The sequence below is a fragment of the Myxococcota bacterium genome (assembly GCA_040387835.1).
Lineage (GTDB): Bacteria > Myxococcota > UBA727 > UBA727 > JABDBI01 > JAZKCZ01.
Genome location: JAZKCZ010000001.1, coordinates 173,015 through 229,903 on the forward strand (window position 1 = coordinate 173,015; position 56,889 = coordinate 229,903).

The 56,889-nt window shown below is 47.9% G+C and carries 54 protein-coding genes and 3 tRNA genes (1 of these 57 running past the window's edge); 34 read left to right on the forward strand and 23 right to left on the reverse strand.

What is annotated here, in order from left to right; all coding sequences use genetic code 11:
- The first annotated feature begins 538 nt into the window (after positions 1–538).
- Entirely contained in the window at positions 539–2,176 is a 1,638-nt protein-coding gene (locus V4534_00840) for a hypothetical protein (GenBank protein ID MES2503403.1), read from the forward strand.
- A gap of 51 nt (positions 2,177–2,227) precedes the next feature.
- Positions 2,228–3,013 carry a hypothetical protein gene (locus tag V4534_00845; protein ID MES2503404.1) on the forward strand — a complete coding sequence of 262 codons (786 nt, stop codon included), beginning with the start codon at positions 2,228–2,230 and terminating at the stop codon, positions 3,011–3,013.
- Between the two features lie 4 nt (positions 3,014–3,017).
- Here V4534_00845 and V4534_00850 read toward each other — a convergent pair whose 3' ends face one another.
- From V4534_00850 to V4534_00860, 3 genes are read right to left on the reverse strand one after another with little or no spacing between them, the layout of a single operon-like run.
- Positions 3,018–3,620, reverse strand: coding sequence for a hypothetical protein (locus V4534_00850; GenBank protein ID MES2503405.1), 603 nt, complete (start codon positions 3,618–3,620; stop codon positions 3,018–3,020).
- 1 nt (position 3,621) lies between these two features.
- Positions 3,622–4,137: a FliH/SctL family protein gene (locus V4534_00855; protein ID MES2503406.1), complete on the reverse strand. Its 516-nt coding sequence runs from the start codon at positions 4,135–4,137 to the stop codon at positions 3,622–3,624.
- Complete coding sequence (locus tag V4534_00860) at positions 4,122–4,661, reverse strand: cob(I)yrinic acid a,c-diamide adenosyltransferase (GenBank protein MES2503407.1); 540 nt, start codon at positions 4,659–4,661, stop codon at positions 4,122–4,124. The genes V4534_00855 and V4534_00860 overlap by 16 nt, the downstream gene beginning before the upstream one ends.
- Before the next feature lie 2,391 nt (positions 4,662–7,052).
- Here V4534_00860 and V4534_00865 point away from each other — a divergent pair.
- Entirely contained in the window at positions 7,053–8,630 is a 1,578-nt protein-coding gene (locus V4534_00865; protein MES2503408.1) for a hypothetical protein, read from the forward strand.
- Positions 8,631–9,031: 401 nt separating this feature from the next.
- Entirely contained in the window at positions 9,032–9,805 is a 774-nt protein-coding gene (locus V4534_00870) for a hypothetical protein (protein ID MES2503409.1), read from the forward strand.
- A 398-nt stretch (positions 9,806–10,203) separates the two neighbouring features.
- Here V4534_00870 and V4534_00875 read toward each other — a convergent pair whose 3' ends face one another.
- From V4534_00875 to gatB, 3 genes are read right to left on the reverse strand one after another with little or no spacing between them, the layout of a single operon-like run.
- A complete protein-coding gene (locus tag V4534_00875) occupies positions 10,204–13,134 on the reverse strand; it encodes an efflux RND transporter permease subunit (protein ID MES2503410.1) in 2,931 nt (976 codons plus the stop codon).
- Positions 13,115–14,035 (reverse strand): efflux RND transporter periplasmic adaptor subunit, encoded by a 921-nt coding sequence (locus V4534_00880; GenBank protein MES2503411.1) that lies wholly within the window; start codon positions 14,033–14,035, stop codon positions 13,115–13,117. The genes V4534_00875 and V4534_00880 overlap by 20 nt, the downstream gene beginning before the upstream one ends.
- A complete protein-coding gene (gene gatB, locus V4534_00885) occupies positions 14,036–15,439 on the reverse strand; it encodes an Asp-tRNA(Asn)/Glu-tRNA(Gln) amidotransferase subunit GatB (protein ID MES2503412.1) in 1,404 nt (467 codons plus the stop codon).
- A 19-nt stretch (positions 15,440–15,458) separates the two neighbouring features.
- On the opposite strand from gatB, the gene V4534_00890 reads away from it, so the two are divergent.
- Positions 15,459–15,734, forward strand: coding sequence for a hypothetical protein (locus tag V4534_00890; protein ID MES2503413.1), 276 nt, complete (start codon positions 15,459–15,461; stop codon positions 15,732–15,734).
- A gap of 10 nt (positions 15,735–15,744) precedes the next feature.
- Here V4534_00890 and rpmH read toward each other — a convergent pair whose 3' ends face one another.
- From rpmH to V4534_00920, 6 genes are read right to left on the reverse strand one after another with little or no spacing between them, the layout of a single operon-like run.
- Positions 15,745–15,894: a 50S ribosomal protein L34 gene (rpmH, locus tag V4534_00895; GenBank protein MES2503414.1), complete on the reverse strand. Its 150-nt coding sequence runs from the start codon at positions 15,892–15,894 to the stop codon at positions 15,745–15,747.
- A gap of 34 nt (positions 15,895–15,928) precedes the next feature.
- Positions 15,929–16,588 carry a hypothetical protein gene (locus V4534_00900; GenBank protein ID MES2503415.1) on the reverse strand — a complete coding sequence of 220 codons (660 nt, stop codon included), beginning with the start codon at positions 16,586–16,588 and terminating at the stop codon, positions 15,929–15,931.
- Positions 16,589–16,602: 14 nt separating this feature from the next.
- Positions 16,603–17,703, reverse strand: a complete 1,101-nt coding sequence (locus tag V4534_00905) for an ATP-binding protein (protein MES2503416.1) — start codon at positions 17,701–17,703, stop codon at positions 16,603–16,605.
- Positions 17,700–18,128: a response regulator gene (locus tag V4534_00910; GenBank protein ID MES2503417.1), complete on the reverse strand. Its 429-nt coding sequence runs from the start codon at positions 18,126–18,128 to the stop codon at positions 17,700–17,702. Before V4534_00910 ends, V4534_00905 begins: the two co-directional genes overlap by 4 nt.
- Positions 18,125–19,468, reverse strand: a complete 1,344-nt coding sequence (locus V4534_00915) for an ATP-binding protein (GenBank protein MES2503418.1) — start codon at positions 19,466–19,468, stop codon at positions 18,125–18,127. The genes V4534_00910 and V4534_00915 overlap by 4 nt, the downstream gene beginning before the upstream one ends.
- Complete coding sequence (locus V4534_00920; protein MES2503419.1) at positions 19,465–20,067, reverse strand: hypothetical protein; 603 nt, start codon at positions 20,065–20,067, stop codon at positions 19,465–19,467. The genes V4534_00915 and V4534_00920 overlap by 4 nt, the downstream gene beginning before the upstream one ends.
- A gap of 96 nt (positions 20,068–20,163) precedes the next feature.
- Here V4534_00920 and V4534_00925 point away from each other — a divergent pair.
- From V4534_00925 to recQ, 3 genes are all read left to right on the forward strand, one after another.
- Positions 20,164–20,239: transfer RNA gene (locus tag V4534_00925), tRNA-His, on the forward strand.
- A 5-nt stretch (positions 20,240–20,244) separates the two neighbouring features.
- Positions 20,245–20,321: transfer RNA gene (locus V4534_00930), tRNA-Arg, on the forward strand.
- A 9-nt stretch (positions 20,322–20,330) separates the two neighbouring features.
- A complete protein-coding gene (gene recQ, locus V4534_00935) occupies positions 20,331–22,148 on the forward strand; it encodes a DNA helicase RecQ (GenBank protein ID MES2503420.1) in 1,818 nt (605 codons plus the stop codon).
- Between the two features lie 364 nt (positions 22,149–22,512).
- Here the strand turns inward: recQ and V4534_00940 are convergent, their stop codons facing one another.
- Positions 22,513–22,863: a hypothetical protein gene (locus V4534_00940; protein MES2503421.1), complete on the reverse strand. Its 351-nt coding sequence runs from the start codon at positions 22,861–22,863 to the stop codon at positions 22,513–22,515.
- An 86-nt stretch (positions 22,864–22,949) separates the two neighbouring features.
- Here V4534_00940 and V4534_00945 point away from each other — a divergent pair, with 86 nt between their 5' ends.
- The 3 genes from V4534_00945 to V4534_00955 are packed head-to-tail and all read left to right on the forward strand — an operon-like array spanning position 22,950 to position 24,868.
- Positions 22,950–23,243, forward strand: a complete 294-nt coding sequence (locus V4534_00945; GenBank protein ID MES2503422.1) for a hypothetical protein — start codon at positions 22,950–22,952, stop codon at positions 23,241–23,243.
- Between the two features lie 29 nt (positions 23,244–23,272).
- Positions 23,273–24,382, forward strand: coding sequence for a Ca2+-dependent phosphoinositide-specific phospholipase C (locus V4534_00950; protein ID MES2503423.1), 1,110 nt, complete (start codon positions 23,273–23,275; stop codon positions 24,380–24,382).
- Positions 24,383–24,397: 15 nt separating this feature from the next.
- Positions 24,398–24,868 carry a hypothetical protein gene (locus V4534_00955; protein ID MES2503424.1) on the forward strand — a complete coding sequence of 157 codons (471 nt, stop codon included), beginning with the start codon at positions 24,398–24,400 and terminating at the stop codon, positions 24,866–24,868.
- A gap of 4 nt (positions 24,869–24,872) precedes the next feature.
- On the opposite strand, the gene V4534_00960 is transcribed toward V4534_00955, so the two are convergent.
- A complete protein-coding gene (locus V4534_00960; protein MES2503425.1) occupies positions 24,873–25,754 on the reverse strand; it encodes an LOG family protein in 882 nt (293 codons plus the stop codon).
- A 2-nt stretch (positions 25,755–25,756) separates the two neighbouring features.
- Entirely contained in the window at positions 25,757–26,620 is an 864-nt protein-coding gene (locus V4534_00965) for an EamA family transporter (protein ID MES2503426.1), read from the reverse strand.
- A 55-nt stretch (positions 26,621–26,675) separates the two neighbouring features.
- Here V4534_00965 and V4534_00970 point away from each other — a divergent pair, with 55 nt between their 5' ends.
- The gene (locus tag V4534_00970) at positions 26,676–27,578 is read left to right on the forward strand and encodes a pyridoxal-phosphate dependent enzyme (GenBank protein ID MES2503427.1); all 903 of its coding nucleotides are present in this window, start codon (positions 26,676–26,678) and stop codon (positions 27,576–27,578) included.
- Here the strand turns inward: V4534_00970 and V4534_00975 are convergent.
- From V4534_00975 to V4534_00995, 5 genes are read right to left on the reverse strand one after another with little or no spacing between them, the layout of a single operon-like run.
- Positions 27,561–27,923 carry a response regulator gene (locus V4534_00975; GenBank protein ID MES2503428.1) on the reverse strand — a complete coding sequence of 121 codons (363 nt, stop codon included), beginning with the start codon at positions 27,921–27,923 and terminating at the stop codon, positions 27,561–27,563. The two genes, V4534_00970 and V4534_00975, sit on opposite strands and share 18 nt — an antisense overlap.
- Positions 27,916–33,306 carry an AAA family ATPase gene (locus tag V4534_00980; GenBank protein MES2503429.1) on the reverse strand — a complete coding sequence of 1,797 codons (5,391 nt, stop codon included), beginning with the start codon at positions 33,304–33,306 and terminating at the stop codon, positions 27,916–27,918. Before V4534_00980 ends, V4534_00975 begins: the two co-directional genes overlap by 8 nt.
- A 27-nt stretch (positions 33,307–33,333) precedes the next feature.
- On the reverse strand, positions 33,334–33,591 hold the full coding sequence (locus tag V4534_00985) for a (2Fe-2S) ferredoxin domain-containing protein (protein MES2503430.1): 258 nt from the start codon (positions 33,589–33,591) through the stop codon (positions 33,334–33,336).
- Positions 33,545–34,417: a lipoyl synthase gene (lipA, locus tag V4534_00990; GenBank protein ID MES2503431.1), complete on the reverse strand. Its 873-nt coding sequence runs from the start codon at positions 34,415–34,417 to the stop codon at positions 33,545–33,547. Before lipA ends, V4534_00985 begins: the two co-directional genes overlap by 47 nt.
- The gene (locus tag V4534_00995) at positions 34,414–34,926 is read right to left on the reverse strand and encodes a DUF2505 family protein (GenBank protein MES2503432.1); all 513 of its coding nucleotides are present in this window, start codon (positions 34,924–34,926) and stop codon (positions 34,414–34,416) included. The genes lipA and V4534_00995 overlap by 4 nt, the downstream gene beginning before the upstream one ends.
- A gap of 101 nt (positions 34,927–35,027) precedes the next feature.
- Between V4534_00995 and V4534_01000 the strand changes: the two genes are divergently transcribed.
- The 3 genes from V4534_01000 to glyA all read left to right on the forward strand — a co-directional run bounded on the left by V4534_01000 (position 35,028) and on the right by glyA (position 37,070).
- Positions 35,028–35,102, forward strand: a tRNA-Ile gene (locus V4534_01000).
- Positions 35,103–35,117: 15 nt separating this feature from the next.
- Positions 35,118–35,837, forward strand: coding sequence for a hypothetical protein (locus V4534_01005; GenBank protein MES2503433.1), 720 nt, complete (start codon positions 35,118–35,120; stop codon positions 35,835–35,837).
- Entirely contained in the window at positions 35,838–37,070 is a 1,233-nt protein-coding gene (gene glyA / locus V4534_01010) for a serine hydroxymethyltransferase (GenBank protein MES2503434.1), read from the forward strand.
- Here glyA and V4534_01015 read toward each other — a convergent pair.
- Positions 37,048–38,373 (reverse strand): hypothetical protein, encoded by a 1,326-nt coding sequence (locus V4534_01015; protein MES2503435.1) that lies wholly within the window; start codon positions 38,371–38,373, stop codon positions 37,048–37,050. The two genes, glyA and V4534_01015, sit on opposite strands and share 23 nt — an antisense overlap.
- A gap of 41 nt (positions 38,374–38,414) precedes the next feature.
- Entirely contained in the window at positions 38,415–39,122 is a 708-nt protein-coding gene (gene rph, locus V4534_01020) for a ribonuclease PH (protein MES2503436.1), read from the reverse strand.
- 28 nt (positions 39,123–39,150) lie between these two features.
- Between rph and V4534_01025 the strand changes: the two genes are divergently transcribed.
- The 6 genes from V4534_01025 (at position 39,151) to ttcA (ending at position 43,696) form a co-directional block, all read left to right on the forward strand.
- Positions 39,151–39,744 carry a hypothetical protein gene (locus V4534_01025; protein MES2503437.1) on the forward strand — a complete coding sequence of 198 codons (594 nt, stop codon included), beginning with the start codon at positions 39,151–39,153 and terminating at the stop codon, positions 39,742–39,744.
- On the forward strand, positions 39,741–40,148 hold the full coding sequence (locus V4534_01030) for a hypothetical protein (protein MES2503438.1): 408 nt from the start codon (positions 39,741–39,743) through the stop codon (positions 40,146–40,148). The genes V4534_01025 and V4534_01030 overlap by 4 nt, the downstream gene beginning before the upstream one ends.
- The gene (locus V4534_01035) at positions 40,126–40,860 is read left to right on the forward strand and encodes a hypothetical protein (protein ID MES2503439.1); all 735 of its coding nucleotides are present in this window, start codon (positions 40,126–40,128) and stop codon (positions 40,858–40,860) included. Before V4534_01030 ends, V4534_01035 begins: the two co-directional genes overlap by 23 nt.
- Positions 40,850–42,064 carry a patatin-like phospholipase family protein gene (locus tag V4534_01040; GenBank protein ID MES2503440.1) on the forward strand — a complete coding sequence of 405 codons (1,215 nt, stop codon included), beginning with the start codon at positions 40,850–40,852 and terminating at the stop codon, positions 42,062–42,064. The genes V4534_01035 and V4534_01040 overlap by 11 nt, the downstream gene beginning before the upstream one ends.
- A gap of 88 nt (positions 42,065–42,152) precedes the next feature.
- The gene (locus tag V4534_01045) at positions 42,153–42,827 is read left to right on the forward strand and encodes a sigma-70 family RNA polymerase sigma factor (GenBank protein ID MES2503441.1); all 675 of its coding nucleotides are present in this window, start codon (positions 42,153–42,155) and stop codon (positions 42,825–42,827) included.
- Between the two features lie 38 nt (positions 42,828–42,865).
- Positions 42,866–43,696 carry a tRNA 2-thiocytidine(32) synthetase TtcA gene (ttcA, locus tag V4534_01050; GenBank protein ID MES2503442.1) on the forward strand — a complete coding sequence of 277 codons (831 nt, stop codon included), beginning with the start codon at positions 42,866–42,868 and terminating at the stop codon, positions 43,694–43,696.
- Here the strand turns inward: ttcA and V4534_01055 are convergent.
- Entirely contained in the window at positions 43,650–45,395 is a 1,746-nt protein-coding gene (locus V4534_01055) for a hypothetical protein (GenBank protein MES2503443.1), read from the reverse strand. The two genes, ttcA and V4534_01055, sit on opposite strands and share 47 nt — an antisense overlap.
- A gap of 97 nt (positions 45,396–45,492) precedes the next feature.
- Here V4534_01055 and V4534_01060 point away from each other — a divergent pair, with 97 nt between their 5' ends.
- The 13 genes in view from V4534_01060 to V4534_01120 are tightly spaced (at most 60 nt apart) and all read left to right on the forward strand, a layout consistent with a single transcriptional unit that may run on beyond the window.
- Complete coding sequence (locus tag V4534_01060) at positions 45,493–45,891, forward strand: PilZ domain-containing protein (protein ID MES2503444.1); 399 nt, start codon at positions 45,493–45,495, stop codon at positions 45,889–45,891.
- Positions 45,892–45,902: 11 nt separating this feature from the next.
- Positions 45,903–47,102 (forward strand): HD domain-containing protein, encoded by a 1,200-nt coding sequence (locus V4534_01065; GenBank protein MES2503445.1) that lies wholly within the window; start codon positions 45,903–45,905, stop codon positions 47,100–47,102.
- Complete coding sequence (locus V4534_01070) at positions 47,059–48,030, forward strand: sigma-70 family RNA polymerase sigma factor (protein MES2503446.1); 972 nt, start codon at positions 47,059–47,061, stop codon at positions 48,028–48,030. Before V4534_01065 ends, V4534_01070 begins: the two co-directional genes overlap by 44 nt.
- 7 nt (positions 48,031–48,037) lie before the next feature.
- Positions 48,038–48,691 carry an MXAN_5187 C-terminal domain-containing protein gene (locus V4534_01075; GenBank protein MES2503447.1) on the forward strand — a complete coding sequence of 218 codons (654 nt, stop codon included), beginning with the start codon at positions 48,038–48,040 and terminating at the stop codon, positions 48,689–48,691.
- 22 nt (positions 48,692–48,713) lie between these two features.
- Positions 48,714–48,977, forward strand: a complete 264-nt coding sequence (rpoZ, locus tag V4534_01080; GenBank protein ID MES2503448.1) for a DNA-directed RNA polymerase subunit omega — start codon at positions 48,714–48,716, stop codon at positions 48,975–48,977.
- On the forward strand, positions 48,964–49,305 hold the full coding sequence (locus V4534_01085; GenBank protein ID MES2503449.1) for a hypothetical protein: 342 nt from the start codon (positions 48,964–48,966) through the stop codon (positions 49,303–49,305). The genes rpoZ and V4534_01085 overlap by 14 nt, the downstream gene beginning before the upstream one ends.
- Positions 49,302–50,054, forward strand: coding sequence for an ABC transporter ATP-binding protein (locus tag V4534_01090; protein MES2503450.1), 753 nt, complete (start codon positions 49,302–49,304; stop codon positions 50,052–50,054). The genes V4534_01085 and V4534_01090 overlap by 4 nt, the downstream gene beginning before the upstream one ends.
- 14 nt (positions 50,055–50,068) lie before the next feature.
- Positions 50,069–51,022, forward strand: a complete 954-nt coding sequence (locus tag V4534_01095; GenBank protein ID MES2503451.1) for an MlaD family protein — start codon at positions 50,069–50,071, stop codon at positions 51,020–51,022.
- Positions 51,019–53,622 (forward strand): MXAN_5808 family serine peptidase, encoded by a 2,604-nt coding sequence (locus V4534_01100; protein MES2503452.1) that lies wholly within the window; start codon positions 51,019–51,021, stop codon positions 53,620–53,622. The genes V4534_01095 and V4534_01100 overlap by 4 nt, the downstream gene beginning before the upstream one ends.
- Positions 53,623–53,639: 17 nt before the next feature.
- Complete coding sequence (locus V4534_01105; protein ID MES2503453.1) at positions 53,640–54,758, forward strand: replication-associated recombination protein A; 1,119 nt, start codon at positions 53,640–53,642, stop codon at positions 54,756–54,758.
- Positions 54,748–55,377: a DedA family protein gene (locus V4534_01110; protein ID MES2503454.1), complete on the forward strand. Its 630-nt coding sequence runs from the start codon at positions 54,748–54,750 to the stop codon at positions 55,375–55,377. Before V4534_01105 ends, V4534_01110 begins: the two co-directional genes overlap by 11 nt.
- 2 nt (positions 55,378–55,379) lie before the next feature.
- Positions 55,380–55,811 (forward strand): hypothetical protein, encoded by a 432-nt coding sequence (locus V4534_01115; protein ID MES2503455.1) that lies wholly within the window; start codon positions 55,380–55,382, stop codon positions 55,809–55,811.
- Positions 55,812–55,871: 60 nt separating this feature from the next.
- Positions 55,872–56,889: the 5' portion of a hypothetical protein gene (locus tag V4534_01120; protein MES2503456.1), read on the forward strand. The gene runs 95 nt beyond the window's last position; 1,018 of the gene's 1,113 nt are visible here — the first part of the coding sequence; the start codon lies at positions 55,872–55,874; its stop codon lies beyond the right edge, outside the window.

Sequence of the window (56,889 nt, forward strand, 5' to 3'; positions counted from 1 at the left end):
CTCTAACGCCAAGACAGATCACTGTGGTAATGGGGTTGTTGAGACCACTCTTCAGGAAGCCTGCGATGAAGGGAAGTTGAACACGTCATGCTGCGTCGATGCAGATTGCGGAAATGGTCTAATCTGTAACGCTGGAGAGGCAGCTTGCATCGGTGCGGAGTCTCCGACTTATGGACAATGTGTATACCCCAGCGGGAAACCGCAAGGAAATGGTTTGAATGGTCATTGCAGTTCGGATTGCTCGACGGTTTGCGCGGTAACGGTATTTCCTTCAGATACTACGAATCCCTTCACCACAGCCGCAGCAACGAGTCCTAAGAGTTTACACAATCTATTGTCGACTGCTTTGGGTGTAGATATCGCTCCTATATCTTGTGATGGTAACGCTGCTTGTCCAGCGGGCCTAACGACTCTCTCTGAGGGGAGCAGTTGTGTTTGTGTGACACCCTCAGGCATTTGCCCCGACCCACAGGGCACAGGAAGCTATTGGTCTACGGCTCCTGATGTCGCCATTTGCCCATGCGGATATGGCGTATGGATGGCTAATGGCCAATATTTGGATTCTCAAATAACTGTGAATGGTTCCCTTAATATTTATGGTGGATTTAGTGGAAGTGAGTATTCTATTTACGATCGCCAGGATTTAGTATCCGGCGCTAAGCCCTTAGGAAGCAGCTCGTTTAGTGGAACAATCATCAATAACGCCAGTGCCGAACCCTTATTGCAATTAGGGGTAGGAGGCTCGGGCTCTTCGAAAGTTACTTTAGATGGATTTCAACTTTTGAATGGTAAGTCTAGCATTGGAGGTGCTGCTGCATGTGCGTCTGATACCTCTGCTCCTTCACCCTCGGGCGGAATTACTATCTGTAAAGACGCTAAGGCCACGCTTCAAAATCTCCGGATGGTAAAAAATCATTCGGATTTGGATGGCGGCGCTATTAAGAATACAGGCGTTATGGTTTTAAAAGAGTCGGCAGTCATATTGAATGATGCGGGTAGTCAAGGAGGAGGAGTAAGCCATATGGCTGCATCTTCTCTGCCGGAAAGTACCATTGATGGCGTTGTTTTCTATGAAAATTCTGTCGAGAATTTGAGGCTTCTTCAGCCGGTATGCTCGGCGGGTGGTCAGGGTACATGTCCTTTTGGCTTATCTTGTCCTCTGGCGGGAGGGCCATGTATCGGTAGCCCAACCCTGCCGATTCCCTTTCCTTGTAATTCAGACGTTCAATGTTTACCGGGGCAAAGTTGTCTTTTATCCAAATGCTCAGGTCCATTTGGGGGTTGGCCTCTTGCTGCGGGCGGAGCAATCACTTCTAATGCCCCTGGAGGCGGTTCCACATTGACGATTCGTCGATCCAAATTCAATTCTAACCACACTTATATGAATGGAGGCGCCATTTATTCTACATCGCCTCTAAATGTGACGAGCTCTATATTTGTCGCGAACTCCGCCAGTAATGCCGGGGGCGCGGTTTATTTGGGTAACGTGCGCACCAGCTTTTTGTCGAATTTAACTTTTAAGGATAATAAATCTTACACGGTAGGTGGTGGTGGAGTTTATGACGGCTCTAGTGGCAACGTAACAATTGAAAATAGCTTATTTAGAGACAACCAAGGGTTGTATCCTGTTAATGCTAGTAATTTATTGGAGTGGATGGGTAATAGGACGGCAACCGTGCCAATTAACTCGATTAACCCAAATATCGTTGTGACCTCAACGACGAATCCAGTACAACCATCCTTTCAACCTTCCGTGTATTCGTACCTGGATATCTGCCCGGCCAACGCCTACGTTTACAATAGTACATCTGTGGGAGATAGTCCGATGGGTGTGTGTACTGGGACTGATACGCAGCTTTGCGGCATTCCAACTACAACTGGTTTCGGAAACAATATTACTTTTAATTCGAACGCAGTCAGCAACAAGTGTAACGCTCCACAGGAATTTGCAGACTGTGCAGCACCGACTTATCGTCGATGTCAGCCATTTTCTGGCAAGGAGATTCCGGGTGTTGTCGTTACGTCTGTGAGCTCAGACATAAATGGAAATATATTTAAAGTACCTATTTTGGGAGCTTATGTTCCAGCAACTTGCACCAGCGGCTGTGTGCCTTGTAATGATGATTCCGACTGCAGCCTATTAGGTAAAACCTGCTCTAACGGTGTTTGCAGTTAAAATAAGGCGCATGAACTGGAATAAATGCCCATGTTTGCGGTACACTTAATTATGCGCCTATTTGCATTTGTCACGATACCAATTTTGTTTATTGCTTGTGCGGGAAATCTGGCGGATGGCATCGATGTGTCAGTTTGTACCACTCAGGGGCAGAGTGATGGTCAAGGTCATGTTTGCTTAGGTGGTACATGGAAAGCACTGTTAGATGGCATGTGCGGTACCAATACTAATGGCAACATAGATGGGTGTGCCAAGGGCAAGGTATGTACAAACAATGTTTGCACCTTTCAACCTAGCGCTTCCCCTGTATGGTTTATGACAGACGGGATCGAGAGTGGTGCTACGCTGAATTCTAGTTCCAATACACAGGACTATATATATAACATCCTGGCGAAAGGCTATGACTCTTTAGATGACTTTTGTGCTACTCAGGCGCAGCAGTCAATATATCCCGCAATGAGAATGCAACGAAAATGGTACGCCCTAATTAATGCGCAAGGCACTGCTCAAAACTCCAGAATGGCATTGCTGTCAACTTACCCTACCTTCCTTGCGCCCAATGGTCAGTCAACTGCTGGAGTGACGCCCTCTGTATACGATAAAAATGGAATTAATAATTTATTGCCAGCCTTCACAGGGTATTTTTGGAGTGGTATGTTGGCTACTCAAAACGCCAATTATTATTTAGATCCCTCTTGCCAAGTCAATGGCGTATCTTGGGCGGCGACATCAGGGCAAGCTAATACTTGCTATAGCACCGGGGGCCTGCTCGACTGTGGTAACCCAAGTCAATGTGGGCAGACGATAGGTTTAGCTTGTGTAGACAGGGCCCCTTGAGCTATCACGGTTCATTCGCTGAATTAGAACCCAACATGGATATAATCTTCGTTCGTGCATGTCCTTCATCCCAAAGCGCACTCCCAACCTCTGTGACCACCCTCAAAAACCCAGGCGGCAAATCCGTAGCCGCTTCAATCTCAAAATCAGGCTGCTTTTGGATGGCAGCCAGCGTTTCTGGGTTGCTGACTTGGATTTTCAACTTACGTCTGGAACGCAACTTTTGAATCCCGTCGTTGATAACGCTTTCCTGGTTTGCTTTGTCCAGGCTTAACGGCCCGCCTAAAATTTTCTTGGAAATCTCTGCCGACAAGCGGGTTAAGGGAGCTTTCAGGTCGGCGCATTCCTTCGCGCGGTCCATGAAGATCTGCACGGCCATTTCTGCGGCTTCGGCGAAGGCTTCGTTGGCGCCCTCGACTTGGGCTTGTTCTTTGGCTAGGACGGCTTGTTGCTTAGCCTCGTCAATGATGCTGCGGCGGTCGGCGAAGGCTTTGACGTAGAGTTCTTTGATATCTTGCTGCTCTTTGTAGGCTTTGCCTTTGACGACGACTGAACGAGTCACTGGGATCTGTGCTGGCTTTTCGGTGCTTTTAATAATGGTTGCCATTTTATATCCCCAGGACCCTTGAAATTTCTTCTACTTGGGTTTTGAGCTGGGCGTCTATGACGCCGGATTCGGTTTGCAGCAAGATGCCTTCGGAGACTTGTTTGTCTTCGCGGATATCGATGTCCTTCGCTCTTTGAAGTAGGTTGATTAACTGCTCTTTATTGTTTTTGAGAATCTGGGTGTGAGCGGGATTGGCTCTGATGCGGATGATTTCAGCTTCGGATACCGTTTTTAAGGCCTCTTGAACAAAGCGCAAAAGGGCGTCGGGGGATGATTTGAGCTCGCTGGATACCAAGGTTTGGGCCACGCTTAGGGCGTTGCGCACCAAGTCTGGCTCCATCTCAGAGGCGTAGATGGTCTTGAGCTTGGTAAGCTTCTCTTTTAATTGCGCGGCTTGCAATGCGCCTTTTTGTTTGCCCTCGCTTTTGGCTTCGTCAATTAAAGCCTGAGCTTCTTTTCTTGCATCAGCTTCTTCGGCGCTGATTTTGCTCATGGCCGCGTCTAAGGTTTCGCCCACAGAATCTCCTCGGTTTGGGTATTAATATTAGCCAGTCTGCTCCAAGCAAACAACAGATCGCTTAATCTATTCAAGTATTTTATGATTTGGGGTCTAATTTGAGTGCCGCTTTCTTTTGCAAGAATCACTTCTTGTTCTGCACGCCTTACAGCCGTACGGGCCAGGTGCAGGCGGGCAGCTAGTTCACTGCCTGTGGGTAGCACAAAGTTTTTTAGCTGTGGCAGCTGGGCATCTACGGTGTCGATAATTTGTTCGAGCTGTTCAATGCGTTGGTCGGTGAGCAAGCTGTTTTCTTGAACGCGTGTTGCAACGGACGCAAGCTCTGCACCTGCATCGAACAAATCGGACATGATTTGTCTAAGTTCAGGCTGCAGGTCCATGGAGATTACTGCGGCAAAGCCGATGGCCGCGTTGGCTGCGTCAATGCTTCCGTAGGCTAAAACCTGCGGGTGTGCTTTGGACACTCTTTCGCCGCCGAAGAGATCGGTTTCGCCGGCGTCACCTCGTTTGGTGTAAAGTTTCATCGACTACGTGTCTATCCTGAATCCTAGTTCAAAACAATGAGACGGCTTAAATTTCGATTTACCAAAGTATTTAGGCTTCTGACTTGAAAACGCTTGAGTCGATTTACTAAACTTAAGGCGTATGTTGCCTTGCTCAAAGTTTGTATGCTTCTTTAGCTTATGCGTATTTGTGATTTCATGCAGCAAGGAGGCAACCCCTAACGGCCCAGGAAATGGCGGCAATGGCAATGATCCTTCTCCTGTAACCGAATGCAATTCTCAGGCGCAATGTCCAGGGCAGGTATGCGATTTTAACTTTCCGACGGGCTCTAGCGCTGGGCAATGTAGGGCGATTTGTCCCGCCAGTGGCAATTGCCCGGACAGCCAAGTGTGTAGTCCCATTTCTGGAGCTTGTGAGCCAAATTGTTCAACTTCAGAAGCTATATGCAACCCAATAAAGGGTTTTTGCACGATTGCAGGGTTTTGTGCGATTGCTTCTGCTAGTGGGTCCGATTGTCCTAGTAACTTCACTCTTACTAATGGGTTTTGCAAGTTCTCATCGTCAACTGGCTGTGCAGGGAGCAATATGACCAAAGATGCTGTTACGAATACTTGTGAACAAAGGTGCACGCCAGGCGCCGCTTCCTGCCCACAAACTGTTCAAAAGCTTAGCCCTCAACCAACAATTACCTATGTTTGCAGCCCCATAACGGCTACTTGTGTTGCGGGTTGCGCGACTGGACAGACTTCGTGTGCGGATCCGATTCGCAGTGCGCCGCTGACTTTAAAAGGAACCTGTTCCTGTGAATTGGGTTGTGACGTTTCGCGCTTCAAGGATTATTGTTTAAATTCCAATAAAAAACTTGTTTGTGAGAGGCCGGAGGTCGGCCCGCCAGAGGTTTACGCATGTACCCAGGCGTGTACCACACAAGCAGATTGCTCGCCTGAATTGCAATGTTTAACGGCAAACAGCCCGCCGTATTGTGGAACTTTATGAAAAATTTGCTTCTGAGTTGGGGAATAATGGCGGTTTTTTTTACAGCTTGCTCAAATGAGCAGCAGCGTAAAATACAGAATTTTTCTGTAGGTAGCTGTTCTCCAATGTGTAGCTCGAATCAAGTATGCGACCCTCAAAGCAACTTCTGCCAAAGTGGGTGCAATCCAGCGCTACCGAACATTTGTTCCGTAGGGCAAATTTGCAACCCTGTTGTTTCCGCTTGTGAAGACAGCTGCAATTCAGCAGATGATTGCAGCTATTTACCAGGTTTAGGCCTGCCCACCTGCGTGAAGCAAGTTGGCAGTTCTGGCTATTGCGCTACCACCTGCAGTAGCAATTCGGATTGCGGCAATGGGCTCGTTTGTGGTCACGGCCTGTGTAAGGCACCTTGCAGTTCGGCAACTTGCGGTTGCGGCCAAGGTCAGGTGTGGGATCAGACCACCAACACCTGTGAAGTTTCGTGCACAATTTCGGGTAATCAATGCGCCGCCATGCCTGGCTATGCGTGTAGCGCTTTGAGTTCGACTTGTGTGCCCGGTTGTTCCGGTGCTACTTGCACGACCGGTAACGTTTGTTTTACTCCATCTGCCGGCTCCACCAGTACATGTGAAACCCTATGCACTGGCACGGGATCGTGCCCCTTGCCAAGTGATTCGCCTGGCGATCCGACGGGAACCTGTGTTTCGGCGGGGGGGGCGTGGGTGTGCCAGCTGAGTTGTAATACAACGAAATCGGATTGCCCTTCTGGGCTGGCTTGTTTGCCGACCAGCAACCCGCCGAACGGAACTTGCCAAGCGGTTGGTTGTACCCATGTCTGCTCGCTCTCTGGAAATTACGTGTGTCAAAATGGGCAGTGCGAAATGAAATGCGACCCCGCAGCCTGCGGCCCGGGTAACACTTGCATTAACAATCAATGCGGGCCCGCTGCTTCGTGTTCAACTTCGGAATCCTGTGACTCACTATCTACATGTATCGCAGGTCACTGTGCTACGTCTGTTTGTGGCGATGGATATGTGGGCAATGGTGAGACCTGCGACGAAGGCTCAGTAGGTCTTCGCTGTGGTAATTGTGCCAACGGCTGGACCTGCTCCTCGGCCGGTACGTCGTGCGTGCCATTGTTGGCCAATGGGCAGCCTGACAACGATTGCGCTACCAATAAAACCTGCCGAGGGAATGGTCAGCCCGGTCATTGCAGTAATTCGTGTAAAAATACTTGCTCAGTTTATGTCGATTATAGCAGCTCAGGCACCTCGGGATCGAACTTTGAAACTGCTGTGCCCAGCGTAACTTCTGCTTTGGCTTTATTAGATAATACGGGGCCAACAACGGTAAGCTGTACGCAGGGTAATGCATTTTCGAGCAGTGGTTGGATCGCAGCGCCTTCGACGGGATGTCCCTGTGGCTACGGAATTTGGGTGAAAAACGGCAGTTCTGTTTCTTCTTCAGAAAAATTTCCAATCCTTTTGGAAAAAAATATTGCTGTCTTTGGCGGCTTTAATGGGAAGGAGTCCAGTATCTATGATCGAACGGATAATGTTCTTGCGACCCCTGCGCCTTTGGGTTTGAACGGTTACAGCGGGACGATATTATCAGCAGGCAGTGATCCAGCGCTCGTCATTGGGGACGGTCAAACCAGCGTGTCGGTAATCTTTGATGGTTTCCAGATGATTAATGGGGATTCTTCAGTCACAGACTCCTATTGTGGCGCGCAGCAAGCATCTGGGGGTATTACCATTTGTAAGGCAGCCACCGCAGTTTTGAGAAACTTAAGACTTGATAAAAACTCAACTTCGGGCAGTGGAGGGGGAATTCGCAATATGGGCACGATGTTGCTCAACAATTCCGTCCTCTCACTTAATCATGCGCAATTGCAGGGTGGAGGAATTAGTTCGGAATCCTCGGGCTCCGCGAATCGGATAGAAAATGTCGTTTTTTTTGGCAATTCAATCATTAGCGACATCAGTAGCGGCATCCCTTCAATTTTACAGCCACTGTGTACTGCTGGGGGCGCGGGCACGTGTCCTTCAGGTCTTACGTGCCCGCCAGGAGGCGGGCCGTGTACAGGCGCTCCCCAGCCCGCGTGCACTTCCGCTGCCGCTTGCCCTGAGGGAATGGTGTGTAGTACCTCGGGGGCATGCGGTTGGCCTCCCGCAAATGGAGGCGCAGTCGCTATAACCGCCGGAAGTTTGAATATCTTTGCTTCTAAATTTAGTGCCAACCATGCGTACAATAGCGGGGGAGGTATTTATGCTGAAGGTACGGTCAATGTGGCAAGTTCAATATTTGTGAATAATTGGGCTAGTAGTTCTGGCGGAGCGATTCATATTTCTCAACAAGCGCCGGCCGCTACTTTGCAAAACCTAACATTGATAGATAACCGAGCCTATAACCAACCGAATGGAGCCATATTTGATGGCGCTGGTTCTACCGTGGTGAACAGCCTATTTAGAAATAATAAGGCATTGTATGCGATCAACAGTTCGCGGATGTCAGAGTGGGCCGGAAACCGCTTTCAAGGGGGGGCTGCCCCCAGTTTCCCGATAGGGGCACTGGCGCCGGTTCTAAATTTTACTGCTCCAGCTAACCCCGCACCAACTGGAAAACCTGGTTCCTATAGCTATTTGGATGTGTGTCCATCTATAGGATACATACCAAATCCTAATTCAACCGGGAATAGCATTGGAAACCGATGTTCGGGTTTGGACACAGAAATTTGCGGCATACCGCCGAGCGCTGCTGCCCAGATATCGGGCACGGGCTTTTCCACCCAGTCGACCTTTAATTATAATGCGGTTGCTGACAGGTACGGGGCTATCAATAAGTGCTCCCAATCGGAGTTTGTTAACTGTGTATCTCCGCTTTATACTAACTGTGCTCCAGCCGAAGGCTGGGGGATAGGATCTAGTTCCACTCTTCCAGCACTCTATCCGAATGATTTTACTGGGGCTCCTTTGGCTAATTTTGAAGGCGCTTATAACCCAGTTAGCGATTAAGGATATTCTCTTTTTTAGGGAGTTACATGCTAAACATTTGCCTAAGTTTTTTCCTTGTCTTACTTGTATCTTGTCAGTCGACAAATTCCATCGATGCGGATGTTCAAGGCTCAACCTGTGCGGCAGCTGACCCAAAGCCTGGTTACTATTGCGATTCGAGTGGCTCTTGGCAGTTGTTAAAAGATGGGAATTGCACTCGGGACCTCGATTGTCCGGCCCCGATTAATACTTGTTCGGGAAATGTATGTGTGAAACCTGCTATCCCCGCCAGCCGGTATTGGTTTGCTACAGATCCAATACGACCAGGGGTTACAGTCAATTGCGGTGTAAGCGGATGTTCCAATTATGACTATATCTACAATATTATGGCTAAGGGGTATGATTCGTTGGATGACTGGTGCATGTCTCAGGCTCAGCAGTCAAAGATATCCAAGGTGAGAGATGTCGCAGACTGGACAGCGTTGATTGTAGCTATGCCGGATTCGCCAACATCGCTTATCCCAAGTTTCTCCGGGTTAAACCGCATAGATCTTTTTACCAATACCTCTCAGGCAGGTTACATAGCCCCAGATGGTACAGGCTATACGCATAATATTACTGACAAGCATGGTACTGCAAGCGATGAGTTTATTGTGTGGAGCGGAATGAGTGGAACTTACGGTCAAGATTATTCTTCTAACTATTGGAGGACCGATTGTGGAACAATACCTTACAACTGGTTTAAGAAAATAAATTTCGACCCCGCCACTCCTGCGATGGGAGATTTGTCAACGCAGTATGTTAACAACTCGTGGTCCGGAACCCAAACTGGTAGTTATCCCGGCTCGGTTGCTTATTTCAATTCGTTTACCTTGTCCCCCCTTTGTGTGAAAAATGTGAGCAACACACCAGTCGCTTTTTTCGGAGCCGGTGACTCTACTGCTAACTTTAAAACAAAGACCGTTTACGACGACTATACTGGCAACGGATACTGTGAGAATGAGCCGCAACCAAATTTGCCCTATTACTATCCCAGTTGTCATACTGATTTTCTATTCGGCCCGTTTTATGCTGGGCTTTATTCGGTTGGTCCTATAGGCACGAGAGCGGCATTTAAGCCGAACAGACAACTGTCCATTGATGCGGCCCAGAGTTTTGGTGTTGTATGCTTACAAAGAAAGGCATTCGACTTCTAACTCGAATACGTCCATCTTTTTAGTTGTTATTCACTAGATGAGGCAGCTCAGTTTAATTCTCTTTATCTACTCTCTATCACTAGGCGCCGGCGGCTCAAAGCCTTCGAGTCCAACGGGTTGGGTTGAAATTGAGCCGTTGGATATCGAGATGGCGGAAATAAGCAGCAAAAGATTTGTATCGGACACCGAAAGAAACTTGCTGGAGCAAGTAAGGATCGCCCAAATTCATCTGGGTAGGAAGAGCTTTCCACTGGCAGCAATATTTTTCAGACAAGCCATGCAAAATGCTGAACTTAGTGGATATCGGCGTCTAGCACTGATCTTAAGGACTAAGGTTTTGCAGCTCGAACAGCCTGTGGGTTGTGGCGTCGTGGTTGGCTTCGAGATCTGGATGCAGGCTAATCCTGCCTTTTTAATAGCCCATAAACCGCAGGAATTACCGCAAGGGTCAGAGCTGTTCCGAACATCAAGCCCGACACAAGGACTATGCCAATGGCCCGTCTAGCTTCCGAGCCTGCACCGGTGGCTAGCATGAGTGGTACAGCGCCTAAAACCATGGCGGCTGTGGTCATTAAGATAGGCCGGGTGCGCAGGGCGACGGCCTCGGTTATTGAGCCGGTTTGATTGGCGAAATCTACTAGCAAGATGCCATGTTTGGAGATTAAGCCTATTAACGTGACCAGGCCGATTTGACCGAAGATGTTGAGCTCTAGGCCGAAAATCCATAGCGTGAACAAGGCACCAAAAGCGGCTAATGGCACCGTGACCAAGATGATTAACGGATCGACAAAGCTTTCGAATTGAATCGCTAGAATCCCGTAAATAAATAGAACAGCTAAGAGCAGTAGCCATAGAAAAGTATGAGATGAATCCAGCCAGCTTTTGGCGGAGCCGATGAACGAGTAAGTGTAGCCTGGCGTAAGGTCTTTCTCTAGCAGGGCGTTCATGGCGTTGATGCCATCGCTCAAGGTTTTGCCCGGCTGTAGGCTGGCTCTGAGGTTGCTGGCGCGGAGGCGGTTGTAATGGTTCAGACTTTGAGGCTCGCTGGTGCGTTCGAGTTCCATGAAGGTGCTGAGCGGGATACGTTTGTTATCGCCATTTAAGATATCAACTTCATGGAGGTTGTCGGCAAATTGGGCGCCTTGGATGCGGATTCTGTATTTGAGACCGTCTTTGAAGAATTCGAGAGATTCGTTTTGATCGAACAGCACTTTCATGGCAGACGCCGCTTCTTCGATGCTGACTTCTAATAGAGCCATTTTTTGATGATCGATGCGGGCTTTATAGCCAGGGAAATCGAATTGGAGATCGTAGGCGATGTCTTTTAGGACGGGGTGATCTTTGAGGGATAATTTAAGTTTTTCCAGCTGATTGCTGAGATCTTTATAGGAGTGCGTGGTTTGAACGGCGATAGAGAGCTCTGCGCCGTTTTCATCGCTCTCAAAGCCAGGAAGGCCGGTGTCCCAATTCCAGACGTAGGCGGTGATGGTTGGGATGGCTTTGAGCTTTTCTCTGAGCTCTTCGACGATTTTAAACGCGTTTTGCCTGTCAGCGTGGTCTTTGAGGGCGAAGGTGAAGCCGGTGCCCCAGGACGGGTTTGAGTAGAGGAATCGGTTTTCGATATTGGGATTGTTAACGACCAAGGCATCGATCTGATGAATATAGGGCATCATCGTTTGCAGCGTGCTGCCAGGGAAGGGTTCCAGGTGGACGCCGATGAAGCCGCGATCCTCAAGAGGAACGACGCGTTTGGGGAGTTGTTGGTAGAGCAGCGCGGTGGCCAAGATCAACACACCGAGCGCGGGGACTATGAAGCGTGTCCTCGCTCCCGTTTTTAGCGAGCTAAACATGCCCTCTCCCTTTGGAGAGGGGGGGGCGTGCTTGAGAATTACGGAGCACATGTAGGGGGTTAGGGTTAGGGCGACGAATCCTGAGACTAGGACGGCGGCGGCCAGGGTGACGCCGAATTCTACTAAAACCTGACCGATTAGACCGCCAGTTAAGGCGATGGGCATGAAAACAGCCCCTAAAGTTAAGGTCATGCCGACGACCGCGAAAGCGATTTCTTTGCTGCCGATGATGGCGGCCTCAAGGCGCGGTAGACCTTTTTCAATGTGGCGATGGATGTTCTCGACCACCACAATGGCATCATCGACCACCAAACCGACGGCTAATACGAGCGCCAACAATGAGAAAGTGTTCAAACTAAATCCACACGCTTTGGCGATGGCCAGCGCGCCGATTAAAGAAATTGGAATGGCGATTAAGGGTATCAGCGTGGCTCTGATATCCCTTAAAAAGAAAAACACCACAAGCAATACCAGCAAGCAGGCTTCCAAAATGGTCCAGCCCAGACTCGATAGAGAGCTTTTCACAAACGCGGACCCGTCGTAGCCGATTTCTAGGCTGACATCTTTGGGGAGGTTGGCCCGAAGCGTTGGAAGCAGTGCTTTCACTTGTTTGGATATCTGAATGGGATTGCCGTTGCTGGCGCGGTTCAACGCCAAGAAGACGGCGTCATGGCCATTGACTTGGTTCAGCATGCGGTCGTTTTTTGACAACACGATTTCTGCGATGTCTTTCAAAAGGGTGATGTCGGAGCCGGATTTTTTAACGACGATGTTTTGGAAATCTTCAGGCTTTTCGAGCTCTAGTCTAATTGTAATGGGAACTTCACCTTGGAATTTGCCTGCTGCTAGCGAAACTTGATTGGCACGTAATGCTGAAATCACTTTCGAGGTGGTTATTTTATGACCGGCCATTTTGATGCGGTCCAGTTTGATTTCCATGACATAGGGCACGCCTTGGACTGCGATGGAAGAGACGCCTTTAATGCTTTGCAGTTGGTTTTTGAGATGCAAGTTGGCTAAGTGGGTCAACTCGTCTGCGGTGAGTTTGGAGCTGCTTAAATCAAGGTACATGGTGATGCTTTGATCTTTGCCTTCTTGATCGATGTACGGCTCCATGACGTCTTTGGGCCAGCTGGATTTCACTCGGGAAACACGATCGCGCACGTCTATGAGCGCTTGCTCTATTTTAACGCCGGAGCGAAAAGTGAGCCAGGTTTCGCTAAAGCCGTTGCCAATGTTGGAGCGAACGGTGGCGACCCCCGAAATACCGCTGAGTTCGTCTTCTAAATAGAAGGTGATGTTGTTTTCGATCACGTGCATGCTGGCGCCCGGATATTGCACGCCGACTTTAATCTTGGGCACTGAGATTTCTGGGTATTCGGAGAGATTTAGAGATTGGTAAGCGATAATCCCCAGCAGCACCACAAACGCATTTAGCGTGAGGGTGAGCACGGGACGCTTAATAAACAGGGTCGTCATTTTGTATTCTGCTCTGGCCTCTTAAAATTACCACGTCACCAGCTTTAAGGCCTTTTTGAATCGATGTCTGTTTGCCGGCTCGATCGCCGACGGTCACTGGGGTCAAAACGGCCTTTTTGCCAACCACGCGGTAGACATTGGAAGCGCCGTTTTTAAGAAAAATGCTTTCGGAAGGGACGCTAAGGGCGGTACTTTCAAAAATGAGTTCGACGGGAACTTTGGCGCCTATGATGCAGTCGCTGCATTTGGCAATGGACGCTTTGGCGTAGGCCAGCTGCGTTTTGGGATTTAGGCGGTTTTCAAATGAGGTCAGCGTCGCGGATTGATTTTTAACGTTAAGCTTTTGGCCGATTTTGAGTTTGGTCAACAAGTTTTCGGGAACGGAAAAATAAGCCAAAAGCGAGCTGATGTCGTAAATCGCGACCACGGGGTCGCCAGATTTGAGGTGGCTGCCCACTTCGGCTCGGTAGAGACCGCATTCGCCCGCAAAGGGGGCTTTGAACTTCGAGCCTTCGAGCTCGTGCTCGGCGGTTGCTAAGTCGGCTTTGGCGTCTTCTAGGTCTTTGAGGCTGATGTCGCCTAAGTCGTGCAGTTTTTTAAGTCGGCTTAGGCGTTCGCGTTTGGCTTTAACCACACTTTTGGTGTCGGTTAAAGATTTGCGAAGGCCATCGCTTTCCATCTCAGCTAATAGCTGATCTTTTTTAACGTGTGTTCCTTCCGGGGCGAAGATATGCGTTAAGATGCCAGCAGCTGGGGCGGTTAATATCGCCTCTCGGTGTGCTTTGATGGTGCCTATGAGCGATATTTTTTGCTCGAAGCCTTTGTTTGAAACTGTAAAAGTCTCAACTTTTTGTGGCGCGCCAAACGCTGTGGCAGCGCCTAGTAGTACTAACCATTTCATTTAACCGTCCAAATATTTTTTGAGCAAACTGGTGGCTTCGACCGGATCCGCTTTGCCTTGGGTTTGCTTCATTACCTGACCCATTAAAAATCCGAAAATATTCGTTTTGCCTGACTTATATTTAGCTACTTCGCTTTCATATTGTTTGCAAGTTTGCTCGATAATCTGCTGCAAGGCGCCAGAGTCGCGTTGCATTTTTAGGCCTTTGGACTCGACGATGTCGCTGGGGCGGCTTGCCGGATTGCTCAGTAGGTCTTCAAAAACTGTCTTAGCAATGGTGCCGGAAATCACTCGGTCGTCTATTAACTTGACCAGCTCGCCCAATTGAGAGGGCGTGATTTGCGGCGACATCTGCATTTCGTTGATAATCCAGTTGGCGGTGGTCTTGGCGTTAGCATTTAATGCCAGCGCTGCTTCAAAATAATCTGCCATCTCTTTTTCGGCAATGAGCACGCTGGCATCATAAGCGCCCAGGCCTAGCTGTTCTTGGTAGCGGTTGAGCTTTTGAACAGGGAGCTCTGGCAGGCTGGCTTTGATATCAGCGATTTCATCGGCGCTGACATTAAGCGGCAGTAAGTCCGGGTCTGGGAAATAGCGGTAATCGTGTGCTTCTTCTTTGCTTCGCAGCGCCCTGGATTCTTTGCGGTTGGAATCCCAGAGTCTGGTTTCTTGAACGATGGTGTGACCGGCTTCGATTTCTAGCACTTGGCGACGAGATTCGAACTCGACCGCTTGGCCTAGGAATTTGATGGAGTTAAGGTTTTTCGTTTCGGTGCGGGTGCCTAAGGGCGCGCCGGGCTTTCTTACAGAGACGTTGGCATCTGCGCGCATGGAGCCTTCTTGTAGATTGCCGTCGCAGATACCTAAGTAGGTAACTAAGGCGCGCAGGGTCTTGTAAGCTTCCATGGCGTCTTCGGCTGAGCGCAGGTCTGGTCTGGTGACAACTTCTAGGAGGGGCGTGCCAGCGCGGTTGTAATCGCAAAAGCTTGAGTTGCCGCCTTCGACGTGGATGTTTTTACCAGCGTCTTCTTCGATGTGAATGCGTTCGATACCGATGCTTTTTGGGCCGTCTTTGGTTTGGAAAGTCAGGGTGCCCGGGCCGCAAATCGGCTGGTCATGCTGACTGATCTGATAGCCTTTGGGCAAATCCGGATAGAAGTAATGCTTTCTGGCAAACACGCTGGTGTGATTGATTTCACACCCCAAAGCTAGGCCCAAACGGATCGCGAATTCGACAGCTTTTTGGTTCAGTACGGGGAGGGTGCCGGGGAGGGCAATATCGACGACATCGACGTTGGTATTAGGCTCATCACCATAGTTGTTTTTCGCTGGGGAAAAAAGCTTACTTTGGGTGAGGAGCTGAACGTGGCACTCAAGGCCGATGACGACTTCGTAATCCTTCATAGGCTCGCTCTACGTCCTTTTGCAGCTGTTGAAAAGAGGCGTTTGCGGCGGGGGGAAGGGCAAGTACAACCAAATCACGCTTTTCGAACATGAAAGATCGCTCTCTCAAGATATGCCTGAGGCGACGCTTGACAAGATTACGGATATTGGCTTTACCGACGTTTTTGGGAACGGTAAATCCCACATGACCATCCTCGCGTACGGTGCGAGAGATCAAGACAACGCCTGGCGATTTGGAACGTTGCCCAAGGCGTTGTATGCGAATAAACTCATGGCGCTTTTTAATGCGCCTTGAAGCCGGAAGACTATTTGGCGTAGACAGAAGGCACCAGGCGTTTACGGCCTTTGGCACGCCTACGTGCAAGTACTGCGCGTCCGCCAGCAGTGGCCATACGGGCCCTGAATCCATGATCGCGGAGAAGTTTAATGCGGCTTGGCTGATAAGTACGTTTCATAGCAAGGCCAAGCTTGCGTTTTTGAGGTGGGTTGTCAAGAGAGCGTGATGATCCTGGGCTCTTTCAAATGCCAAATGTCTAAGCGGGTTTTGGGAAAAAAGGCGGCATAATGACCCTCTGGCGGATTGTCTGTGTAGCTTTGCACTAACTTTTTACGTGCAGGGCAGGCGCTTAGCCAAATGCCTAGCTCGGTAAATAGTTCCAAATTAGGCGTTTTTGTTTTGATAAGTCCTTGATTAAATGCGGCGATTAGGTTGTCAAAGCGCTTTTGCTCGTGCGGCATTAAGCCAGCCGTATGGGCTTTTAAAGCGGTTAAGATGTCCGTGTAATATTGCAGAGAAACAGGCAAGATTTGAGACTTCGCGTTAAAATGAAAACCCTTTGCTTGGCTGAATTTGAGCGGTACGCCGGATTGGATGTTGGGGTAGGGTGCTTCCAGTTGCAGGCGTATGTCTGTCCGCTTGGTCTTTAGGTGGTAAATCAGCCTTTCAAATTCTCGCTCGCCTCCGATGCTGCGATCTAGCCGTTTTGGATTAGTGGGGTCGAGCAAACCGCTGAGTTTAATCTTTTGGCAGCTGGCAGGGATTTCAGGAATTAATGCCCTGAGAGAGTCGAAGGTTTGAGGTGGCAGGTCAGCGCAGAAAGACCAAGTGGCAGGCATTGAAGGCAACAACGATTGGAAGATGAAACTCATGCCAACAAAATCACTTATGGGTGGATAGATGTTTTGTTAAATCGCATCACAAAGCGGGTATTTGGATGTTGGTCGTCTAAAAAGATATCACCTTGATGAGCGCTAATAATTCCTTTGGAAACACTGAGACCTAGTCCTGTGCCTTTGCCCACGTCTTTGGTGGTAAAAAAAGGATGGAACAGTTTGTTGGCGATTTCCTTCGAGATTCGATTGCCGCTGTCGGTGACTGCAATTTCAATATAGCCTGGCAACTCTTTCGCTTCGATGGAGATCCATTTAGTTTCAAGTTGCGCGATAGCATCGGTGGCATTGTTCAGTAAATTGATGAGGACTTCAGTGATTTGGGTTGGCCGGCATTGCAGGACGATATTTTCGGGGACATCAATTTTTACATCTATGTGCAGGTCTTTGAATCGGTACTCGCATAGCAGCATGGTTTCATCTACAATTCCTTTCACATTTGCCTGCAGCAAAGGGTCATCCTGGGCGTCCCTCGAAAAGGTTTGCAAACCTCGGGTAATACGGGCAATGCGAGCAACTGTTTTTTCAATATTATCTAAAAAATTAACGATATCTTTATCTGCTTTATCTTTGGCTAAAGACGCGAGCATGGAAATAATCGCCAAAGGAGTGTTGATTTCATGAGCGACCCCGCCAGCCATCGTTCCTAGGGCAGCCATTTTAGAGGAGGTTTCCAGGGCATTTTGAGTTTCTAAGAGCAAAATTTGCGTGTTCTTTCTTTCGATGGCGTAACGAATAGTCCGGGTCAGTATCTGGGCATCAACTTCACCTTTGACTAAGTAGTCTTGCACACCTTCTTGCATGGCTCTGATCCCCAAGTCTTGGTCTTTTAGTCCTGTTAATAGGATGATGGGTATTCTGGGAAAACGTTCTATGACTTTTAAAAAAGTGGCCGGCCCAGTGCTGTCTGGCAGAGAAAGATCCAGCAGCAATACGTCAAATTGATTTGTCTCAAGCTTTTCGAATGCGCTTGATAACCTATCAGCACGTTCTTCAACGAAATCGCCAGGCACTTCGGAGAGCATGGCTAAAAAAAGGCCAGCATCACCTGCATTATCTTCTACTAGCAGAACTTTGATTGCGTCTTTTGTCATAACGGTAATCTCACGGTTGAAAACCAGTATTCCTCTAAGGATTTTATCTTTTGAATAAATTGATCAAGCTCAGCCGGCTTGGTGATGTAGCTGTTGGCATGGAGATTGTAGGTTTTGATGATGTCATCTTGAGATTTTGAGGTGGTTAGAATGATGACCGGGATCCGCTTTAAATTTTCATCGTTTTTGATTTTTTCTAAGACTTGGCGACCATCCATCTTAGGCATGTTCAGATCTAAAAGAATCAGATCGGGTGTTTTGGCGTCAGCATAATTGTCTTGTTTGATGAGGTATTTAACGACTTCTTCACCGTTGCGAACGACGTTGACTTCATAGCCAATCGTCCAGTCTTTCAGTGCTTCGATGGTGAGTTGCACGTCGCCTGGGCTATCATCTGCGATGAGGATTTGAACATCTTGTGTCACTTTTTCTCTCCTAAGGTGAAATGAAAGGTTGAGCCTTTACCAACTTCGGATTCAACCCAGATTTTGCCACCATGGTTTTCAACGATTTTTCTACAGACCGATAAGCCGATGCCTGTTCCCGAAAATTCTTCAGCCGTGTGGAGTCTTTGAAATATGTCGAAAATCCTTTCGAAATGTTCGGGCGCGATGCCAATGCCGTTATCCCTGATGGTAAATTCAGTGTCTTGGTCTGATTTCTTGGCCGAAATATGGATTTGAGGGGCCCTGTCTTTCAGCCGATATTTGATGGCATTGCCGATGAGATTTTGAAATAGGCGCTCGAGTTGCACATCATCAGCCATAACGGCCGGCAGAGGATCTCGTGTGATGACAGTATCCGATTCTTCAATGGCAACTTTTAGATTGGAAAGGGCATGATCCACTGTGGTCTCGGTTTGAGTCAATACGGGTGGTTTTCGTTGCGTCCCCACGCGGGAGTATTCGAGCAAATCGTTGATCAGCTGCTTCATACGCAGCGCGCCATCGACAGCAAAATGAATGTATTCGTCGCCGCTTTGGTCTAATTTACCCTGGTAGCGTTTTTTTAACAGCTGGAGATAGCTTGAAACCATGCGCAGGGGCTCTTGTAGGTCATGCGAAGCAATATAAGCGAATTGCTGAAGCTCTTGGTTGGAACGGGCCAGTTCAGCGGTTCGAAGCGTTACTTTAGCGTCCATTTCTTCGTTCAAAATCTCAAGATTCGCTCGGCGAATGCAGATTTCCCTCATCTCTCGTTTGGCCTGAATGCAAGTCTTAATCAAAAATACGTCTTCGAATACGACCCAAGCGGCATGCTCGATCCAGCGCCATTGACTAGCAGCTGCAACCCCGAACACCGATTCAGGAAAATAAGTTCCTCGCAAAAAGTGGTCCGCCGCGACCACAATGGTGGCAGTAACTAAAACCTTCCAGTCTCTGTAAATTGCCAGGAAAGCCAATGAGCCAAAAACATGGAAATGCGTTTCAATGCGCCCGCCCGTTAAGTGAATGAGCAGAGCTGACCAAAGCATCTGGCTAATGGCAATAATATGGCGGGTATAAACTTCGCCGGGTTTCATTATCGCCATAGCGATGGGGAATGCAGAAAGCGCACCACCCATGAAAAGCGCTGCCCATACGTGAGGGTGGGTATAGCTTGTAGCGCCTTCCCAGGCCTTGGGGGAGAGAGTAAGGGCGCATATCATTCCGAATGCCCACTGGATGATCATCAAAGTCGCGAACATGTGGTCGGTTCGACGAAAGATTCCATCTCTCATTTCATGAAAGAATGTTTCAGTCCGAATATCTGCAGTTCCTGTCATAATATTGTTGTCTCGTGGCCTTCATATAAGACGCAGCCAAAGACTGGCGTATGCTTGACCGTCGTCTTTCGCTCATTGATAAAGGAGACGATGGCGCTTTTGCCTGCGTTGTCTCCCGAGTGTCCACGAGCGCTGGTGATGCCGCCGCTGAACACCAGTCTGCCTTGAGGGTCATATAAATTAACTTGGCCGGAGGTTTTTGCGCCAAATCGTCTTGATTCTACGCCGTTTTCATCAAGTGAAACCGAAACGCCCGGGATGGCTTTGGCCGCTCTCCAAAGGCGCGTTTGGGTCCAGTTGGCATCAGGGTTTTTCGGTGTAACGAACAACACATGCACATCGAGCCTGTGGTTTACCTGAGCCAAGATTTCGTTGAGCTCACCCACTGTCGCGTAGGAGCATGGGCAATCAGGATGCGCAAAAATGACCAAACTGTCTAAAGAGGTCTGTTTTGGGATGGTTGTCTTTTGGGGCCATGTCTGCGGCGTTTGGGCAGCGCTACCTGGTTTCGCACTGTATTCCCAAAGCTTAGACAGCCCGATTATCATCAGCACCAGCCAGACACCGGAGAGTAATATCAAGATTCGTTTCGTGCCCATGTACTCCAAGATGATAACTATATTGGAGGCGTTAGTGTTGATGGAGCCTATTGTAAAAACGAAAAATGCCCTTTAAACGTTAGATTCGTTCGGATGGCGGGTGTAGCTCAATCGGTGGAGCATCAGGATGTGGCCCTGAGGGTCGAGGGTTCGATTCCCTTCACTCGCCCCATTTTAGCGTTCGTAGCTCAGCTGGATAGAGCACCGGATTTCGATTCCGGGGGTCAGGGGTTCGAATCCCTTCGAGCGCACCAGGCATTTTCATGAATTCTAACTCAACAGACGAAGCGGTAGAACTTCTTCAGCGCGTCTTTGGCTATGCTGCTTTTCGGGGAAAGCAGGAAGCTGTGGTTAGCCATGTCATGACTGGCGGCTCTTGTCTGGTGCTCATGCCGACAGGCGGCGGAAAAAGCCTTTGCTTTCAAGTGCCAGCGCTGCTTCGCCCAGGCTTGGCGATTGTTATTTCGCCGTTAATCGCTTTAATGCAAGACCAGGTAGACGCCTTGGTGCAAAACGGTGTTGCAGCGGCGTTTTATAATTCCACGTTAAGTTTTGAGCAAAAAAGAAAGGTCAAAGCTCAGGCCATAAACGGTGAGCTGAAGCTCTTATATGTTGCGCCAGAGACTTTGAATGCACTTGATTTTCGGGCATTTTTACAGAGCCTTACCATCGGGTTGATTGCGGTAGATGAAGCACATTGCGTGTCGCAATGGGGGCATGATTTTAGACCTGAATATTTGCAGATTGCAACGCTTCGACAAGAGTTAAATTCCAATATCCCGCTGATTGCCTTGACCGCAACGGCTGATCCCGTCACGCAAAAAGAAGTCCGTACCCGCTTAGGCTTGACATCAGACCCGGTATTTTGTTCAAGCTTCGATAGGCCGAACATTCGTTATCAAATCGCTTTGAAAAAAAGCGGCAAAGAGCAGCTTTTCGAGTTTATTAACACACGTCATGCAGGGGAGGCGGGCATCGTCTATGTCATGAGCCGCGCCAAAACCGAAGAAATCGCGACTTGGCTTTCGCAAAAGGGCATGAAGGCGTTGCCGTACCATGCGGGTCTAGACCAAAATACCAGGCGCACGCATCAAGAGCGCTTTTTACGCGACGAAGGCGTGGTCATGGTGGCAACAATTGCCTTCGGGATGGGAATTGATAAGCCGAACGTTCGATTTGTAGCGCATCTGGATTTGCCCAAAAGCATCGAATCCTACTATCAAGAAACCGGCCGAGCGGGCAGAGACGGTGATCCAGCTTCTGCCTGGATGGTCTACGGCCTAGGGGATGTGGTCCAACTACGGCAAATGATTGAATCCGGCGAAGTGGGCGAAGCCTTTAAACGCTTAAGTCAGCAGAAGCTAAACGCCATTTTAGGCTTTTCCGAAACGGTTCGTTGCCGCAGACAAGCATTGCTGGCCTATTTCGGAGAGTCCTACCCCGAGCAATGCAATAATTGCGACAACTGCCTGGAGCCGCAAAACACCTGGGATGCTACTTTGCCCGCCCAAAAAGCACTTTCCAGCATCTTCAGAACGGGCCAACGCTTCGGAGCGGGGCATCTGATTGACGTGCTGCTTGGCAAAGAAACCGAACGTGTGGTTCAATTCGGCCACGTGAAGTTAAGCGTATTTGGCATCGGCAAAGACTTAAAAGAGAAAGAGTGGTCTTCCGTATTTCGCCAACTGGCCGCAGCGAATTATTTGACTGTAGATCCCGACAACTACGGTGCGTTCAAACTTAACGAGCAATCCTGGACAGTTCTCAAAAAAGGCCAACAAGTATTTCAGCGTGTCGATCCGGTAACTACCAAAGCCGAAAAGAAAGCGCGTAAAACACCTGTCCAACCAACCGATTGGAATGACGCCAACACCGAGCTCTTCCAAAATCTGCGAACTTTACGTCTTGAGTTGGCCAAGGAACAAAACCTGCCCCCTTATGTTGTATTTCATGACAGCACTCTGCGCGAGATGGCATCACGCAAACCAAGTAATCTCTCTGAATTAGCCCTGATACCAGGCGTAGGCGAGGCAAAACTCAAACGATACGGCCAAGCCTTTTTGGAAGTGCTACGCACTTAGGTGTCTGACGCCTAAAGCCGGTTAAAGAATGCGGTGAGTTCCACTTTGAAATCATTTGGGAGGCTGCGTGTGCTTATTCTGACCTGGTTGAACCGGTAGTCTATTTCAGTTTGTTTTTGCCAAGTCGATAGGTGGCGAATTACGATAGATGACAATAAAAATCTCGTTGTGTTTTCTGAGGTTATCTTAATAGTAACAACGCCTTCCTCGTAAATGAGCTCGACAATGTTCCATCCATCTCCCGTTCTAATGTAGGCAATATGGTCGGCGTCAGAGGTGAATTTTGACCATAGAGCCAAAGCGTTTTGGGGCATTAGCGAAATCATTAAAAAGCAAAGCGATTTCATTTCAATAGTTCCCGGAATCATCTCGCTCCATTTGCGAAGTTTTTGACAAACAAGATGGTCATGCGTAGGTCACGCCAAAATTCAGGAGGAACCTCGCCCAGTTTTGATTTTATGGATTCCTTAAGTTCTGAGGTGATTTCATAATTCGGAGCCTCTAACTTATGATGTTTAAAGGATGGCCTGGTGGTGCATGCGATGGTGACAAATACCGCCTTATTTCCTGGGGCAGATATGCTGATAAGGTCAAAAAAAGGTTTTGACTTGTCTTCGTAACTAATATTATCGGGGTTCGCTGTTCGCACCCAGGCCACTGATGCCGGTGCTGCTAATGCTAGGCATACTAAAAACATCGTTAGATGATTCTTCATGAGAGCTTGAACCAAAGTCACGCATTCAAAAATCCAGATTTTAATCGTTCGGGAATCATCTGTCGCCTCTATTTTATTAATGCATCATGAAATGGACGCTAATTCGCTCGGTTGCTTTTTGTTTTAGTGCCTGCATATGGCCGATGCATCTTCAAACTTTTTTTAAATTGGATGAATATGTTCAAGCTTTCGTGCCTGCCCAAAAATACTTCGTAAAAACCGAGATTTTCTCGCGCGAGTGGCTTTTAGGGCGCGTGTTAATTTTGGTGGGCGTTCATTACAATGACCCTTATGGAGGTCGACACGTCAGGCCTTTGTTAATTGAACTATGTCCTAACGAACGACCTGAATTTCGGTTGGTTTTTTCGGTGCCGGAATAGGCTCCTAAAGCTGCAGGTTGTGCCGTCCAATGAAGCACATCGCTTATATCTTGGTTTTTCTAGCCCTTGATACTCTGGCAGTCGTGAAGATAAATGATATCCAAGTTTTGGGTAGTCACAATAGCTTTAAACGTTACATGAATGGCTTTATCGTATCGGTCATTACGTCAGTTTGTGAGTTGCCCGACATTGGGATTCCTGATTATCAACACAGGCCGCTGACTCAGCAGCTGGATCGTGGCGTTAGAGCGTTCGAATTTGATATATTTGTCGATCGAGAGGGTGGGCGTTACAAAGAATATAAAGTTATGTCGACATTGGGCGAGGACGGAAATTCCTATGACGCGGAGTTGGAAGTGCCTGGCTTTAAAGTCTTCCATGAGCCCAACATTGATTTTTACGTTAACTGCAGACTCTTGACCACCTGCCTTAGGCAACTGCTCGATTGGTCCAACCTGCATCCCAATCATCTGCCTTTTTTAATTCAACTTGAGACGCGAAGCACCGATGTGGCGGTGCTGCCTGGTCTTGATGTCTCGAAGGCGAGTTTTTTAGGCGTTGTTCCAGTTGTGCATTTTGAAGCGGCGGATTTGGATGCGCTGGATGCTGAGGTGCTCAGCGTCATTCCTATGAATAAGCTGATTTTACCAGACGATGTACGTGGCACTTATGGCACTTTAAGAGAAGCTGTTTTGGCAGGAAATTGGCCCAGCCTAGCTGCATCGCGAGGAAAATTTCTAATTTTCTTGGATCCGTCCTCGGGCGTCGGAAGTATGTACACTAATAACCACGCCTCTTTAAGAGGCAGGCCTTTATTTATGTCTGCTGACCCGGCTTCCGATGAGGCAGCAGTGATAAAGCGTGATTCTCCACTTTTATACCAAGAGATCGTAAGCTTGGTATCTCAAGGGTTTATCGTTCGAACCAGAGCCGATGCGGATAGTATTGAAGCCATTTTAAACGAGACTAGGCCTCGCGATTTGGCTTTGGCCAGCGGGGCTCACATTATTTCCACCGATTTTATCGAGCCCACCACCCGGTACGGCAATAACTATGTGGTGAAAATCCCAAAGGGAAACCCCGGCCGCTGCAATCCCGTTCGCGGTGGGTCTTGTACTTCAGCCGACGTTGCCGAGTAAGATGAGGAGGATATCATGAGAATAATTTGTTGTGTGATTCTAGCGAGTGTTTGCGTGCCGTTGAGTTTAAATGCCAGCAGCAACAACACTTGTTTGCCAGTTCTGCAGTCCACGGTCGACCAAATTACCGAACTGAATCGGCAGATAGCGATTGGCCTTGGCAAAGTTGATGCTGTGGTGGCGAAAGCAGACGAACTTAAGAACACCGTCGACCGTGGCATTAACAAGACAGTGCCAGACATTTTAAATACATTGAATCGTGCCATCGATTTAATTGATAGCAAAACCAACGTGGGCCTTTTAGTCGGTGGGGCAGTCGCTATAACTGCCGGTTGCGCCATCACCGGCGCGATTGTTTATACCTGCTATCGGAAAACTAGAGAAGGCGTTCATGGCTTAATCCACCATAGTGATGCGGCACAGGGTGCTGTTCAAGTGCCTGTGCCCGCGCCAACTAGCCCTACCGCGAACAATTTATCTCGTTAGAGCGCTATCTTATTTTGGCAGCAGCGTACCATTTGCAGATTCCTTGCCAAATGTCCTCTGCCGATTCGGCGAACCAAAATAGCTTGCGATCCTCCGGCGCTATCACACCCTCTTCGAGTAAGAAGTCAAAGTTTACAGCCTGGCGCCAGTAGGCTTCGCCAACTAAGACCACCGGCATAGGCTCGACTTTGCGGGTTTGAATCAAGGTCAAAACTTCAAAGAGCTCGTCTAAAGTGCCATAGCCTCCTGGGAAAGCCACCAAGGCTTTGGCTCTCTCCAAAAAGTGCAGTTTGCGCATCGCGAAGTAATGAAAGTAAAAGCATAAGCCGGGCGTAATATATGGGTTTGGAAACTGCTCCAGCGGCAAGCGTATATTCAAGCCAATACTCCGGGCATTTGCGTCATGCGCGCCCCGATTGGCCGCCTCCATCACACCTGGACCGCCACCAGTCATTACAGTCAAGTTATCAAGTGGCGCAGCTTCGTTGGCACGGGCAACGATGTTTCCGAATTGATGCGCAATGCTGTAATATTTACTTTTATCCATCAGGCGTAGGAGCATTTGCCTTTCTACGTCTTTACTGGGATCGTCCGCGATTTTATCCAGCTCGATCTGAACGGCTCCTGCTTCTTTGATGCGTGTGCCACCAAAAACGACCACCGTATTTTTGATGTTCTTTTCCTGCATCAAATATTCGGCTTTTAGATAATCAAGCTGCAAGCGAATGCCTCTTGTGACTGGCGCATGCAAAAAATCCAGGTCGTGGTCAGCCTCAATATAACTAGGATTGTCAATAATCGCTTTGATGCGCTCCGGCGCCAACGGGTCTTCTTCTCGCGGTTTGAATTTTTGCTCAGGCAACGGTACTTCGCGAACCATGGTCATACTTACTTATGCCCTACAGTCAAAGCAGAGCTCAAGATAATTGCAGCACCGATTAGCTGAATGCCCGTAATACTCTCACCTAAAACACACACGCCAAGCACCAAAACCGCCACTGGCTCCAGCACCGAAATAATAGATGCCTTACTCGCCGGCAGCGTTTTAATACCCATCAAGAATAAAAAAATGGGCAACACAGTCCCAAACAACGCAAACCCGGCAATGAGCATCCAGGCATCACTCGTTTCAGGCCAAATGAGCGTGTGCTGTTGAAATCCGGCTTCTAAAACGAAGGTGATGGTGCATCCAAAACAAACCCAAAAGGTGGACACCATCGGCGATAAATTATTTTTGATGGATTTGCTCGAAAATATATAACATGCATAGCCCAATCCTGAACCAGCCGCCAAGACGATGCCGAGCAAATCTACTCGAAACTCACCGCGCTCACCAAAAGCAATCATGCTGGAGCCGACCACGATTAAGGCCAAAGCAAACATGGTTTTGACCGAAGGCTTTTGCTTGTGAAAGGCCCAAGAAAACAACACCACAAACAATGGGTATGCAAAGAAGATAACCATCCCAAGGCCAGTGCCAATTAGCCTAGCGGATTTAAAATATAGCCCAGTCCCATAGCCATAAAAGATGATGCCCAACAGGATGATGATGCCGATGGTTCGATAGTCATCTTTTTTCAAAGATTTCAGCGATAGGAGGAAAGCCGGGAGCAGCAACAAGCAGGAGAAAGCAAATCGCCAAAAAAGTAAGTCACTGACATCGAAACCTATCCCACTAAGGCGCGCACCAAAATAGCCAATAGTTCCATACAAAATGGCGGATATTGCTGTGTAAATAACCCCTATACTCATTAAATCACCATAGCGGTGGGTTTAAGCCCGTCAAGGTGCGTGCTAAAATGGATTTATGTCTTTGCATATTGTAACGCCTCTACTTTATTCGCCCGGCTTGAAATGCTGGTTGAAAATGGATGCTCTGCAGCCAGCGGGCTCTTTCAAAATACGCGGTATCGGCCATTTGTGCGAGTATTACGCTCATGAAGGGCAGGCCAAATGCTTTGTGTCTTCTTCCGGAGGAAACGCAGGCATTGCTGTTTCTTACGCTGGTCAGAAATTAGGTATTCCTGTTGAGGTGGTCGTTCCTAAGACTTCTTCGCCTTTAATGATAGACAAAATCAAGAGCCTTGGTGCTAATGTCACGGTGCATGGCGAAGACTGGAATGGGGCAGACGCGCGTGTCCAAGCGATGCTTCGTGAAAATGAAGGCTATGCCTATATCCCCCCTTTCAACCATCCAAAGATTTGGGATGGTCACGCCAGTATTATCCGTGAAGTAGCTGCTGAGCATATTAAACCAGACGTCGTCATCGTTGCCGTAGGTGGCGGTGGGCTGCTTTGCGGCATTGTTCAAGGCCTTCATGAGCAAGGCTGGAACGATGTGCCTGTTATTGCCGCTGAAACAGAAGGTGCGGCTTCTATGGCGGCCGCGCTAAAAGCTGGCGAGCCAGTGACTTTAGATTCGATCGAAACCGTTGCGACCTCTTTAGGTGCTAAACGCGTGTGCGATCAAGCCATCGCTTGGAGCGAGCGGCACGAAATAATATCGGCTGTCGTTTCCGATAAACAGGCTCTAGATGCCTGTGCCCATTTTGCCAATGAACAACGTGTTTTGGTTGAACCCGCTTGTGGCGCGGCACTGGCAGCAATTAAGCATCGCTATAAAAGTCCTTTGGTGATTGTTTGCGGTGGCAATGGCGTGAGCTTGGATTTGGTTAACGCATGGTCTCACAATCTAAGGGGACAACTTTGAAACCGCTTCGAATATCTTGTTAATATTAAAGGGCTTGTCGAACACCCTGTCGGCGCCCATGGCATTAATTTCGCTAGGCTCGTAGTCGCTATAGCCAGAGATAAATATAAACACGGGTGTTTTGGGATCTTTGGCTTTGACATTTTTGAGCAATTCGATGCCGTCCATTTTTGGCATGCGTACGTCTGAGAGAATGATGGAGATATCAGGATTTTCCTCTAAAATTTTCAGCGCTTCTATACCATTGCCTGCCAAATGCACCTTATAGCCTTTGGTTTCAAATTCATTTGCGACGAGTTCTCTCAGTAAATCGTCATCATCTACGACCATAATTGTCTTAGACATGTTGCACCCTCTTAGGTAGTTTTATCACAAATTGGGTGTTAACCGTCTTCATATCCAATTCTAAAACGCCTCCGTGGCTTGCAATAATGCCTTGCGACACGCTGAGACCGAGCCCAGTGCCCTTGTTAACCTCTTTGGTGGTGAAGAAGGGCTGGAAAATCATTTTTTTAGCTTCTTCAGACGCCCAAACGCCACTATCGGTTACCGTGATTTCAACCATGGTATCTTGTGAACTCGCCTCAATGCGAATCCACTTTTGTTCGTTGTTTTCCATGGCGTCGCAGGCATTGTTCATCAAATTGAGCAACACTTGAGAAATCTGGGTAGCTCTGCAGTCGATGCTCAACTGCTCATCAACTAATACTCCAATATCAATCCCAGCATTTTTGAACTTTTCAGAGCAAAGCGCCAACGTGTCATCTACGATTTGCTTAACATTGGTAGGCAAAAATGGATCCTGGGCGCCGTCTCTAGAGAAGGTCCGAAGGCCTCTCACAATAGATGCAATGCGGTTCACCGTTTTACCAACGAGCGCGCTAAGGCTCGCGAGTTGCGCGGCATCTACCGGCTCTTGTTCTGCCAGTTTGCTGAGGCGTCCAACGATAAGTTCAATACTAGCAAGGGGAGTGTTGATTTCATGCGCTACGCCGCCTGCCATTTCGCCTAACGCAGCTAAGCGACTTTGAGCCACCATACCTACTTGGATGTCTTGAAGTTCTCTTTCGAGCCTTTCTTTGATGGCCGCGCTCATGCGGGATTCGCGCAGGTCTTTGGCATACACTACCGCGCCTAAGCTTCGGTCTTTTTGTTTGTAACGCCTTGCTGAAACCAGCAAGGGGATTTCGGTGGCATCTCGGGTGCGGGCATTGCAGTTAATATCTTGGAATTCGCTGAGTTCACCATCTAGCCATTCTCCGCCTTGTTCAGCGTGAATCCAATGGGTGATTTTGGTGTCTTTTAAGCCTTCGGCGTCGTAGCCAAGTGCGCCCATCGCCGCATGATTGACTAAGATAATTTTGCCTTTATCGTCGATTAAAAAGAGCAAGTCGCCGATGGCATTCATCATTTGCTCAAGCATGTTGCGAGATACTGTCTCTTCTAAGAGTTCTTCGGTGGCTCGCATGCGCATCATGGTTTCTGCAAACTGGGATGAAATCAGGTTTAAGAAGGTGGTTTGTTTGTTGGTAAACATGCCAGTTGCCAGGCTATTTTCCAAATAGATAATATAAACTAGCTCTTGCTGAGCGATGACGGGAAAGCATAAAACGGAGCGAGAAGACGCATTCGCAAAATAGGCGTCGCGCTCGAATTGCTCGTCTCTTTTAGAATCAGCAATGACATGCGGCTCGCCCGTTCTCGCGACATAGGTGACTAACGAGCTCGAAAACTGGCACGTACTCGGATACATTTCTGTTTTAGACCCTCCCTGGCTGTTCTCGGTGCATGCCTTGACAATGGGCTGTTTATTAGCGTCCAGTCGTAAGAGCACAACCCGCTGCGCGCCCGCGGTCTCCAAAATCACTTTTAGGGCATACTCGATTAATTCAGGCAAAGTTGACTGATTGGCGATGCCGAGAACAATCTTATCGATTTCACTAAATTCCGTAGACGTGGGAGCCGCTACTTTTTCTGGCAGGGTTTCGCCTTTTAAATTGAAATCGGGGTAGAGCTGCTGCAAAAAGTCGCATTGACTGGCGCAGTCCCAAAACTTGTAAAGTCGATAAGCTTCCCTGCAAAAGACTTCGGCAATTTCATGCTTGCCCCGCATTGTTTCAAACGCCGCAAAACGCTGCCAGGCGAAGGCCTGAATAAACCAATTAGCCTGTTGAGCTGTGTGAATGGCATACATGAAATGCTGTTTAGCCTTAGAATAGTTTTGTCTGGAGGATTCTCGCTCTGCTAAGGCAAGTTGGTAATACCCCATGTAGTTTTCAGGACAACCTTTGGTCCATAGGCGCATGCAAAAGAGACTAAAGCCCGCGTATAAACTACCAAATAATTTTTCCGACCACGTGATTTGATTGCTCGGTGCGCTGTACCAGCCGATTAAGAACGCAAATCGATGAAACAGCTCCAGCAACAGGCCATTTAAATCAATGGAACGAAACGCGAACGCCAGGCCAACGCGCATATTTTCCAGCGGTTGCTCTTTCAGCATGAATTTTAGCTGGGCAAACACTTCATAATGAGCGCGCGACATTAGGTTGCCATTTTGAGTCATTTCTTGGGCGTAGCTTGCCGGCTCAAGCAGGGGCGCCAGGCTCGCCGCATTACCTCTAAGTTCTCTAATATAATCAATAATAAATTTTTGGTTGTTAATCACTTCCCGGTCTTTATGCGGTGTATGAAACTTCAGACAGGCTAAGCTCTCGTCCTCGATTTCATTCAACGTTTTTTGCTGGCAAAATACCCTGGGGCATGAGGAAAAGGCCAAAGCGTAATCGGCCCAATGCAAAACGCCGACCTCTTGATTTAAAGCAGCCGCTTGTTTGTACTCTTTGGCTAGCGCCGCCAAAGGCATGCGCCACTGATCGCCAAACAGCGATGAGATAAATTGCAGCTGAGCGGCCACTCTAAGATCCGGATATTGCTCGCTGACGGTCTTAGCCAGTTGCCGCCATTTAAAGCCTCGCTTGAGAAGTTTGAAAGTCCCAGCTTCTAGCACCGCGACTGCCCCGAAGCCGAACGCGGCGTCTTTATTAAATCCGTTTTTAAGCGCCAAATACGCCATGTGGATACTAAGCAAGCCGAACATGTCGCTGTTCACCATGTAGCAAGATGGAATCGTGTAGTTAATGATGTTGAGCACAGCAGCAATCCGCCGATCAGTGCAAGGCGGCAGATTTGCCCAATGATTGGGATTGCGCCAACCACCCGCCCACAACAATTTTGCATACTTGACGAGCACGTGTCCTTTATGTGCTCTAGTAGGAAATTTAAATCCCAGCCTAGCCAGCATGCTCAGTCCGAACGCAATGTTTTCCTGGTGTCGATTAGTTAAAAAAAGGAGCTCGTTATAAAGGGTAATAATGCGCTCGTTATGCAAAACGTCTGAACTCAAAGCGAAGCATTTTTTAATTGAAGCTTCGGCAATGTCATAATGCGCTTCACAATGTGCCGCCTGCGCATGGGCGGCATACAGGTCGTAAAAAGTCTCGTCTTCGCACAGCGCGAGCGCTTCGGTGAGCAAGTTATAAGCAATGCCATAGGCCGAACTGGCCAAGGCTTTGCTACCGGCTTGGTAGTTTAGAAGTCCCAAATTTCTGCGCTCCCCGCTTTCGAGGAGAAGGCTTTTGGCCTGATTAAGATGCTCGACCACTTCGAAGATTTGAGCAGGGTCCAGTGCTTTGCCTACTCGCAGATGCCGGCGTGTTCGCTCCTCTTCGGAACAGATTTTGTAACAAGCCTCCTGGACCCGATCATGCGCAAAGGTTAAGAAATTTTTTCCTTCTATAATTAGGTTATCTGCGATGAGTGGATGCAGATGTTCGTAAATCACATCCTGTGGCAAATCGGTTAGTTGATGCAGCAACTCCAATGAAAAACGGGTGCCAATGACCGCCGCCAAGTTGCTTAAGTCCTGCGTTTGCTCGGGGTAAGTCGATATCTTGCCAATCATGAAGCTGACGACATCGTCAGCGAATTGAGAAGATGCCACCGCTTCGACATCAAACTGCCAGCCTTGGTCCGACTGTTTGATGATGCCATTGGTGTACGCGGATTGCAGCATCTGTTTGACGAAGAAGGGGTTTCCTTGCGTTTTGGCGAAAATGGCTTCTGCCAGAGTTTCGACTTGTTTGTGACCGGTATTTAAAGTGTCTGCTACCAAAGCGGTGACGCTTTCTAATTTTAGCGGCGGTACTTCCAAATCGAGCCAGACAAGGAACGGGTTATGGCGAAGTTCCTCGCACATGATGATAAACGGACTGGTTTCATCCACCTCGTTGCTTCGATAGGCAAACACCAAATGCAGATTCGGCACGCGATTTTTAGTCAGCAGATAAGTTAGAAACTTGACACTAACCCTATCCACCCACTGCATGTCGTCCAGAAAAAGCACTGCGGGCGTTGATTCAGAAGCAATCAGCGATAGCAAGCTTTCGAGGGCGCGATGCAGCCGGAGCTCATTCACCTCCACCGCAACTTCTTCAAGAGCCGGCTGCTCGCCAACAATCAGTGCCAATGCCGGCACCAAGTCGGTGAGCGCACGGCCACTTGGACCGATGAGCGTTTCAAATTCTTGCTTAAATCGAACCAGCGAGGGGTTATCCAACGTTAACAATTGATTGCAGTATTGCGTTAAAGCCTGAATTAAGCCGGCGTAAGGCTTGCCTTGGGCATATTGCTCGAACTTACCAGATATCAAACTGCCACTGCGTGCGGTCAGGGGTTTGTACAATTCCTGTACCAGCCGGGTTTTACCGATGCCAGAAAAACCACCTACTGACAGCACATTCATGTGCCCAGGCCCCATGCCTTTAAAATGATCCACAGCCGCTTGAACCTGCGCGGCTCTGCCGTAGAGCTTGTCGGAAATGAAGAAAGTGCGCTGCCTATCCAAAGCCCCCAGGCGGGTGAGTTCGCCTTTTTCTAAAGCAATAATGTCTGCGAGCACGCCGTTTGCGCTGCGATAGCGGTCTGCCGGCTCTTTGGCTAATAACTTGGCAATAAGATTGGACAGCTCGGCCGGAATATCAGATTGTACTAAGTTTAGTGCGGTGGGCACCAACGCTAGGTGAGCGTAGATTAATTCGTTGGGCTTTTCGAAGGCAAAAGGCGGCTTACCCGATAGGAATGCGTAAAACAAACAGCCGAGTGAATATAAATCGCTAGGCTCCTCAACCGGCCGATTCATTCTGCCGGTGAGCTCTGGCGAGCCATAGACTAAATTGAAGCTGGAGGGGCCCTCCGTCATCAGGCTTTGGTTCAATTGTTCGAAGATGGCAAAGTTGCCTAATATGTAGGCTTGGCGATCTGCATCGACAAAGATACTTTCGGGACAAATGTTTTTGTGAAGAACTTTGCGTTCATGGCAATAGGCTAGGGCAGTTAGCAGAGATTTCGCGATGGCGTAAAACTGAGAAAGGCTGGTTGTCGAGTCTGGATCCCGGCTCAAAGGCTGGGATGACATAAGCTCCTGCACCAGGAAAATGCCGCTTTTGTCTTCTTTGCAAATTGGATATTTTTGAAGGCCCGGATGGTCTAGGTTGGCAATTTGACCGGCTTCAAACAAAATTTGCTGCCATTTCGGCACCTGGGCTGAACTTGCGCCTAAATAATGGTAGATTAATACAGGCAGCCCGTCGGCCGTCTCACCCTGGAATTCCGCACGATGCCCCGTATGGCCAAGAGCTTTAGTAATATGAAAAGTTGGATTCTGCATACACCTGTATAGAGTGTATCAAAAACCTTAGAGCATCTGCTGCAGTATTTGTTCCAGTTTTTCCGGCGTGCAGCGGTCATACCAAACGCCCTCCGGGTAAACGACCGCGATGGGCCCATTTTCGCAAACTTGCAGGCAATTGGCTTTGGTGCGCAGGATTTCGCCTTTTAGTCCAAGTTCCTTGATGCGGGCCTTTAAATAGTGCCAAGATTCCATGCCTTCTTCTAAAGAGCAGCATTTAGGCTTGGTTTGGTCGCAACATAGAAAGATATGTTTCTTTAGCATGGTAGCTGCTTCTCACAAATGGCCCGGCATAGCAGGCTTTAAACCCTAACGTTTTGGCTTCATTTTGCCAACGAGTATAACTCTCAGGAGCGACATAGCGCTCTACCGGCCAGTGCTTCAGGCTAGGCCGCAGGTATTGCCCGATGGTGATAATGGAGACGCCTGTTTGTCTAATCAGCTTGAGGGTCTCGCTCACTTCATTGTCCGACTCCCCAAGGCCGACCATGATGCCGCTTTTGACGATCAAATCTCGCTCAGCTCCCAGCCGGCTCAATAAGCCTAGCGTGACATCAAAATGCGATTGGGGCCTGACTTGCTTATACAGCCTAGGAACGCTCTCTGTGTTGTGACCCCAAATATCAGGACCGGCATCGAGCACGGTTTGGACAGGCTCAGGCCGGTTTTTAAAATCGGGTGTGAGGAGCTCAATGGTGAGTCCTGAGATTCGCCGAAGCGCATGTATGCAAGCGGCAAAGTGTGAAGCGCCTAAATCAGGCAAATCATCTCGATCGACGCTGGTCACGACCACATGTTCCAGGCCGAGCTCCCGCACGGCATTGGCGAGATTTTCAGGTTCGTTTGGGTCAGGCGGCAAGCCTCGCCCGGTCTTTACGGCACAAAAATGGCACCGCCGGGTGCAAGTATCGCCCAAAATCATAAACGTGGCGGTTTTATTGCTGAAGCACTCGGTTAGGTTTGGGCACTTTGCCTCTTCGCAAACGGTATTAAGCTTGGCCCGGCGCAAAAGTTTAAAAACATCGCTCTTTTGAGAATTGTAACCAATCCCTTTGCGAAACTCCGGTGGCAATCGAAGCAGAGACCTCACGCTTTCATCATCATTTCATGGAATTTTGTCTGAATCTCTGGTTCAACGGCGTAATTTTTCTTGAGTTCGGCCAATAAAAATCCTTCAACCAGCTTGCCGACAAAAGGGATTTTCACGTTCATCTCGCCTTCAAAAACGCGCAGGGTGCCTTTTTTCAGTTTGGTGTAGGTAAACTTTCCTGTGCTCTCAAACTTAGATTTCGCGGCTAGAGGCTCAATCACAAAGCTGAGCGTGTGCTCCTTCGGATTAAACGTGCCTTTTTCTAGCCAACTAAATAGCTCAGGCGATGCAATCTTAGCGATCGCTGGGGGCAACTCCCCACCCGCCGAAACTTTAAAGCACCAATACCTTTCACCGCTGGTTAATTCTTGATGCTCAACCAGCTCCCGACTCTTAAAAGAGGGGAGGGCCGAAAGCATCGAGCAAAGCTCAGGATGGTTCAAGTATTTTTCAAAAACGTCGACGGGAATGGTGGGAAATTCATGTTCGAGTTTGAAGGTTGTGCTCATAGGCATTTCGGTCTGTCATGTTTTGGCAGCGCTAGCAAGATTTTGAATCGACGCATTCGACTAGACAATTACTTTAAAGGACGTTAACTTTCGCTCCTGAAGGGCCCGTAGCTCAGCGGTAGAGCATTCGGCTCATAACCGACCGCGCGCAGGTTCGAATCCCGCCGGGCCCACCATTTGGAGTGTTACAAATGAATGTTCGTGAACAGCTGACCTTATTATCTCAGCTGGGTTTAATAGACCTTCGCCTCAAAGAACTGCGGGAAAAGCATAAAGTTTTGCCGCTTAAAGCCAACGAGGCAAAAAGCCGCTCTACGGGGGCTTCGCTCGAGCAAGATGGGTTTAAGTCTCAGACTGACAATCTTGAAAGTCAGAAAAAGCAGCTTGAGATTGAAATCCAAACGGAAAAAGGCAACTTGCGTAAGTGGGAAGCTCGTGCCGAAAAGATTAAAGGTGAACGCGAATATACCACTTTACTGTCTGAAATCGGATCTCAGAAAAAAGCGATTTCTAATCTTGAAACTCGCATGCTTGAGCTTTTAGAGCAGCAAGGAAAATTGAATGCTCAGCTTGCAAAAGTGAAAGACAAGCTGGATCTAGCGAATGCTGAATTCGACGACGAATGGGACAAAATTTCTGATGATTTGAAATCTTTAGAAGCCTCCCTTGCAGAATCACTGTCAGGCAAAGCTGAAGTACTTAAACACATGCCAGCGCCATTGCTTAAGCGTTATGAACAAATCGCTTCCAAGCGAGCGGGCACTGGCATTACTTTTCTAGAGAAGGGTGTTTGCAAAGCTTGTAGACGAAGCCTGCCGCCGGAGCTCTGTAATCGCATTTTGAAAGGCGAAATTGTCGAAAGCTGCCCTTCTTGTAACCGTTTGTTGGTGGCAGAAAGTATCGGAGCTTAAATGTCTATTCTGGCGCAAACAGATCCTTTAATCGCTGGCTTTATTGAAGATGAGCGTCGGCGCCAGTTTGAAGGCTTGGAGCTTATTGCCAGTGAGAATTATGTTTCGCCAGCCGTGCTTGAGGCAGTCGGCAGCATTTTAACCAATAAGTACGCAGAGGGTTACCCTGGTGCGCGTTATTATGCAGGTTGTGAGTTCATTGATGAAATTGAACGTGTAGCGATTGAGCGTGCTAAACAGTTGTTCGGTGCAGAGCACGCCAACGTACAGCCTCATTCGGGTGCGAACGCAAATCTTGCAGTCTACATGGCTGCAGTGAACCCCGGCGATACCGTCTTGGCAATGAACCTCGACCATGGCGGCCATTTGACCCATGGCGCCAAGATTAATTTTTCTGGGCGTTTATACAATATTATCCCTTACGGCGTTTCGGCGGAAACGGGTTTGATCGACTATGATGAGCTTGAGCGAATGGCGTTTAAAGAACGGCCTAAGCTCATCATCGCAGGGGCGTCTGCCTATGCGCGTGTGATTGATTTCGCGCGCTTTGCAGATATTGCGAAAAAGGTTGAAGCCAAGCTTTTTGTGGACATGGCCCACATTGCTGGGCTGGTGGCGACTGGTTTGCATCCATCGCCCATTCCGCATGCAGATTTTGTGACCAGTACCACCCATAAGACACTTCGTGGTCCTCGTGGTGGTTTGATCCTCTGCAAAGCTGAACATCAAAAGGCTGTCGATTCCAGGGTGTTCCCAGGAACGCAGGGCGGCCCGCTCATGCATGTGATTGCAGGTAAGGCTGTATGTTTTAACGAAGCGATGCAGCCGGAGTTTAAGACATATCAACTGCAAGTTTTGGAAAACGCGCGAGCACTGGCTAAAGCGCTAACCGCCCAAGGCTTTGACTTGGTTTCGGGCGGAACAGATAATCATTTGGTTTTAGTTGATTTACGCAGCAAGGGCATCAACGGCAAATTGGCTGAAGAAGCATTGGCCAAAGCGCACATAGTGGTTAATAAAAACAAAGTGCCTTTTGATCCTGCATCTCCTCAGGCGCCTTCTGGCATGCGTGTAGGAACGCCGGCGTTGACATCTCGCGGAATGGGAGTTGCTCAGATGCAGGTCATTGCTAAATGGATAGATCAGATATTACAGGCGCCCATCGATGCATCGTTGCAAGAAGATATCAAAAGCCAAGTGAGCCAGTTGGTTAAAGCGTTTCCGGTCCGCTGACCAGCGCATCCATAAAACGGCTAAATGCAGGAAATTCAGCGTTGAGACGCTCAAAGGCGCTCCTTTTTTCGTCTGGATCCTTGCTTTCCAATTTACTCATTTCGTTCGGGTTTGCATCCTGCCAGGCTCTTAGTCTTTCATTATCTGCATTTAATTCTGCAATTTGGCTACTATATGGGTTATTAGCGCCATAGATATGTTGCGCTGTCATTGCTAAGGCATATATATCGGCGAATGGTGTGGTTACTCGAAGAGCGTCTTGAAAACCGTGCGTAAACATTTCAGATGCCAACTGCGGCGATAGATAGCTGTCTAGACCATCGAGATCAGCCACATATCCTCTGCGGTCTTTGCCAATCAAGATATTGCCAGGTTTGATATCTCCGTGCACCAATTCTTGTCGGTGCATTAGTTTTAAAGAGGTAGCGACATCTGCCAGGGCTTGTGTTTTTTCTGCCTGCGATAAGACCGCGTGGTTTAAAGGCTCATATATATCTTCTCTCGCTTCTGTCTGTCCGGCATTGGTTCTGTCTAGATGCGTTAACAATCCTGCTAGCCTTAGGTTGGGGTCGGGTTTAGGAAACGCTTTGGCAACTAAATCCAACGATCTTTGGATATTGGCCTGGGCCGCTGTATTAAAGCGAGAAAGCACTTTTTCATCTAACTCCTTGGCAGGGCCTCCTTTTTGTAGAGTAAGAGTTAGTCTGTCAGTGCGGTGGACGGTCTTGAAAGTCCCGCTGCCTAATTTGTGACCGATAATTTCGATTTCGATCGTTTCCTTGCTAGTTTTGGTTACCCACGCGTCCACTGGTCCTGTAATACGTTCGCGACCGCCGACTCTTGCTGAGTGCGCAAAGCTCAGAGCGCTTTGGCAAAGAACTTTAGATACTGCTTTGACATCGGCGCTACGGGGGCTTGAAGTTGGGCTCGCTGGCGCCTTTCCCGGCATCGCAGAGGAGTCATCGGAGTTAATGGACAAGCTTGTTGGAGGCTTGGCCACCGGTTCAGGGCGCGATAGAATCGCACTTATTTCGCCCTCCAGCTGGTGAGGATATATCATGCGTTTTCGCGCGAGATGGCCTCTTGCAAGCGCTTGAAGTTTTACAGCGGCGGCGTCTTTCGAAAGTGCGCTCGGATGCGCATTTTTTGGTGAAATGCTTGAACTGTAAGAATCGTCTACCAAGTAAAGATCATCGCCGCTCATTTTGCTAGACGATGAGCTTTCACTTGTGCTGTTTTCCTGTTCTACTGTTTCGTTATGTTCAGGAATCTGGTTCGGTAATCTACCTTTGAAATCGACCATAAAAGAATGTTAATATGGTAACATTGTTCGATTCAAGCATATTACTGAATGGCTTCAAGTTGAAGTCTGCAAATTTGTGCGATTGCAGGGAGCCCTTGGCGTAAGACTTCAAGGATTAGGTTAGCTTTCATTGGGTTGCCCTCTGCTGCGCCTTGTAGTTCGACAATTGTCCCATCCTGACAGGCAACCAGATTGAAGTCGGTATCGATAGACACATCTTCTTCGTAGTTAATGTCTGTTAAAACTTGCTCGCCTTTAATACCAATAGATACAGCTGCCACTTGTCGCACTAACAGATGATCAAGTCTGAGCTGCTTTAAGAGCAATGCAATTGCCACCCAACCGCCGGTAATGGCTGCCGTTCGGGTGCCGCCGTCTGCCTGGAGGACATCGCAATCGACCGTGATGGCCCTTGGACCAAGTTGGTCAATGTCAACGGCTTGTCTTAAAGCGCGACCAATGAGACGCTGAATTTCGATGGACCTGCCGTCAGGACCCTTAGGACCCGGACGGGATTTTCTGTCGTGCGTCGAGCCGGGCAACATACCGTATTCCGCAGAAAGCCAGCCTTTGCCAATTTCTTTCCGATGTTGGGGCAATTGATTAGAAATTGTGGCTGTGACCACGACCTTTGTTTTACCGTAGCAAACCAATACACTGCCGGGATGGTGTTCGATAAAACGTTTTTGAAAAGTAATAGATCTTAGGTCTTGCGGTTTTCTGCCATCTTGTCTCATAATAGGGGTCATATTAGAAAACATTCAAAAAGGGAAAGGCATGATGAAAAAAGGATTGGTTTTATTGATATTGGTCTCATTGACCGCTTGTAAATATTCGACGTTGCCTAAAAAAACGACCATCTTAGAAGCGAGTCAAGATGATAATCTAGGTGGCACTGGTACTGATTCGGGCGATGTGAAAGCGATGGCCGAGCGCATGGCTCGAGAGATTGTAAGTATTCAATGGCCGAAGGTCGGCGCGACACCTCGCATTGCGGTATTGCCGATTGAAAACCAGACCAGATTTAGAGTGGACCCAAGATTGCTTCAGAATAAATTGGTGAAAGACTTGGTCGTATTTTCCAAAGGCCAAGTATCTTATTTGGCGAGAGACAGTGAACAAGCAGTGATGGCTGAAAGAGCTAAAAAACGCTCTGGCATCTACGACCAAGGTAAGTCTAGCGCCGCCATGGCTGGAGCAGACTATTTGCTCAAAGGCGAAATGCGATCGTTGTCTAAAGCCTCTAAAGAGGGCGTGAGCGATTATATTGTCTATAGCTTCCAACTGTTCGACGCTGAAACGGGCGTCATTCTATGGATGGGCGATTATGAAACCAAGAAAATGGGCCAAACCGGAGTGATTTATCAATGATTAGATTATTAAGCTTAGGCCTTTTATTGGCCCTTTCTATTTCTTGTGCGGGCGTGCGTCGGGCTCAGACGGGCATGCGAGCCACCATCAATAATCCAGTCGAGCAAAAGTTCGCTTGGGGTGAAGTCTATTGCGGTGAAGGAACAGTGTGTAGCGAGATTCAAGTGCTGCGGGTTGATTTCGAAAATCGCGATTCGGGCAATGTGAATGTCACATTGAAAAATCGAACCGGCCTACAGTTGCAAGCTCAGATTTCTCTGCAAATTATTAATAACGAAGGCGCTCAGTTAGACAGCACCACCTTCCAAGACGTCGGTCTGCCGCCTTCCCAGCAGAAGGTTTGGAGCATGCCTGGCGTATATCAAAAAGGAGCGAAAATCCGTGTTATCCTTCGTAGAATGTAAAAAATATCTTCTTTTGACGGTCATGGCTGTGGTGCTGGCGGGGGGTTGCTCTAGAAAGCCTATCCAAAGCTCCGGTACTTTGCCGACACCTTATTACCGCGATGTTAAGGTTCCAGAGATTGAAAAGCATGAGATGGTTATCAACGGACCTACCGCGTCTATTGAGGATTTAAGAGCTTGGAACCAGAAAGTAGGCAAGCCGACATTTGGTTTGATTGCGGCGTTTTACCAATTGCCGCAGTCTCAGCTTATTGGCGCCGTGAAAATGGAATCAGGTTATTCGTTTGGCGCCGGCTATCAAGCGATAACGCTTAAAAGTGCAGGGCCCAGACCCTATGCCGTGTTGCCTGCTTCCATTGGGCAAACACAGGTATTTACCAAGACCATGAATGAGATGATGGATGCGGGCGTTAAGTTCGTGGAAGTCTCCATGGCTGACGCGAATCAAATCATGCGGGCTGAGAAAAAAGCCATTGAAGATGACGCGGTTTGGCCTTTGGGGCAATATTTGCCTTCTGGTGTTGGCTATTTGATTTCTATTGAAAAAGGTGAAGGGCTTTATGGCCCGACTTATGTCGGCAGAGTGATTGGAACCAGTGATGGAAGGCTGATTGCGCTTGGTACTCAGCTCGATGCTGGCCCGCAGTCGTTGGAGCCATTGCTTAAGCAGTTGGTTTCCGATGCGTTAAGGCGCTTGGCGGATGCTCAATAGCACTGACAGAGCCCCTAAAACCGGCCTGATTCTATCGGGCGGCGGAGCTAGGGGCGCTTATGAAGCGGGAGTTATCAAATACATTCGAGAGCAACTCCCGGCTCGCATCAGATCTCATGCGCGTTTTGAAATTATTTGCGGCACCTCTGTCGGCGCGGTGAATAGCTGCTTTTTGGCGGCGTTAAGTCATATTCCGGAGTCTCAAGGCGAAGCGTTGGCGCAAATGTGGCGCAGTTTACGCATTGACGGAATCTACGAAATCGGCTGGCGCGAGCTGGTTAATTTGCCCAAATTTATCTTAGGCTCGAGAGGGCGGGGCGAGCTTGATGAGATTATTGGTTCCAGTCGATTGGGTGGTCTCTTCAACACTTCGCCTTTAGAAGACCTGGTTCGCAGACATATTCGTTGGAAGAATGTTCAGGTGAATCTGGAGTCCGGCGATGTACAGGCATTAGCGCTGACGGCAACACACGTGAGCAGTGGTATGACGCATATCTTTTTGCAACGTGCCAAATCATCACAGCCTTTGTTATGGAGCACCGACCCCCAGATGCAGCCATTTGAAGTGGAGCTTGGACCGGCTCATGCTTTAGCTTCTGCTGCGATACCCTGGATATTTCCGGCGGTTGAGCTTGAAGGGGAAGTTTATTGCGACGGCGGTATTAAACTAAATACCCCGATTTCACCGGCACTGCGGCTCGGAGCTGACCGTTTGTTGGTAATAAATCTTCGAACCGAAGAAAGAATTCGGGCAGAAAAAAGAAGGGCACAGATGGATAGGTATCCTTCTGCTCTGTTTTTGCTCGGCAAAATCTTAAACGCGCTCATGCTGGATAAAACAGACTATGATTTGGAACGCCTAGAACGTTTTAATAATTTGGCAGATTTAGGCAATGAAGAGTTCCGAGATAATATTACCGCCCTCCGCGGAAGCCCCTACCGGCATATCGATACGCTGGTCATTCGCCCCAGCGAAGACCTAGGCGTCCTAGCTGCTCGCAGGCTGCGCATGGGCGGCTTAGCCGAGCGTGTAGGCGGCGTAATAGGGCGCGTGCTTTCCAGAATCGTGGAGTCAACCGACCAGCAAGGTTCGGATTTTTTGAGCTATCTGTTATTCGATGTCGAATACGCCAACGATCTCATCGAATTAGGCATGCACGATGCGGATGCTTCAAGACAAAAAATCATCGATTTTTTTAATTAACGACGTCATTTTTAAATTTAATTTGCTGCTTCGGGAATAAAATTCTAAAGCCGTTGGTTTCTTTTCCTGAACATATCAAGGAGAGCCCATGACGCTTGCGCCTGTTTCTGTGACGGAGTGTGAACCTAACCTCAAGGCCTTCGAAGAGGAAGTGATTCCTCACGTGAGTACGCTGTTTGGAGCAGCACTAAGACTCACCCGGTCCTCTGGAGATGCCGAGGATTTGGTTCAAGAGACCTATCTCAAGGCATTTCGTTCTTATGAGCAGTTTGAAATGGGCACAAACTGCAAAGCTTGGCTTTTTCGTATCCTCACCAACACCTTCATCAATAAGTATAGACGCAAAGTTAAAGAACGCGAAATTTTGGACGGTGAGACACATGCACCGACCGTTTTTTCGACTCTAGACGCTGCGAACAAGTCCACCGATCGAAACCCTGAAACCGTTTTGTCCGACAGATCGCTTTCCGATGAAGTGGTCTATGCGCTGGAAAAAGTCCCGGTTGATTTTAGAATCGTGGTTTTGCTCTCTGATGTTTATAATTTATCCTACAAAGAAATCGCTGAAACGGTGGTGATTCCGATTGGCACCGTGATGTCTAGGCTATTTCGAGGACGACGTATCTTGCAAGAGCAGCTCTTTGACTATGCGGTGAAAGAGGGCTTTATCCGGCCCGCTCCTGTAGCAACCAACGAAGGCATCAAAACCTATTGTTTGGACGATTATAGAAAGCGCGCCTTGAAAAATACAGTTGCAGCTTAAAAATCCTTTCAGTAGGTAGTGGGGCTGGAGATAGCATCTTGAAAGCCCCACATTTAGAACACTGGCAAGGTTTTGCCATCAGCGATTATCAACACGACCGCGCCCGCAAACTGATGCGCTCCATGGTGCGGACCATTTGCGATTATGATTTAGTCAAAGAAGGCGATCATATTATGGTGGCCGTGTCGGGCGGCAAAGACAGCTACACATTAGCCGACTTTCTATGGCAAGCTAAAAAGAAGGCGCCATTTGAGTTCAATATGACCGTTGTGCATTTAGACCAAATGCAGCCGGGTTATGATGGCGCGCCTTTGCGGGAATGGCTAGAACGCTCTGGCATTCCCTTTGAAATCGTTCAAAAAGATACTTATTCTATTGTGGTTGATAAAACCAAAGAGGGCGGAACTTACTGCTCTTTGTGCTCGCGCTTGCGTCGGGGCATATTATATACGGCAGCTGAGCGATTAGGGTGCAATAAAATAGCGCTCGGTCATCATCGCGATGACGCTTTGGAAACGTTGCTGTTAAATCTATTTTACGCAGGCAAATTGCAGGCCATGCCTGCAAGCTATGTGACCGATGACGGGCGGTTTGAAGTGATTAGGCCCCTGATAGAGTGCGCAGAAAACGACATTGCTTGGCATGCTAAACGGAGCGAGTACCCAATTTTGCCCTGCAATCTTTGTGGCGCGCAGGAAGGTTTAAAGCGCGAAGCCATGAGTGAGCTGCTTAGTCAGCTGGACAAGCAAATCCCGGATGTTCGAAGTGTGATGCTGAGCGCCATTAAGAATGTTCAGCCCTCACATTTGCTCGATAGAACCATTAAGGGGACACCTCGGGTGAAGAAAGGCTTGCCAGTCGTTGAGTAAATTCTTGCTCAGGATTTAAAATTTGTCCTTCATCAGGGTTAAATAGACCAATGCTTGGATTTGAAATGGATAGCTCGTGGACAATCGTTTCTTTTAAACCGGCAACCCGCATCAGGGCCACAATCGAGCGTATGTCTGAAAACCTTCCAAGTGAGCCTTTAAAGGGGTTGGTCTTCTTTGCAAAAGCATAGGCTTCTCTGATGCGCGTCTTGTGGCTGATTAGTATCGGGTTGGCCTTCTCCATGCGCCCTCGCTCCCGGGAGAAAAACCACCTGGTGAAAATCGATTTGTTTAATATCTCGCCATAACGTAAGGCAGTTGCTTGGTCGGTGCCTATGGGGAGTTGTTTAGTCAAATATGATCCAAAATCTTCGATCATTGAGCTGTTCTGGATATTCTGGATGCCTTTTTCGCTGAAATAGACATCGATGTGAATGTTGGTTGCGGGGTCACTTAATAGTATTTCTTTGGCGTCATTTAACAGTGGAATCTCTAGAGCTTCTGTTAGTTCGAAAAAGTCGGTGGCATTGGGGCTGTCAACGGTCACATGGCAATATGATTTATTTAAAGACTTATTGGGATTATCCAGCGACATCCACTCCCACATGATGCTCATTTTGGAGAACCATTTGGAAAAGTGTTCTCTTAGTGAAGTTGATTTTTGATAATGATTATCGCTGAGATAGGATTCTTTGGCACTTTCCATTTTATGAAAAAAAGTGACGTTTGAATCTCCAATACCGCCTGCTGCATTGAAATCGTAAGATGTTTCGGTTTCTTCACTGACTTGCTTTCGGGCGATTTTATCCGCTCGCTCGGTAGAGAATTTCAGAAAAATATCGTCATATGCTTGTGCTTCTTCGGCTTTGGATAGGTCAAAGACATACTGCTTAATATGATTTTGTTGATTGGTCCGCTTGGCGGCAGCCACAGCGTGTGCGCTTGCGATCCAGCTGAAAAACCGGTCCAGGCCTACGACGTGTGTTATCGTTTGAAAAATACAAAAGCTAAGTCTTCTCTCGTTTCGATATTCGTAACCTAAACCGCCTTCGTTGCCGCTGGAAGTTGTCAACTTGACCATGATTTTATTGGGACTGAGTAACTTCTGTGCGAAAATAGAGGCGCATCTCGTTTTGGAGGCTTGGACCCCGGCAGGCAGCTCGAGTGAAAACTTTGCGCGTGCCTCTTCGGACAATTCAAACTCACTGCCGGGAGGCATTGAACGGGCGAGTTGGGCAGTATAGGGAATTTGAATGCTCTGGAGGAAAGATGCGCCCTTGGCAAGCTCGCCAGATGCGCTTTCGTAGGGCTCCAGTTTTCTTAGTCGAACCTCATTGCTGAGGCTAAAGCCTACTTGCCCTTCGGCGTAAAGCCCTAAGGGTATGCTGGTTTGCTTATCTTTGCTGAGCTTTACGCGACCATTGGTTTCAAGCCAAATAATTTTGCGATTGGCTTGGCGATAATAAGTATCGCAGGCTTTTTTAACAGCGTCTTTTAGAATAAGCCGGTCGCCTGCAGGGTAGATTCGGTCTGAAAATTTCAGATCGGATCGAATGGCAAAAGGCAAATCGATGCGGGTTTGGCCTTCCTCCAATGCGCTTTGTATTTTCGACAAACCCGCCTGTCTGAGCAAGTGGGCACCCACGATATCCATGCCTGGTCCGTAGGCCCTATCAAATATTTCTAAAGCATTGGACATGGCAGGGGATATGGTGCGCGGGTTTATAGGAGGCATGCTCCATCCTATTAAAAAGGTCTTTGATTTGGCTTAGCTGTAGGTTAGTATTCGGGCAATTATGCCAATCAAAAAAGATGTTCCAACGCCTGACGAACCTAAAGCAAATCCCAAAAATACTAGGCATCTTCGCGCGCCTATCGAAATTCGCATTGAGTTGACCCAAGGCCTTCAATCTTTCACAGCCACGTCCCGCAATTTGGCTTTGGGCGGTGTCAGTTTTGAATCATTGCAAGAGTTTCATGTGGGCGATAAAATTAACGTTCTTTTATATATTCCGATTAAGAAAGAACTTGAGTTGCTCAAAGCTTCCTCTGAAGTCGTTTGGACTGAAGACCAACAAGGTTCCTGGATGATGGGTGCTGCATTTAGAAAATTTGCACCTGGTGATCAAAAGCGTTTGCGTGAATGGTTGCTTGATTGTGTCCGTGCCCAAAAAGAAGGGCGTTCTATTTTATAAGAGTTTCAAATATGCCTATTCAAATTCGCGACCCTATTCATGGCTCAATCGATTTAAGTGTTAATGAATTAAAGTTGATTGACCACCGAGCTTTTCAGCGTCTTCGGGATATCAAACAGCTGGGATTTGCGGATTTGGCATTTCCAGGGGCGACTCATAGCCGCTATATCCATAGTCTCGGTGCCATGGCGATGGCAACTCGGGTGTTTGATGCGCTTTTTAAACCGGGTGATTTGGACGAAAACGCGCGCAAGCGGATGCGCCAGGCCATTCGACTGGCCGCAATGTTGCATGATTTAGGACACGCACCCCTCTCGCACTCCAGCGAGATTCGCATGCCGTCCAAGAAAAGCTTGGGCCTAGAAGGAGAGGGGCGCGCCTCTCACGAGGACTATACCTACGCGCTGCTTACAGACTCGAGTTTTTCGAAAGAAATCGAGCGTTTGTTTGCGGATGTGGGTGTATCACCTGCCGATATTACGACCCTTGATTTTAAAATAGGGCCACTCAGCTATCAGCCGTTGATGAAGCAAATTATTAGCTCCGAGTGCGATGCGGATCGCATGGACTACTTGCAACGCGACAGTTTTTATTGTGGCGTTAATTACGGCAAATTCGATGCCGATTGGCTGGTCAGCACCCTGGTACCAATCGAAATTGAAGGCGCTGTGCATTTAGGGATTCGCTCCAAAGGCATGTTTAGTTTCGAAGATTTTTTGCTGTCGCGCTATCACATGTTTGCGAGCGTGTATTTGCACCACACGCCAGTGATTTATGAAAAGATGCTGCAGCGCTATTTCGAAGAAAGCGAAGATGCGTTTTCATTGCCGAGTGATTTAGAGGCTTATATCCAGCTGGATGATGTTGATTTGCAGCACCATTTGCGAATTAGCCAAAATCCTTGGGCGAAACGTATCGTGGCGCATAAACCCTATGCCTTACTGGCGGATGAGATGACTGAGAGCGAGCACCGAGGGCTTTGCCAGCGTTTGGAGACTGAAGGCATCGATTATATACAGACGCAATCTAAGAGCGCCATCTCCAAATATTTTGACTCCTCTGCCCATCCGCTTTATGTTCTGACTAAGCGCGGAGAGGTGATGGCACTTGAGGCCTATACCGAGCTTTTTAGCCGCTACCAAAGACCAGCACAATTTAACCGGATTTATGTTGCCCCAAACGACAAAAGCAGAGCCAGCCAACTTAGTTAAGCGTGCCAGTATCCAGCTTGCGGATGCTGGTGGCGAATGGGTTTCGAGTGGAAAAGGAGAGGACAATCTCTATGCGAGCTTTGTCCGAAAGGCGACTGAAATTCCCAGACTTTCAGAAGAAGAAGAGCGTGTCTTAGGCCTGAAAGTGAGGGACCATGGCGATCAATCGGCAGCCAAAAAGCTGGTTTATCACAACATGCGTCTCGCCATTAAAATGGCGCATCAGTATCGTCGCTCTTGGACCTTGATGATGGACTTGGTGCAAGAAGCCCTAACGGGCATGGGTATCGCCTCCAAACGCTGGGACCCGGATGAAAACACCCGTTTTGGGACTTATGCCGCTTATTGGATAAAAGCTCAGCTGTCCAAGTTTCTGATGACTAATTCTCGTTTGATTCACACAGGTAACAGCCGGGCCGGTCGTAAGGTATATTTTGCGCTACCGCAAATTCGGCGGGCGCTTTTAGCTAAAGGGCAAAATCCAACGCCTGAGTTAATTGCCAAAGAGTTAGGTGAAGACCCTGAAGAAGTAGCGTTGATTTTATCGCGTTTAGACAGCAAGGAATCGAGCCTTTCTGCGCCGATTAACTCAGATCTTGATAATACCTTAGGGGATACTTTGGCGTCCGATTGGGATAGTCCGGAAACCACCAGCGCTCGGACGCAGATTCAAAACACCATTGAAAAAATGATTAATAGTTTTGAAAAAAACCTTGATTCAGAACGCGATAAGGTTATATGGAAAGAACACTTAGTTGCTGGAGAGCCAGTGAATTTGGTAGAGTTAGGCAGGCGTTATGGGGTTTCCAAGCAGCGTATGGGTCAGTTGGCTGACAGGTTAAAGAAATCTTTTCGCAGACATGTGATTGACACCTTAGGCCCTCATACGCAACTATCTTGGCTATTTAGTGAAGATGAGGGTGGGTAGGAAGCACATGAAGAACTTAAAAGCTTTTGTGATAACAGTTTCAGCGATTGTCATTGTAACGGCAGTTGTTGGATTTTTTATTGTATTTCAGGTAGCACCTCAGTCAGCCTTCGCGCGGCTAGTGGTTGATATCGGTACGCTGATAGCTTTGATAAGTGCCTGCATTACTGTGCCTAAAGTTGCCGATTTAAAAACTGATGAAATTGCAGATGGTTTGAGAGATTTGGCCAGGGGCCGGTATGATCGGCGCATGGTTCATAAAGATTTTGATCAATTAAGTGATATCGCCCAAGCTTTCAACGAGTTGGCTGGCACCTTGGCGGACAATACGGATCCAAGCTTAAGCCGAAATAAAGCCGCTCGTTTTCCTAAGCTTGAGCCTGTGGTACAAAGGGCTGCGCTTTATGAAGAACACAGTTACCACCCAGAGTTGGGGCAGGTGCAGGCAGTTCCCGCTAAGAACACCCTGACAGATCTGTACGAGCAGTTTAAGGAAGCTCACCATTTGCAGGGCCAACAAACCGTGGATTTTGATACCTTCGAAACCACGCTATCTAAAGCCAAAGAAGCCTTGGTGAAGGAACATGGGGTTAAATCAGTTCGCTTTGAAGTGGTGCTAGAAAGCGGAGAGGTCGCCTTAAGACCTAGACTGGTGCGCTAACACATGCTAGGTATCTAAACCTATGGCACGCGTCACCGTACAAGATTGTTTAGAAGTTGTTGAAAATCGATTCGCTTTGGTTTTATTGGCTGCTGCAAGAAGCCGCCAGTTGATGAAAGGCAGCCGCTCCTTGGTGGAAGGCTTTAAAAACAACGAGCAAGTGATTGCTTTGCGTGAAATCGCTGCCGGTAAAGTTAAATTCAATCGCTCGATCCGTGAAGTGCTCGAGTCCTCCATTACCGAATTAGATCACGAGTACGAAGCTTCTCGCAGTGTCCAAGCCTAAAGCGATGGGTGAAGTTGTTCATCTGAACTTCACAAAGCCCCCCTCCAATATCCAAAAACTGAATGCTTTTAAAAAACATTTAGACAAAGGGGTGGTGCTCATTTTATTAGACAGTAGCAGGCCCGGTGTCGTTGTCCCTCCGCAATACGCAGGGGACGAAGTCTTAGGCCTTAATTTCTCCTATAGTTACGAGTTGCCAGATTTTGGCTTTGATGAGGCCGGCGTCAGTGCTACCTTATCGTTTGATGAGGGTTACTTTTTTTGCCAGATCCCTTGGGGATCGGTCTATCGCATTGGCGATCAATTTTGGTCGGAAGATTTTCCATGAGCTATATTTCTTACCAGCATGTTGATCGAGCCTTCGGCAGCCAAGTGGTTTGCAAAGATCTCACCTTAGATATCGAAAAGGGTGAAAGCTTTTGTATTATTGGGCCATCGGGAACCGGTAAGACCGTCACCATTAAAATGCTCATCGGCTTAATTCTGCCCGATGCCGGCGAGATTATTTTTGATGGTATCTCACTGTCTTCTTTGAAGCGCGATGAAGATTATTTGCCCATTCGAAAGCGCATTGCCATGGTGTTTCAGGGCGCTGCGTTGTTCGATTCCATGACCGTTTTTGACAATGTCGCGTATGGCCTGCGGAAACTAAAACTTCCACCAAACGAACTTAAAGACAAGGTTGAAGAAAAGTTAGTCTGGGTAGGGCTGCAAAACTCGATAGATAAAATGCCGTCTGAACTTTCAGGCGGTATGAAAAAACGCATTGGTCTAGCGAGAGCCATTGCGACGGATCCGGAAGTAGTTTTATACGATGAGCCCACTGCTGGACTCGATCCGATCAACACCGTTCGAATTGTTGATTTGATTGTTTCGTTGCAAGATAAGCTGAAATCAACGGCCATTATGGTAACGCACGATATTCCGTCAGTGCAACGCATGAGTACTCGAGTGGCTTTTTTATACCAAGGGCAGGTTCGCGCCCTAGGTACCATTCAGGAAATGATGAATCATCAAGACCCTTTTGTCCGTGGTTTTTTAAACAGCGATCCGAGTTTAACTGATATATTATCTTAAAGAGAGTTTAAAATATGGCATTCGGTAAACGACGAAATTTGGATATCTTTTTAGGGGCATTCATTTGCTTCGGTTTGGTGCTACTCGCACTGGTAGTTTTTCTGATCGGCAAAGAAAATCACTTGTTCGACAGGTCTGCTAGAGTTGAAACCTATTTCCAAAATGTGGTGGGTCTGTCCGTTGGCGCCGACGTGATGTTAGCCGGGGTCTTGGTCGGGTATGTCGAGAAAATTGGCTTTCCTAGCTTTGACGACAAAAATCCCTCCACCGCGGGTAAAATTCAGGTTTTGCTCAGCATACCCGAGGATAAGCTTAACTGGGTGAGAGAAGACTCCATTGCCCGGATCGACGGCAAAGGCTTGCTGGGTGATAAGATTATTAACATTAGCTTGGGAACGCCCAAGGCTCACGCCATCAAAAATGGTGGCCGTTTGATTTCTATGGAATCCATCGACATGAGCGATGCTTTAGCAAAAGCTCAAAGCGTCTTAACCAACGTGACTGGCGCGGTTGAAGCAGCCAAAGAATTCATCGAAGGATTTACCTCCAAAGGTGGCAATACCGCCTTGGCTGAAGCTGCCCAGTCAATTCGAAATATTGCTCAATCTATCGAGACCGGGCCTGGGCTTATCCATCGACTGATTTATAGTAGAAAATCGGGCGACAGCTTTGAAGCCACTTTGGCAGGTCTAGACAATCTCATGCGTGATGCAGCCAAGGGACCAAGTCTGCTGCACTCGGTCGTCTATGATCCAAAGGGTGCAGAAATTGTTGACAATCTGAATACCATAGTGACCAACACCATGGAAGGCCAAGGTACGCTTGGCAGATTGCTAATCGATCCATCTATTTACGATGACATGAAGCTAATCTTAGGCAACGTCGAAAGAAATAGAATTTTGAAAGGCTTGATTCGTTTTTCTCTGTCTCAAAAAGAAAAGATGCGCGCTATGGAATCTAAAGAATGATTAATTTAAAGATATTCGCCCTCGTTCTTGGCTTATTTTCCTTAAGCTATACTGCGAAAGACGAGAGCCTGTCCGAGCTGCGCATTTTCAACCGCGCTATTTTATTGGTCAAAGAACAGTATGTCGATCCAGCTCGTTTAAAACCCGAGAAGATGTTGATGGGCGCTTTGGATGCGCTTGAAAAACAAATCCCTGAACTGGTGGTCGATGAAGTCGTTGACGGTCAGGTTAAAATCCAGATAGGCCCCAATTCCAAGATTTTCTCAGTAAAAGGCATGAATTCCCTGTGGGACCTAAGTTTTAAGCTTAGAGATATTCTACGCTTTATCGAGCCAAAGCTCCCAGCGAGCATCAAAAGAGATGACATCGAATACGCTGCCGTTAATGGTACTTTGAGTCAACTAGACCCGCATTCCATTTTATTGGAGCCTAAGTTCTCAAAAGAAATGAAACTCAGCACCAAAGGCGAGTTTGGCGGTTTGGGCATCGTGATTGGCCTTCGAGACGGTGTGTTAACGGTTATTGCACCGCTGGATGATACCCCTGCAGCCAAATCTGGCATCAAAGCTTTGGATCAAATTATTAAAATCGATGAATCCTCCACCATCAATTTGGCCTTAGATGAAGCTGTTGAAAAGTTAAGAGGCAAGCCAGGTACCAGCGTTTCTTTGACCATCTCACGCAAAGGCGAAGCCGGCCCACGCAATATTTTGGTAATCAGAGATATTATTAAAGTCGATTCGATTACCTCGCATTTAATCGACAAAAAAGTAGGTTACGTCAAAATCAAATCTTTCCATGGCAATACCAGCCGGGATCTTAAAGCGGCCATTGAGAGCTTCAAAGACATTAAAGGTCTGATCTTAGACTTCCGAAACAACCCCGGCGGCTTGCTCAATGAATCGGTATCTGTATCCGATCTGTTCTTGGATGGTGGTGTGGTCGTGGTGACTCAAGGTGCTTTGGGAACTCAAAGAGACGAAGAAAAAGCCGAGCCAGGCCTGGAAAAATCCAAACTTCCCATTGTAGTTTTAGTGAACTCGGGCTCAGCATCTGCTTCTGAAATCGTAGCCGGCGCGTTGAAAAACCGTGGCCGCGCGGTCGTGGTGGGCGAGCAGACATTCGGCAAAGGCTCAGTCCAAATGCTCTATGATTTTCCTGACAAATCTGCGCTCAAGCTGACCATTGCCCAATACTTAACCCCTGGTGATGAAAGTATTCAGTCCGTTGGCATTACCCCTGACATCCTACTTTCGCCGGCTCTCATCGAAGATAAAAACAACCTGCTGTTGTTCCCTCAGACCCGAATGAGAGAAGGGGATCTAGATCTTCATTTGGATGATAAGCGTACCATGGCTCATAAGCCCGTCTTTGAGCTGACCTATGTGTCTGAGAATCTAGCCAAAGAAGAGCTGGAAAAACGTGCCGTTTCGTCCGTCTTCTACGAAGATTTTGAAATTAGGTTTGCTAAACGGCTGTTGCTGGCTGCGCACGGTTCCACCCGAAAAGCGCTATTAGCAGATGCTCAAAGTTTGATGCCCGTTGTCGAGCAGGAAGAAAACAAAAAGCTCACAGCTGCTTTGGAGAAGTTAGGCATTGATTGGTCAAGGCCTGCTCAATTTCCAGCGACACCTAAAATTTCGGTGCGTTTGGTCAATGCCCAAGTAGCTAAAGCAGGCCAAAAGCTAAAAATCTCCGTTGAAGCTAAAAACACCGGTACCGAGCCTGTTTACCGCCTCTACGGTATCTCAAAGTCAGCAACGCCGTTTTTTGCTGACCGAGAATTTGTTTTCGGCAAGTTGATGCCCGGGCAGAAGAAAATTTGGGATACCGAAATCGAAACCCCTAAAGACACCATGACCAGGCGCGATTTGATGCGTGTCGTATTCTTCGGCAATGGCCGGGAGCTTAGCCCGTTAGATATCCCGATTTCGCTTCAAGGCTCAGTTAAGCCTATATTAGCCTATGACTATCAAGTCATTCCTGCCAAAGCCGGTGAAAAAACACGCGTCAAAGTGAAAGTAAAAAACATTGGTGCAGGCAACTGCGAAGAGCCAATTGTTCTTTTAAAAGCCAAAGGCGATGCCGATATCTTTATTGATCAAGGCCGCCAAAAAATTAAAGCACTTAAGCCAGGCCAGAGCGCTGACGCTGAACTGGCGTTTACGCAGCGCACGCCAGAGGGCAAAGCCGAAATACAACTTCAGCTCTTTGACGGCATTTCCGGTGAATACTGGGTAGAAGATTTAAATATCAAATCCGCTCAGAAAATCGCTAAAACACCGCCTCAAATTCGCTGGCTAGAGCCTTCCAATATGCCTGTGGTGGTGAAAAATACCTACCGAGTGCAGGCTGAAATCACCGGCAAAAAAGATCTGAAAGATGTGTATCTGTTCGTGAATGATCAAAAGGTTGTTTACCAGTCTTTTAAAGCTATCAAGAAAGGAGCGCCGCAAATCCTAATACTGGATCAAGTGGTCAAACTTAAACCTGGTGTCAATCTGATCACACTGGTTGCGAGGGCTGGGGAGACCTACAGCCAACGTGACAGTTTGATCGTGTTCTCTGAAGTTGGAGATCCGTTGGCTAAAAATCCATGAGTCCGCTAGCTGCTCAAATGCGCCCCAAAAGCTTGGGGGATATGGTTGGGCAGGAGCATTTGCTCGGAGAAGAGGGCTTATTAACTCGGCTGATTGCCAATGGTTCACTCCCCTCGTTAATTTTATGGGGACCGCCAGGCTCTGGAAAAACCACCTTGGCCGAAAACCTGGCGCGCGCCATCAGGCGCCAAATTATCCGGCTTTCTGCTGTGTCGGCAGGCGTGAAAGAAATTCGCGAAGCGGTTGAAATTGGTAAAAAAACACCGATTATTCTTTTTGTAGATGAAATCCATCGCTTCAATAAAGCGCAACAGGATGTGCTGCTGCCTTATGTTGAAGAGGGTCTGCTAACACTTATCGGTGCTACGACCGAAAATCCTTCATTTTCCGTAAACAACGCGTTGCTTTCTAGATGCCGAGTGTTGGTTTTAAAGCCATTATCGCCCGAAAATTTAAGCCTCTTGCTTGACAAGGCATTGGCACTAAAAAATTACAGCATCGATGAAGACGCTCGCTCGGCTTTGCTTCAAAGCGCTACCGGCGATGCGCGGGTGCTTTTATCCACCTGCGAAGTAGCATTCGGGCTAGTCGAAAAGGGCGAAACCAATCTAAGTTTTGAAGTTATTAAGCAAGCCGTTGGTAAGCGCGTCTTGGCCTACGACCGCAAGGCAGAAGAGCATTACAATACAATCAGCGCATTTATCAAAAGCATGAGAGCCAGCGATGCTGATGCGGCTTGTTATTATTTGGCGCGTATGTTGGAGGCAGGGGAAGACCCGCGCTTTGTCATTCGGCGAATGATGATTTTTGCCAGCGAGGATATTGGCAATGCGGATCCGCAGGCTTTAATTCTCATGGCTGCAACCTTGCAAGCCTTCGAGCTGATGGGCCTGCCTGAGGGCGTACTGCCACTCACACATGCCGTTATCTATTTGTCTAAAGCGCCTAAATCCAGGTCTGTCATCAATGCCTATTATGCTGCCAAGGAAGATGTCGTTAATCTCGGCGCCCTGCCAGTGCCTATGCACCTACGCAATGCTCCTACCAAGCTGATGAAAGAGCTTGGTTACGGGCAAAAAAGTGCTGGAAGTAGTAATCTTCCGGACAGGCTCAGGGGCAAAAAATATGTTTCATGAATTGATCCGGATGTGGTTTGAGTGGGTGGAGCATGGAGGCTATTTCGGCATTTTTGTTTTGATGGCCATGGAAAGCTCCATCATTCCCGTGCCATCAGAAGTTGTCATGGCGCCTGCTGCATTTTGGGCAGCGCAAGGCCGCATGAATTTTTGGGGCGTGGTGCTGGCAGGTACTTTGGGCAGTTATGTTGGATCTTTACTTTGTTATTGGGTAGCGCTTTTGGTCGGTCATCCCTTGCTTGAGCGATATGGCAAATATTTCTTAATTAGCCCAAAGAAGCTAAAAATGGCTGAAAGATGGATTCGCCATTTCGGCGCGTTCGGCGTCTTCACCGCCCGTTTTCTGCCGGTGGTTAGGCACCTGATTTCACTACCAGCGGGGCTTTTTCGCATGCCTTTATGGGGTTTTAGCATCGCGACTTTCGTTGGCTCTGGCATTTGGTGCTTTATTTTAGCCTGGTTTGGTCAAAAGATCCTGGGGAGCAACCCCGAATTACTGCAATCGCCAGAAACCATGATCGGCGTGGTGCAATCTCAAATGGGTTGGTTTTTAGGTTTGGCGATTTTGCTCGCGCTTTTATACGGCGTGGTAATCTGGTTTAAAGGAAAAAAGGATTAGCTATGAAAAATATGTATGTTTTGGCAATTTTGTCTCTATTAACGGCAAGTGGTTGTGCCTCAGTTCCTGTGAGTGTTGATCTTGCTAAGTCTGCGTCAGGAACCGACGCCATTCTGTTTCAGAAAAAAACTTCTGAAGCGGACGCACATCTTATCGTCATACGAGACAAGGGGTTTGTCGGATCCGCGTGCAAGACTAAGATCTTTGTCAATGGTGATTTGGCGGGACAAGTATCGGCTGCGCATAAAATTGAATTTTGGCTTCCGGCAAGCGACTATTTGTTAGCCGTGCAACCGGCCGGAATTTGTGCGGGCCTATTGGTTGAAAGAGATGTCGTTTTTAAAGCAAATGAGGAAAAGATTTTCAGGATTTCGATGGATCAAAATGGTGGGTTGCAGTTTGGCCCCACGATGCGAAAAAATTCATATAATTGATTGTTTGAGCTGAGCTGAGTCTATTGATTCTGGTTTAAATATATATATACTTAAACTCTTATGATGAGTATGTTTGTAGCTTTTTTAAACGTGGTAAAATTTGGAACATTTATTCTCTCTGTTTGCGGACTTGGCTATTTTAGATACCAGGCCGCTGAAAGGAAAGATGTATCTCAGCTTTCGCTGAAACAGCAGCAAGATAATGAGCTGCTAAAGTTAGAAAAGTTATGGAAAGGTGCACAGGAACGCTTCCCTGATGTGGAACCTCAAGATCTTGAGGAAAAAATTGTGTTAACCACGATGCATCGGTTAGCGCGAGAAGACACTGTTGAAGAGCTTAAAGGCCATTTTGATTTTTATGGAAACTCAAACCTAGAAAATGCAAAGGTGCTGTTATTTGCTGAAAATCATACTAACCCCTTAATTGTTCAAGAGAATTTTCAGCTATTATTAAGCTTGTTGAAGCCGGGCGACATTGTTTTATTTGAGATGCCCTTTGAGAAAATGTCTGTGTATTCAAACTTGGTTTTTAAACTCGCGAGACTGGAATTTCCCTCTTTGCCGCTTGATATGTCCCGTGTTGCAAAGGAAACGAACATTGATGGGTTGCTGGGCGTAACTGGCGCTGGGTGGGACTTGGCTAGAAAGAAGCCAAATTCACTTGAAAAGCATGTCTTGCATTTGAGAATGCATTTTCTCAATTCGGAATTGCGAAATAGAAATGCGGCTTTGCCAAAGATCCTTAGTAAATTAACCTGTAAGCGCGTCTTTGTGATTGCTGGTGCAATGCACTTACCTTTTGCCTATACCTACAAAAGCAGCAAAGAGCTCGCCATTACTGAGTCACTTGATCAGATGCGTAGCGATTTAGACCCATATCCATGGGTGGTGGTTTCTTCGAAAGAATTTACCCGATCTAAGATAGCTCCCCCCACTGTCGACCAAGCAGTTCAAAGTGTTTTGGTTTTTGGCGTGGTAGTATCCGGTTCATTAATCAGCATAGGTTTATTAAGTGCCAAGGCAGGATACCCCCAGATTGGTTTAGCATTTCAAGGTTTCTTGATCGCCTTAATTACAA

What these genes read in the sequence shown, in the direction of transcription:
- V4534_01115 (MES2503455.1), top strand. Translation starts at nt 55,380, where the DNA reads ATGAAAAATATGTATGTTTTGGCAATTTTGTCTCTATTAACGGCAAGT.
- V4534_00950 (MES2503423.1), top strand. Translation starts at nt 23,273, where the DNA reads ATGAAGCACATCGCTTATATCTTGGTTTTTCTAGCCCTTGATACTCTG.
- V4534_00975 (MES2503428.1), bottom strand. Translation starts at nt 27,923, where the DNA reads ATGTCTAAGACAATTATGGTCGTAGATGATGACGATTTACTGAGAGAA.
- V4534_01025 (MES2503437.1), top strand. Translation starts at nt 39,151, where the DNA reads ATGATGAAAAAAGGATTGGTTTTATTGATATTGGTCTCATTGACCGCT.
- V4534_00940 (MES2503421.1), bottom strand. Translation starts at nt 22,863, where the DNA reads ATGAAGAATCATCTAACGATGTTTTTAGTATGCCTAGCATTAGCAGCA.
- V4534_00860 (MES2503407.1), bottom strand. Translation starts at nt 4,661, where the DNA reads ATGAAACTTTACACCAAACGAGGTGACGCCGGCGAAACCGATCTCTTC.
- V4534_00920 (MES2503419.1), bottom strand. Translation starts at nt 20,067, where the DNA reads ATGGGCACGAAACGAATCTTGATATTACTCTCCGGTGTCTGGCTGGTG.
- V4534_01045 (MES2503441.1), top strand. Translation starts at nt 42,153, where the DNA reads ATGACGCTTGCGCCTGTTTCTGTGACGGAGTGTGAACCTAACCTCAAG.
- V4534_00875 (MES2503410.1), bottom strand. Translation starts at nt 13,134, where the DNA reads ATGACGACCCTGTTTATTAAGCGTCCCGTGCTCACCCTCACGCTAAAT.
- V4534_01110 (MES2503454.1), top strand. Translation starts at nt 54,748, where the DNA reads ATGTTTCATGAATTGATCCGGATGTGGTTTGAGTGGGTGGAGCATGGA.
- V4534_01070 (MES2503446.1), top strand. Translation starts at nt 47,059, where the DNA reads ATGTTGCCCCAAACGACAAAAGCAGAGCCAGCCAACTTAGTTAAGCGT.
- V4534_00850 (MES2503405.1), bottom strand. Translation starts at nt 3,620, where the DNA reads ATGGCAACCATTATTAAAAGCACCGAAAAGCCAGCACAGATCCCAGTG.
- rph (MES2503436.1), bottom strand. Translation starts at nt 39,122, where the DNA reads ATGACCCCTATTATGAGACAAGATGGCAGAAAACCGCAAGACCTAAGA.
- V4534_00960 (MES2503425.1), bottom strand. Translation starts at nt 25,754, where the DNA reads ATGACCATGGTTCGCGAAGTACCGTTGCCTGAGCAAAAATTCAAACCG.
- V4534_01040 (MES2503440.1), top strand. Translation starts at nt 40,850, where the DNA reads ATGCTCAATAGCACTGACAGAGCCCCTAAAACCGGCCTGATTCTATCG.
- V4534_00985 (MES2503430.1), bottom strand. Translation starts at nt 33,591, where the DNA reads ATGCTAAAGAAACATATCTTTCTATGTTGCGACCAAACCAAGCCTAAA.
- V4534_01065 (MES2503445.1), top strand. Translation starts at nt 45,903, where the DNA reads ATGCCTATTCAAATTCGCGACCCTATTCATGGCTCAATCGATTTAAGT.
- rpmH (MES2503414.1), bottom strand. Translation starts at nt 15,894, where the DNA reads ATGAAACGTACTTATCAGCCAAGCCGCATTAAACTTCTCCGCGATCAT.
- V4534_01095 (MES2503451.1), top strand. Translation starts at nt 50,069, where the DNA reads ATGGCATTCGGTAAACGACGAAATTTGGATATCTTTTTAGGGGCATTC.
- V4534_00845 (MES2503404.1), top strand. Translation starts at nt 2,228, where the DNA reads ATGCGCCTATTTGCATTTGTCACGATACCAATTTTGTTTATTGCTTGT.
- V4534_00965 (MES2503426.1), bottom strand. Translation starts at nt 26,620, where the DNA reads ATGAGTATAGGGGTTATTTACACAGCAATATCCGCCATTTTGTATGGA.
- V4534_01100 (MES2503452.1), top strand. Translation starts at nt 51,019, where the DNA reads ATGATTAATTTAAAGATATTCGCCCTCGTTCTTGGCTTATTTTCCTTA.
- V4534_00900 (MES2503415.1), bottom strand. Translation starts at nt 16,588, where the DNA reads ATGAGTTTCATCTTCCAATCGTTGTTGCCTTCAATGCCTGCCACTTGG.
- V4534_00945 (MES2503422.1), top strand. Translation starts at nt 22,950, where the DNA reads ATGAAATGGACGCTAATTCGCTCGGTTGCTTTTTGTTTTAGTGCCTGC.
- V4534_00980 (MES2503429.1), bottom strand. Translation starts at nt 33,306, where the DNA reads ATGCAGAATCCAACTTTTCATATTACTAAAGCTCTTGGCCATACGGGG.
- rpoZ (MES2503448.1), top strand. Translation starts at nt 48,714, where the DNA reads ATGGCACGCGTCACCGTACAAGATTGTTTAGAAGTTGTTGAAAATCGA.
- V4534_01015 (MES2503435.1), bottom strand. Translation starts at nt 38,373, where the DNA reads ATGGTCGATTTCAAAGGTAGATTACCGAACCAGATTCCTGAACATAAC.
- V4534_01090 (MES2503450.1), top strand. Translation starts at nt 49,302, where the DNA reads ATGAGCTATATTTCTTACCAGCATGTTGATCGAGCCTTCGGCAGCCAA.
- V4534_00970 (MES2503427.1), top strand. Translation starts at nt 26,676, where the DNA reads ATGTCTTTGCATATTGTAACGCCTCTACTTTATTCGCCCGGCTTGAAA.
- V4534_00905 (MES2503416.1), bottom strand. Translation starts at nt 17,703, where the DNA reads ATGACAAAAGACGCAATCAAAGTTCTGCTAGTAGAAGATAATGCAGGT.
- V4534_00915 (MES2503418.1), bottom strand. Translation starts at nt 19,468, where the DNA reads ATGACAGGAACTGCAGATATTCGGACTGAAACATTCTTTCATGAAATG.
- V4534_01055 (MES2503443.1), bottom strand. Translation starts at nt 45,395, where the DNA reads ATGTCCAATGCTTTAGAAATATTTGATAGGGCCTACGGACCAGGCATG.
- V4534_00870 (MES2503409.1), top strand. Translation starts at nt 9,032, where the DNA reads ATGTCTCAGGCTCAGCAGTCAAAGATATCCAAGGTGAGAGATGTCGCA.
- V4534_01060 (MES2503444.1), top strand. Translation starts at nt 45,493, where the DNA reads ATGCCAATCAAAAAAGATGTTCCAACGCCTGACGAACCTAAAGCAAAT.
- V4534_01105 (MES2503453.1), top strand. Translation starts at nt 53,640, where the DNA reads ATGCGCCCCAAAAGCTTGGGGGATATGGTTGGGCAGGAGCATTTGCTC.
- V4534_01030 (MES2503438.1), top strand. Translation starts at nt 39,741, where the DNA reads ATGATTAGATTATTAAGCTTAGGCCTTTTATTGGCCCTTTCTATTTCT.
- V4534_00840 (MES2503403.1), top strand. Translation starts at nt 539, where the DNA reads ATGGCTAATGGCCAATATTTGGATTCTCAAATAACTGTGAATGGTTCC.
- V4534_01005 (MES2503433.1), top strand. Translation starts at nt 35,118, where the DNA reads ATGAATGTTCGTGAACAGCTGACCTTATTATCTCAGCTGGGTTTAATA.
- glyA (MES2503434.1), top strand. Translation starts at nt 35,838, where the DNA reads ATGTCTATTCTGGCGCAAACAGATCCTTTAATCGCTGGCTTTATTGAA.
- V4534_00995 (MES2503432.1), bottom strand. Translation starts at nt 34,926, where the DNA reads ATGAGCACAACCTTCAAACTCGAACATGAATTTCCCACCATTCCCGTC.
- recQ (MES2503420.1), top strand. Translation starts at nt 20,331, where the DNA reads ATGAATTCTAACTCAACAGACGAAGCGGTAGAACTTCTTCAGCGCGTC.
- V4534_01075 (MES2503447.1), top strand. Translation starts at nt 48,038, where the DNA reads ATGAAGAACTTAAAAGCTTTTGTGATAACAGTTTCAGCGATTGTCATT.
- gatB (MES2503412.1), bottom strand. Translation starts at nt 15,439, where the DNA reads ATGAAGGATTACGAAGTCGTCATCGGCCTTGAGTGCCACGTTCAGCTC.
- V4534_00955 (MES2503424.1), top strand. Translation starts at nt 24,398, where the DNA reads ATGAGAATAATTTGTTGTGTGATTCTAGCGAGTGTTTGCGTGCCGTTG.
- V4534_00880 (MES2503411.1), bottom strand. Translation starts at nt 14,035, where the DNA reads ATGAAATGGTTAGTACTACTAGGCGCTGCCACAGCGTTTGGCGCGCCA.